The following is a 56,221-nucleotide window of genomic DNA, read 5'->3' as shown; positions in this document are numbered from 1 at the left end:
ACCAGCGCGGACAGCGGCGCGCTGACGAAGATGTTCACCCACAGGCCGAAGATGTTGTCGATGATCTTCACCCGGCCCATCATCACGCCCAGCGGCACGCCCACCCCGATCGCCAGCGCCATGCCGATGATGAAGGACCGGATCGTGACCAGCGTCGCGTTCTGCCAAGACGCGGTCTGCACCAGATCGATGCCTGCGGCGATGATCGCGGTCATCGGCGGGATCAGGAAGATCACGTCCAACCGGCCGACGATTTCCCACACCAAGGCCCAGACGAGCAGCGAGGCCATCATGGGGATGCGGTATCCGAACAATGTCATGGCCGGTCACTCCGCATAATGGCGCAGGCCCTGCCAGATCTCCTCGACCACGTCGAGATAACCTGGGTCGCGCCTGATGTCGTCGGGGTTGGCGGTGCGGTCGATGCGCGGCTCGATGACGTTCGACACCCGGCCGGGCCGCGGCGACAGCAGCACGATCCGGTCCGAGACATAGACCGCCTCCTCGATCGAGTGGGTGACGAAGATGAAGCTCTTGCGCTCCATCTCGACCAGCCGCAGCAGATCCTCCTGGAACTTGCGGCGGTTCTGCTCGTCCACGGCCGAGAACGGCTCGTCCAGCAGCAGCACGTCGGCGTTGACCGAGAAGGCGCGGGCGATGCCGACACGCTGGCGCATCCCGCCCGAAAGCTCGTGCGGATACTTGTCCTCGAAACCCTGAAGGCCGACCTCCTCGATGTAGTGCCGGGCGATGCGGTTGCGTTCGGTGGCGCCCCTCCCCTTCAGCTCCAGCCCGAAGGCCACGTTGCGCATGACGGTCGCCCAGGGCATCAGCGCGAAATCCTGGAAGACGAAGGCGCGTTCCGGCCCCGGTCCGGTGACGGCGCGGCCATTGACCACGATCCGCCCCGAGGTCGCGGGCACCAGCCCGGCGATGATCTTGAGCAGCGTGGTCTTGCCGCAACCCGAGGGGCCGAGCAGCGTCGTCAGCTTGCCGCGCTCGAACTGCAGGTCGATGCTGCGCAGCGCCTCGGTCGCGCCGTAGTGCTTCGAGATCGCCTCGACCCGGACGACGGGATCGTTGGTAACGATGCTCGCGGGGTCGAACTCGTCCTTTGCGAGTGCGGGATTGGCAAGTGCGGCGGCGTTCATCTCAGCTCCTCCTCTTTTCGGGGCGCATGACGTTGGTTTCAAACCACTGCAGCAGGGCCAGCGTCACCGTGGACGCGGCGATGATGGCGGCGACGGCGGCATACATATGCGCGTAGTTCGCGACCGAGCGGTGGTAGGTGATCAGGTCGCCGATCCCCGTGGGGGTGATCAGCAGTTCGGCCAGCATCACGCCGATGAAGCCGGCGGCCACGCCCAGCCGCAGCCCGGCGAACAGCACCGGCGAGGCGTCGGGAATGATGATCCTGAAGATCTGCTGGCGGCGCGAGCCCTGGAACGACCGGCACATGTCCACCAGCGATGGATTCACATGCCGCACCGCCTTGTAGGAGTTCAGCACGATCACCGGCAGCGCCAGCATGATGACGGCGAGCGTCTTGGCGACCAGCCCGATCCCGTAGACGAAGGTCACGAGCGGCACCAGCGCCGCCATCGGCGCGGCCTGCAGCACGATGAAGACCGGCGCGAACAGCCATTCCAGCTTGTCCGACAGCCCCATCGCGATGCCGATCCCGATCCCCAGCAGCGCCGAGATCGCGACGCCCAGCACCAGCGGTTGCAGGGTCAGGAAGAAGGCGCGGATCATCGTGCCGTCGCCCACCATCTCGAAGAAGGCGGCCAGCGTGTCGAGGAAGGTAGGGAAGGCGAAGCTGATCGGGATGCGCCCGGCGATCTCCCATGCGGTGAACAGGGCCAGCAGCGACAAGACGACCCAGAACGACCGGCGCCGCTCGGCGAACAGGCGCAGCGACTGCATCCTGGTGGCGCCCGCAGGGGGCGCCACGCTGGTATCGTCCGACATGACGCTCATCTCACTGGGTCCCGATCTTGCCGAGGACCGAGTCCAGCACCGCCAGATCCCAGAAATCCTCGACCTTCAGATCCGCCGCTTCGCCCTCCAGCGCGCCCGAGACGGTGTAGAACTCGAAGTCGCCCCGCGCCGCATCCGCGCCGCCGCCGTTCATCGGCAGCGCGTCCTTCATGCCGGAATAATAAGGCTCGATATCGGCCAGCATCTCGGGCGTGGCGTCGGGCAGCAGGTTGTATTGCTCGCGCAGGCTGGCCACCACGGTCGGATCGGCGGCGATCTCGCGCCAGGTCGTCACGATCGCCTCGACCAGCGTCGCCACGTCATCCGAGTTCTCGGACAGGTAGTCCGTATTGGCGAACATCGCCTCGTCCGTCGCCTCGACCCCGTCCAGCGGCAGGAAGGCGAACTTCTCGGGCGCCTCGGATTCCAGGATGCGGCGGCCGGAGGAGTCCACGATCGTCGCCTTGACGTTGCCCTGCAACAGCGCGCCGGTGCGGACCTCGGCGCCGGGCACATAGGCGATACTGGAATATTCGATGCCGTGCTCGTCGGCCATCATCTGCATGATCGCCTCGGTCCCCGAGCCGCGCGAATGGACCGCGATCTCCTGCCCGTTCAGGTCGGCCCAGTCCTGATAGAACTCGGTGTTGACCACGGGATACATCTGCAACTCGCTCAGCTGCAGGAAGATGCGGATCGGCGCCTTCACCTTCTGCAGCAGCGCATAGGGACCGCCGATGCCGATATCGGCCTGCCCGCTGACGACCGCCTGCGCGGCGATGTCCTCGCTTTTCAGGAAGGTCGTGTCGATCTCGACCCCCTGCTCCTTGGCCCGTTCCAGCGCGATCAGCAGGCCCAGCGTTTCGATGGTGGCGATATCGCCGAAAGCGACCCGCATCGGATCGGCAGAGGCCGCGGCAGGCAGCGCCACGGCCAGCGCCAGCGTGGAGACCATGGCCAGCGGCCGCATCCTGTCAGCAAGAAATCCCATCTTCTCTCCTCCCCAACGAGGGCTCCTCCAAGCCCATTGTGAACCAATGCTTGCGTTGATTCTGATTGCGCGTCAACGATTTTCAGCCGGCGGCGAGATTATCGCCGCAGCTGAGCGTAATCTTCTTTGCGTGTCCTTGGCCCAGACGAACCGAGACAGCGGATTGACATCAGGGCCCTGCGCCGCAATGATGAACCAATACAAACATTGGTTCCAAAATGCTCGACGCCTCGCCGCTGGAAAAACTGCGCAGCTATCTCGAAAGCGCCGATCTGGGCGACGATGGCCGCCTGCCGCCCGAACGGGAGCTGGCCGAGACGCTCGACATGGGCCGCACCGTGCTGCGCAAGGCGCTTGCCACGTTGCAGGGACAGGGGGTCGTGTGGCGCCATGTCGGCAAGGGCACCTTCCTGGGCGAGCGGCCCATCGACAGCGCGACCGACATCAACGCGCTGGTGCTGCGCACCAATCCGACCGAGGTGATGGCCGCCCGTCTCGCCTTCGAGCCCGAGATCGCGCGCCTCGCCGCCGTCAACGCCACCGGGGCGCAGATCAACGACCTGCGCGCCTGCGCCCTGAAATGCCGGCAGGCGCCCACCTGGCGCCAGTATGAGCATCACGACAACCGCCTGCATCGCGCGATGGGCGAGGCGACGCAGAACTCGCTGCTGCTGGGTCTCCTGGACACGATGACCACCGTGCGCCGCGCCGTGACGTGGAGCCGCCGCCGCGACAATCCCGGACGCCCTCCGGCCGACCACCACAGCTTCGAGCAGCACGACCGCATCGTCGAGGCGGTGGCGGCCCGCGACGGGCAGGCCGCCGCCGATGCCATGCGCGCCCATCTGCGGACGGTGGAGCATCATCTGCGCGAAGCCTTGGGATACTGACGTCGGCCCTCAGGCGACGACCACCCGCGTTCCGCCTTCGTCGCAGAGCCGCGCCAGCGCCGCCGGCAGCGGCTGGTCGATGAACACCGCGTCCAGTTCGCCCAGCGATACGACCCGGATCGGCGCCTTGCGGCCCAGCTTTGCGGCATCCGTGACCAGCCAGCGCTCCCTCGCCTGCTGAAGGATGGCGCGGCTGACGCGGACCTCAGCCATGTCGAAATCGAGGATGTCGCCATCCTCGTCCAGCGCCGAGCAGCCGACGATAGCGTAGTCGGTCTTGAAATTCGCCATGAATTCGCTGGTGAGATCCCCCACCAGCCCGCCATCGGACCGGCGCAGCAGCCCGCCCGCGACGACCACCTCGCAGCTGTCGTTGGCGGCAAGGATATTGGCCACGTTCATGTTGTTGGTGATGACGGTCAGGTCGCGATGGCGCAGAAGGGCGCGCGCGACGGCCTCGGTCGTCGTGCCGATGTTGAGGATCACCGAGCTGTTGTCGGGGATCTGCGCGGCGCAGGCGCGGCCGATGGCGGTCTTCGCCTCGTCGTTCATACGACGGCGCTCCTCATAGGCGATGTTGCTGGCGCCGCTGCGCAGGATCGCGCCGCCGTGGACGCGGTCCAGCGCCCCCTGCCCCGCCAGTTCCGCCAGATCGCGGCGTATCGTCTGCGGCGTCACCCCGAGCGCGGCGGCCAGTTCCTCGACGCTGGCCCGGCCCGAGCCGCGCACGTGTTCGAGGATCTGCATCTGCCTGATGTTCATTCCGATTCGGCCCCGCCGGCTTGCCCGGTCCCTGTCCGCCAAGGGAAACGCGCAGGGTCCGACCGTCAAGCGAAGATCGATGCGCGAAAACGAACATCGTCGTTGACAGAATCTGCGCGCGGTTGTTCGATCTGAACACCAGAGGGGGGGAGCCATGTCGGCGGCGACGGACCTGTTCGTCATCGGGGGCGGTATCAACGGCACGGGCATCGCCCGCGACGCCGCCGGACGCGGGCTGACCGTGCGGCTGGCGGAACAGGGCGATCTGGCCGGGGCGACCAGCAGCGCCTCGACCAAGCTGTTCCACGGCGGGCTGCGCTATCTGGAGTTCCTGGAACTGCGGCTGGTGCGCGAGGCGCTGCGCGAGCGCGAGGTGCTGCTGCGCGCCATGCCCCATATCGCCCGTCCGATGCGCTTCGTCCTGCCGCTGGACCCGCAGATGCGCTTTGCCGGCAACTCTCCGGTTTCTCGGCTGCAATCGCTGGCGATGCCGTGGTCGCGCGGCCACCGGCCCAATCTGATGATCCGCGCCGGGCTGTTTCTCTATGACAATCTCGGCGCGCGCGAGATCCTGCCCGGCACCACGTCGCTGGATCTGCGCCGGACGCCCGAAGGGGCGCCGCTGCAAGCGCGGCTGCGGCGGGGCTATGAATATTCCGACGCCTGGGTGGATGACGCGCGGCTGGTGGTGCTGAACGCCCGCGACGCGGCCGCGCGGGGCGCCGACATCATGGTCGGCGCGCGCGTGACCGAGGCGCGGCGCGAGGACGGCGGCTGGACCGTCCGGCTGGCCGACGAGCGCAGCTTCCGCGCCCGCGCGCTGGTGAACGCCACGGGGCCGTGGGTCGATCAGGTGATCCGCGACGTGGAGCACCTGCCCTCGACCGCGCATGTCCGGCTGGTGCGGGGCAGCCATATCGTCACCCGGCGGCTCTACGACCACGACAAGGCCTATTTCCTTCAGGGCGCGGACGGGCGGATCATCTTCGCGATCCCGTATGAGCGTGACTTCACCCTCATCGGCACCACCGACGCCGATCACCACGGGCCGCCGGGCGATGCCGTCTGCACACCCGAAGAAACCGCGTATCTCTGCCGCTTCGTGTCGGGCTATTTCAGGCGCGAGGTGACGCCCGCCGATGTGGTCTGGACCTTCTCCGGGGTGCGGCCGCTCTATGATGACGGCGCGTCCTCGGCCACGGCGGCGACGCGGGATTACGTGCTGGCACTGGATCACAACGGCCCCGCCTGCCTGCATGTCTTCGGCGGCAAGCTGACCACCTATCGCCGCCTGGCCGAGGCGGCGCTGGCGAAGCTGACCCCGCATTTGCCCGTCGCGGGCGAGAACTGGACGGCGGGCGCCCCTCTTCCGGGCGGTGATTTCCCCGTCGATGGGGTTGCCGCGCTGAGCGAGGGGCTGCGGCGCGATCATCCCTTCCTGACCGCGCCGTGGGCCGAGCGGCTGGTCCATGCCTACGGGACCGAGGCGCCGCTGGTGCTGGGCGGCGCGAAGGCCGCCGCCGATCTGGGCCGCGACTTCGGGGCGACGCTGACCGAAGCCGAACTGCGCTGGATGATCGACCGCGAATGGGCCCGCAGCGCCGAGGATGCCGTATGGCGACGCTCCAAGCTGGGGCTGCGGATGACCCCCGACCAGATCGCGGCGGTCGGGGACTTCATCGGCAGCGGGAGGGCGGCGGCATGACGCTGGAACTGCGCGGGGTATCCAGAAAGGTCGCCGGACAGGACTGGATTCACCCGACCGATCTGACGCTCTCGCCCGGCAGCATGAACGTGCTGCTGGGGCCGACGCTGTCCGGCAAGACCTCGCTGATGCGGCTGATGGCGGGGCTGGACCAGCCGACCGCCGGGCGCATCTTCTGGCAGGGGCAGGACGTGACCGGGATGCCGGTTCAGAAGCGCGGTGTGGCGATGGTCTATCAGCAGTTCATCAACTACCCGTCGATGAGCGTTTACGAGAACATCGCCTCGCCCCTGCGCCTGCAGCGGACCTCGCGGGCCGAGATCGACGCCCGCGTGCGCCAGACCGCCGAGATGATGCGGCTGACCCCCCTTCTGGACCGCCGCCCGCTGGAGCTTTCGGGCGGCCAGCAGCAGCGGACGGCCTTGGCCCGCGCCTTGGTCAAGGGCGCGGGGCTGGTGCTGCTGGACGAGCCGCTGGCGAATCTCGACTACAAGCTGCGCGAGGAACTGCGGGCGGAAATCCCACGCATCTTCGAAGCCTCCGGCGCGATCTTCGTCTATGCCACGACCGAGGCCGAGGAGGCGCTGCTGCTGGGCGGCAACACCGCGACCCTGTGGGAAGGCCGCGTGACCCAGTTCGGCCCGACGCCGCAGGTCTATCGCGCGCCCGTGGATGCGACGACCGCGCGGGTGTTCAGCGATCCGCCGATGAATTTTCAGCCGGTCGCCGTGCGGGGCGGCATGGCGCGGCTCGACGGTCACGACTGGCCGGTGGCCCTGCCCGACGGCAGCTATCGCGCTGGCTTCCGCGCCGCCCATCTGCGGCTGGACCCGCTGCCGGGCGCCATCCCGCTGAAGACGCGGGTGGACGTGACCGAGTTCACCGGGGCCGAGACGTTCCTGCACCTGCTGCATGGCGAGGCGCGCCTGATCGCGCTGGTCCCCGGCGTGCAGCGGCTGGAGCGGGGGGCGGCGCTGACGCTGTGGCTTGACTCAACGCATGTCTATCTGTTCGGGCAGGACGGGCGGCTCGCCTGCCGCGCCCCTTATGCGGCAGTGGCGTGATGGCCCGGATCACGCTGGAAAACCTCGCCCACAGCTACCGCCCCGCGCCGAAGACGGATGACGACTGGGCGCTGAAGCCGATGACGCTGACCTGGCGCGACGGCGGCGCCTATGCGCTGCTGGGCAGTTCCGGCTGCGGCAAGTCCACGCTGCTCAACATCATCTCGGGCCTCTTGCATCCCACCCAGGGACGGGTGCTGTTTGAGGACCGCGACGTGACAGCCCTGCCCACCGCGGCCCGCGACATCGCGCAGGTGTTCCAGTTTCCGGTCGTCTACGACACAATGACGGTGCGCCAGAATCTCGCCTTCCCGCTGAAGAACCGTTGCCTACCGGCGGCCGAGATCGCCCGCCGCGTTCAGGACGTCGCCCGGATGATCGGGATGGAGGACGCGCTCGACCGCCGCGCCCGGCGGCTGACGGCGGATGCCAAGCAGAAGATCAGCCTCGGCCGCGGCATGGTCCGGCACGAGGTGAACGCGATCCTGTTCGACGAGCCGCTGACCGTCATCGACCCGCAGATGAAATGGGAACTTCGCACCCAACTCAAGTCGCTGCACCGCGAGTTCGGCCACACGATGATCTATGTCACTCACGACCAGACCGAGGCGCTGACCTTCGCGGACGAGGTCGTCGTCATGTCCGAGGGGCGCGTGGTGCAGGTCGGCACGCCCCGGTCGCTGTTCGACGCACCCGCGCATACCTTCGTCGGCTATTTCATCGGTTCTCCCGGCATGAACCTGCTGGACGCCGAGGTGCAGGGCGCAACGGCCTTCGTCGCCGGAACCACCATCCCGCTCGGCACGGCTTACGCGCCGCCCAAGGGCCGCGTGCAGATCGGCATCCGCCCCGACGCCGCCCGCCCCGCGACCGAGGGCCTGCCCTTCCGCCTGATCCGGGTCGAGGACGTGGGCCACCACCGCATCTTGCGCGGCGAGGTCGCGGGCGCGGCCTTCAACGTCACCGTGCCCGAAGACGAGCCGATCCCGGCATCTTTCGACCGGGTGGCGCTGGATCCCGCCCGCATCGGCGTCTTCGTGGACGACTGGCGCCTCGCCCCGCTGGAAAGGGCCGCGTGATGGACAAGCCGGTCAACAATCGCGCCTGGCTGCTGGTGCTGCCGGTGCTGGTGCTGGTGGCGTTTTCCGCCGTGATCCCGCTGATGACGGTCGTCAACTATTCGGTGCAGGACACCTTCGGCCGCAACCAGTTCTTCTGGAACGGCCTCGGCTGGTTCGAGGACGTGCTGCACAGCGACCGCGTTCACGCCGCGCTGGGGCGCCAGCTTCTGTTCTCCGGCATCATCCTCGCCATCGAGATCCCGCTGGGGATCTTCATCGCCCTGAACATGCCCAAGCGCGGCTTCTGGGCCAGCCTCGTTCTGGTGCTGATGGCGCTGCCGCTGCTGATCCCGTGGAACGTGGTCGGCACGATCTGGCAGGTCTTCGGCCGCGTGGACATCGGCCTGCTGGGGCATACGCTGGCGGCGCTGGGGGTGGATTACAACTACGTCAACGATCCGCTGGACGCCTGGGCCACGATCATCGTCATGGACGTGTGGCACTGGACCTCGCTGGTCGCGCTGCTCTGCTATGCCGGGCTGCAATCCATCCCCGACGCCTATTATCAGGCGGCCCGCATCGACCAGGCGAGCCGCTGGGGCGTCTTCCGCTTCATCGAACTTCCCAAGATGCGCGGCGTCCTGCTGATCGCGGTGCTGCTGCGCTTCATGGACAGCTTCATGATCTACACCGAGCCCTTCGTCGTGACCGGCGGCGGCCCCGGCAACGCCACCACCTTCCTGTCCATCGACCTGGTGAAGATGGCGATCGGGCAATTCGACCTCGGCCCGGCGGCGGCGTTCAGCCTGATCTATTTCCTCGTGATCCTGCTGATTTCGTGGGTCTTCTACACCGCCATGACGGCCGAAAGGGAAAGGCCGTGATGCGCGCGTCCCGCGCCTCGGCGGTCGTGATGGTGCTTTACCTCACCTTTCTGCTGCTGCCGATCTACTGGCTCGTGAACATGAGCTTCAAGACCAACGCCGAGATCACCGGCACCTTCAGCCTCTGGCCGCAGAACCCGACGCTGAACAACTACCACACGATCCTGACCGACCCGAGCTGGTATATGGGCTACGTCAACAGCATGACCTATGTCGTCATGAACGTGGCCCTGTCGCTGGCCGTCGCCCTGCCCGCCGCCTACGCCTTCAGCCGCTACCGCTTCCTCGGCGACAAGCACCTGTTCTTCTGGCTGCTGACGAACCGCATGGCCCCGCCCGCCGTCTTCGCGCTGCCGTTCTTCCAGCTTTATTCGGCCGTGGGCCTGTTCGACACCCACCTGGCGGTGGCGCTGGCGCATGTCCTCTTCAACGTCCCGCTGGCGGTCTGGATTCTCGAAGGCTTCATGTCCGGCGTCCCGCGCGAGATCGACGAGACCGCCTATATCGACGGCTACTCCTTCCCCCGCTTCTTCGTCCGCATCTTCATGCCGCTGATCGCCAGCGGGATCGGCGTGGCGGCGTTCTTCTGCTTCATGTTCTCATGGGTGGAACTGCTGCTGAGCCGCACGCTGACATCGGTCAACGCCAAGCCCATCGCGGCGACGATGACGCGCACCGTCAGCGCCTCGGGCCTCGACTGGGGCGTGCTGGCGGCCGCCGGGGTGCTGACGATCATCCCCGGCGCGTTGGTGATCTGGTTCGTGCGGAACTACATCGCCAAGGGCTTTGCCCTGGGGAGGGTGTGATGCGCGTCCGCTCCGTCACCCCCTGGTTCGCGCTGGCCGGGCTGCTGATGCTCGCCTTCCTCGGCTGGCTCGTCGCCCTCGTCCCGGTGGACGACGGCGCGCGCGAGTGGACCGGCAGCCTCAATCCCGGCGGCTGGATGGCGTGGACCTTTCCGACCGCCCTCTTCTTCTGGGTGATCGCCGCCCTGCTGCTCACCTTCACATGGCTCGCGATCCGCTTTCCCGAGACGCCGCGCAGGGGCGTCCTCGGCATTCCTACGACGCGGGGCGACCGGCTGTTCATCAGCCTGCTCGGCTCGGCCTTCATCAACCTCGCCTGGCTCGGTCTCTGGGGGGAACCGGCCTGGGGGGGACTTGTCCTGTCACTCATCTACGCCGCGGCGGTGTTCCGCTGGGTGTGAAACCGGGCCCGCAAGGGGCCCATCCTGGGGAGGAACGACATGAGACTGCATTTGACGACCGCCATGGCGCTCGCGCTGATGGCCACCGGCGCGAACGCCGGGATCGAGGAGGCGCGCGCCTTCCTCGACGCCGAGATCGGCGACATGTCCAGCCTCGACCGGGCGGGGCAAGAGGCCGAGATGCAATGGTTCATCGACGCCGCCCAGCCCTTCGCGGGGATGGAGATCAAGGTGGTGTCCGAGCCCATCACCACCCACGACTACGAATCCAAGACCCTCGCCCCCGCCTTCACCGCCATCACCGGCATCAGGGTCACGCATGACCTGATCGGCGAAGGCGACGTCATCGAGAAGCTGCAGACGCAGATGCAGTCGGGCGAGAACATCTACGACGCCTACGTCAACGACAGCGACCTGATCGGCACCCACTGGCGCTATCAGCAGGCGCGGAACCTGACCGACTGGATGGCGAATGCCGGGGCGGACGTGACCAACCCGAACATCGACATCGACGACTTCATCGGCAAGTCCTTCACCACCGCGCCGGACGGGGACCTGTATCAGCTGCCCGACCAGCAGTTCGCCAACCTCTACTGGTTCCGCGCCGACTGGTTCGACGACGAGGCCAACAAGGCCGACTTCAAGGCGAAATACGGCTATGACCTGGGCGTGCCGATCACCTGGTCGGCCTATGAGGACATCGCCGAGTTCTTCACGGGCCGCGAGATCGACGGGAAGAAGGTCTTCGGCCACATGGACTATGGCAAGAAGGACCCCAGCCTCGGCTGGCGCTTCACCGACGCCTGGCTGTCGATGGCCGGTAACGGCGACAAGGGCATCCCCAACGGGCTGCCGGTGGACGAATGGGGCATCCGCGTCGATGAGAACAGCCGCCCCGTCGGCAGTTGCGTCGCCCGCGGCGGCGACACCAACGGCCCCGCCTCGGTCTATGCAATCCAGAAATATCTGGACTGGATCAAGGCCTATGCGCCGCCCGCCGCGCAGGGGATGACCTTCAGCGAAAGCGGCCCGGTCCCGGCGCAGGGCGAGGTCGCGCAGCAGATGTTCACCTACACCGCCTTCACCGCCGACTTCGTGAAGGAGGGTCTGCCGGTCGTGAACGAGGACGGCACGCCGAAATGGCGCTTCGCCCCCTCGCCCCACGGCGCCTACTGGCAGGACGGCATGAAGCTGGGCTATCAGGACGTGGGGTCGTGGACGCTGATGAAGTCCACGCCGGACGACCGCGCCAAGGCGGCGTGGCTTTACGCGCAGTTCGTCACCTCGAAGACGGTGGACGTGAAGAAAAGCCATGTCGGGCTGACCTTCATCCGCCAGTCCACGCTGGACCACCAGTCCTTCACCGACCGCGCGCCCAAGCTGGGCGGGCTGATCGAGTTCTACCGCTCGCCCGCCCGCCTGCAATGGTCGCCCACCGGGACCAACGTGCCGGATTATCCCAAGCTCGCGCAGCTCTGGTGGCAGGCGATCGGGGACGCATCCTCGGGCGCCAAGTCCGCGCAGGAAGCGATGGACAGCCTCTGCGCCGAGCAGGAAAAGGTCATGGAGCGGCTGGAGCGGGCCGGCGTTCAGGGCGACATCGGCCCGAAGCTGGCCGAGGAACACGACCTCGAATGGTGGAACAACTACGCCAAGGAGCATGGCACCATCGCGCCCCAGTTGAAGCTGGAGAACGAGGACCCGCAGCCGGAAACCGTCAGCTATGACGAGCTGGTGCAAAGCTGGCAGCAGTAACGCCACAGGGGAACCCGGCCCGTCCGGGTTCCCATCTTCACGGAGACCGCCATGCCGATCCTCGCTCTCGATCAGGGCACGACCTCGTCCCGTGCGGTGGTCTTTTCGGACGAGCTGACGCCGCTCGCCAGCGCGCAGCACGAGTTTCGGCAGCATTTCCCCCGCTCCGGCTGGGTGGAGCATGATCCCGAGGATCTGTGGATCTCGACCGCAGCCACCGCCCGCGCGGCGATCGAGAAGGCGGGCGCACCGGCGCTTGCCGCGATCGGCATCACCAACCAGCGCGAGACGACGGTGGTCTGGGACCGCCGCACCGGCAAGGCGATCCACAACGCCATCGTCTGGCAGGACCGCCGCACCGCCGACACCTGCGCCAAGCTGAAGGAGGCGGGGCACGAGCCCGCCGTGACCGAGACGACCGGGCTGCTGCTCGACCCCTATTTCAGCGCGACCAAGCTGGCGTGGATGCTCGACCATGTGGACGGCGCGCGGGAAGCCGCGAAGGCCGGGCATCTCGCCTTCGGCACGGTGGACAGCTTCCTGATCTGGCGGCTGACCGGTGGGCGGGCGCATGTGACGGACGCGACCAACGCATCCCGCACGATGCTCTACGACATCCGCCGCGGTGCGTGGTCCGACGAGCTATGCGAACTGTTCGACGTGCCCCGCGCGATGCTGCCGGAGGTGTGTGACAGCGCCGCCGAGTTCGGCCTGACCCGCGCCGACCTCTTCGGCGGCGAGATCCCGATCCTCGGCGTGGCAGGCGACCAGCAGGCCGCGACCGTGGGGCAGGCCTGCTTCCAGCCGGGGATGATAAAGGCCACCTACGGGACGGGGTGCTTCGCGCTGCTGAACACCGGCGAGACCGCCGTGCAGTCGCAGAACCGCCTGCTGACGACCATCGCCTACCAACTGGACGGCAAGCCGACCTACGCGCTGGAGGGCTCGATCTTCGTCGCCGGTGCCGTGGTCCAGTGGCTGCGCGACGGGCTGGGCCTGATCCGCGCCGCGCCCGAGGTGGCAGACCTCGCCGCCCGCGCCGACAAGGCGCAGCAGGTCATCATGGTCCCCGCCTTCACCGGCCTCGGCGCCCCCTGGTGGGAGCCGGAGGCGCGGGGCGCGATCTTTGGCCTGACGCGGGCGACCGGCCCGGCGGAGCTGGCGCTGGCGGCGCTGGAAAGCGTGGCCTTCCAGACCCGCGACCTGACGGACGCCATGCGCCGCGACTGGCCGTCGCTCGGGGATTCGGTCCTGCGGGTGGACGGCGGCATGACCGCCTCGGACGCGGCGATGCAGGCGCTGGCCGACATCCTCGGCGCGCCGGTGGACCGCCCGCGGAACTTGGAGACCACCGTCCGCGGCGCGGCATGGCTGGCCGCGTTCCGGGCCGGGCTGACGGGCGGCCCCGAGGTCGCATCGACGACGTGGGAGCGGGAGGTCCGCTTCGAGCCGCATCTGGACCAACGTGCGCGCGACGCCCGCCACGCCCACTGGACACGGGCCGTCAATGCGGTGATCGCGATGCACAAGGGCGACGACTAGCGCATCCGCCCGGACGGGGAAGCGGCTTCGGTCGCCCCTCGGGGGGCGGAGTTCGACGTAGGCTATCGGTTCCGCCCGCACCCTGCCGTCCGGCATGACCGGAACAAGCCCGGCGCGGCATCCGCCCCCGCGGTCACGTCCTCACCCCGCGCCGTCCGTCCCACACAACACTCAGCACATGCCCTCCCGCAACGACCTGCCGGACGGGCAGCACCCGGCCGGCGGGCCAGTCCGCGCCCCAGTCCTCGGCCAGTGTGAGGCGGGAGCCATCCCACCCGATCACGGCAGCATGGAAGTCGCGGAACTGACGGGTCGCGGGATAGAGCGCCTTGTAGAGCGCCTCCTTGGCCGAGAAGGCGCGCGTGACCTCCAACTCGGGCGGCATCACGCCTGAGAGCCCCTCGGGCATGATCTCGGGCGCGATGTCGCGAGCGAGGTCCGGGGTCATCATCGCCTCCAGGTCGAGGCCGAGGACTGCGCCCGGCGCTGCCCGCATCACCAGCGCGGCAGCGATGTCGTCGGTGTGGGTGATGCTGCCCATCCAGCCCTCGGGCCAGAGCGGCAGACCATCCGGGCCGATCCCGACCTCGGCGCCCGCGCTGCCCGCCGCGGCCAGTGCCTCCGCAGCCGCCCGCCGTCCGGCGGCGAAGGTATTGCGGCGGCGCGGCGCGGCGGAGCGCAGCGTCTCGGGCACGGGGCCTGCCGCCGCCGTCACCGGCACGATCCTCAGCGCGCTGCCGGACGGCAGGGCCAGCCTCGTCGCGGCGGCTGTCAGTCGCTCGACCGCTTCCCTCAAATGCAAACCGAGGTCATGACGACCGGCAGCAGCGTCCATACCGTCGAGATCAGCGCCACGATCCCGAGCGCCACGCTGACCCACCGCACCCAGCGCGAAGGCGAGGCGTAGCGCGGCGTCTGCAGCACCAGCAGCAGGCCAAGCTGGATCGCGATGGCGACCAGCCACGCCGCCACCAGCGCGGCGCGGGCGGCGGAAAGGCCCAGCCCCGCCGCGCCCCAGTGATCGGAACAGACGATGCCCTGCAATCCATAGACGGCGCTGAAGGCGGCGATCCACACGGTCAGCGGGACCGAGATGCGCAGGATGTCGTTCATGGCGCGAGCCCCGGCAGCCACGCCGCGCCGAGCCCCAGCAGGGCCACCGCAACGGCATAGTCGGACCACAGCCGCACCACCCGCGCCTCGCCGATCCGCAGCGCCGACAGATAGCCGAAGCTTTCCCGGACGCAGAGGAACGCCATCATGATGAGCGCCACGGCGACATGGAACAGGACATAGCCGCCCAGCACCCACAGCGTCGCCTCATAGGCGTGGCCGTCATGGGTGGTGCCGCGCAGCACCGACAGCGCCGCCGCGCCAAGGCCGGCCAGCCCCGCCAGCCCGATCAGAAGGCCCGGCCACGGCGTCCCCTCGCGCCGCAGGGCGCCGTCGGCAAGGCGGATACCGCCGAAGGCCAGCACCGCGCCGCCCAGCCACAGCATCAGGTCGCGCTGTTCGGGGCGCAACCATTCGGGCGGCGGCCAGTTCGGCGCCAGCGTGAACAGGAACGCATAGCCGAACAGCAGCGATCCGAACATCACCCCGTCCGCGAGCAGCGTGAACAGCGAGCCCCACCAGCCCGGCGGGTTCACCGACTGCGTGCCGGGCGGCAGGGCGAGGCCGTTGCCGACATCCTGCAACCCCTCGTCCCGGCGGCTGCCGAGGCCCCAGGCCCACCAGACCGCCATGCCGATCACGCCGAGCGCCGACAGCGGCACCAGCCAGTACCATTTCAGCAGCATCCCCATAAACAGCCCGCCCGTCACCACCGCCATGGTGATGGGCATGGCGGAGTTGCCGGGGAAGATGATCTTGTGGCTGGGCCGCCCGCTGGACATCTCGACCATCATCGTCTCGCGCAGGCCGCTGGCGGGCGGGGTGCCCAGATACCCCTCGCCCCGCGCGATGCGCAGCGGAAGGTCGGGGTCGTCATGCAGCGGATCGCGGCTGCGCACGGTCGGGATCGAGGCCATGTTGTAGGCCCCCGACGGCGCGGGCATCGCCCATTCCAGCGTGCCCGCCTTCCATGGGTTGCGCGGCCCGCGGCTCGCCACCGCCACGTTCACGCCGATGTCGATGATGATGAGCGCAAAGCCCATCGCCATCACGAAGCCGCCGACCGAGGAGATGAGGTTGATCCCCTCCCACCCGGACCCCGCGTCCACATGGTCGATCCGCCGCCGCATCCCCAGCAGCCCGGCCCAGTGCAGCAGCAGGAACGTGCCGTGAAAGCCGATGAAGACCAGCCAGAATGCCGTCTCTCCGATCCTGAAGAAGCGCTTGCGGCCGGTGAAATGCGGCAGCCAGTAATAAATGCCGGCGATCATCGGGAAGACGAAGCCGCCCACCAGCACATAGTGGAAATGCGCCACGATGAAATAGGTGTCGTGCGACTGGAAGTTGAAGGGCACCATGGCGATCATCACCCCGGTCAGCCCGCCGATCACGAAGGTCGCGAAGAACCCCAGAATCCAGCGCATCGGCAGGTGCATCTCGGGCCGGCCCTTCCAGATCGTCCCGATCCAGGCGAAGATCTGCAACCCGGTGGGCACCGCCACCAGCGTCGATGCGGCCGAGAAGAAGGCCAGCCCCATATGCGGGATGCCGGTGGTGAACATGTGGTGGACCCACAGCCCGAAGCTCAGCACCCCCAGCGCGGCGACGGCGGCGACGAGCCAGCCGTAGCCCAGCAGCGTGGTGCGGGCCATCACCGGCAGCACGGTGGACACGACCCCGGCGGCGGGCAGGAAGATGATGTAGACCTCGGGGTGGCCGAACAGCCAGAACAGATGCAGCCACAGCAGGCTGTCGCCGCCATGCTCGACCTGGAAGAAGGGCATGCCGAAGGCGCGCTCCAGCTCCAACAGGATCGAGCCGAGGATCATCGGCGGGAACGCCGTCAAGATCATCACCGCGACGATCAGCATATACCAGGCGAAGATCGGCATCTTGTCCAGCGACATGCCGGCGGCGCGGTAGAGCAGGATCGTCACCACGATCTCGACCGCCGCCGAGATCGCCGAAATCTCGACGAAGGTGATCCCCAGCAGCCAGAAATCCGAGTTGATGCCGGGCGTGCCGAGCGTCGATGACAGCGGCGGATACATGAACCAGCCGCTGTTCGGCGCGATCCCCGCCACCATCGAGAAGATCAGCAGCGAGCCGCCGAACAGGTAGCACCAGAAGCCGAAGGCGCTGAGGCGCGGAAAGGCGAGGTCGCGCGTCCCCAGCATCTTCGGCAGCAGATAGATCGTCAGCCCCTCGAACAGCGGGATCGCGAACAGGAACATCATGATGGTCCCGTGCATCGTGAAGAGCTGGTTGAAGACCTCGGGCCCCACGAAGACGGATTCGGGCGTGGCGAGCTGGGCCCGGATCAGCATCGCCAGCACGCCCGCGATCGAGAAGAACGTGGCCGCGACGATCAGGAACATCAGCCCGATGTCGTTGTTGTTCACCGTCGTCAGCATGCCCCGCCAGCCCGGACGCGGGCCCCAGATGCGTTCCAGCTCGCGATGGCGGCGCAGTGCATTCATCAACCTTCTCCCCGCAGAAAGGCATCCCAGCCGGCCTCGTCATGGGCGCGCACGGTGAAGCGGTGGCCGGTATAGCCGGGGCCGCTGAACTCGGCGCTCAGCCCGGCATAGTCGCCCGGCGCGTCCGCCTGTATCCGCAGGACGTTGGTATGGCCCGGAACGGCGTCCAGCTTGCCCGCGAGGCGCGGCACCCAGAAGCTGTGGATCACGTCCGCCGACTCGATCCCCACATCGACGGGGCGGCCGGCGGGGATGTGCAGGACACCCTCGGTCTGTCGGCCCGGCGCGTCGGCATAGGTGAAGCGCCACGTCCACTGCGCGCCCGTCGCGCCGACGCTGACCACCTCGGGGCCGGGGCGGGGCAGCAGCCGCTCGCCGATATAGATGCCCCAGACGGTCAGCGCGGCCAGCACCGTCAGCGTGAAGCCGAGGCCCATCGCCTTGATCCAGATCCGCTCGTGCCGCGCATCGGCTTCGGCGCCCGGATGCTCCTCGCTCCGGCGGAAGGCCATGACCAGCAGCACGGCGACCAGCGCGAAGATCGCAGCCGCGCCGATCAGCATCACCCACCACAGCACCGCGATCGCATCCGCCGCCGGCCCGGCGGGGTGGACGGTCGAGAGCCTCTCTTCGCAACCAGCCAGCGCCAGCGGCGTTACGGTTGCGACCACCCCTCGCAGGAGAGCGCGACGATGACCGACACCCGGAACGACCCGCAGGATCGCCCGCAGAACGGCACCCCGGACGAGGATTACCGCAAGGAAAGCGAGACGCATACGGGCGGTCTGACCGACCCCGTCGCCAAGCGGCCGGGCTTCCACCAGACCGGATCGAAGATCGCGGTCGGCAGCCATCCGATCCATGCGATGGCCGTCGCCTTCCCGATCGCGCTGACCTTCAGCAATTTCGGTGCGGACGTGTTCTACTGGTGGACGGGCGACATCTTCTGGGCGCGGGCCGGGCTGTGGGCCGCGGGCGTCTCGTTTCTGATCGGGCTGGCCGCGGCGCTGACAGGCCTGCCGGAGCTGCTGCTCGTCCCCGGCATCCGGCAGCGGGCCTCGGCCTGGACCCATGCGGCCATCGCCATGGTGCTGCTGTCGCTGCTGGGGCTGAACTGGGGTTATCGGATGCAGGGGTTTGAATCGGCGGTGCTGCCCTGGGGCATCCTGCTGTCGGGCTTCTGCGTCGTCATGGTGGGCGCAACGGGATGGCATGGCGGCAAGCTCGTTTTCGATTACAATCTGGGGGGATCGTCGAACGGCAACTGATTGCCCCTTGGCTGCATCAGCCAGTCGGGCATGGGAATCCGCTCCAGCTCGGGCTTGGCGAGGACCAGCACGAGGATCATGACGACCGGCACCGTCAGCAGCAGCAGCGGCACCGTGGGCTGGGGCGTCCGGTGCGCGCGCTCCTCCTCGCCGATGCCGACGATCTGGCCGCCGACCCAGGCGTGAAAGGCGATCAGCAGCGCCACGAAGATCAGCTTGGCGAACATCCAGATGACGAACACCTCACGCACGAAGATCAGCAGCGTGCCCGCCGCGATCGCCGTCAGCGCGGCGGGGGTGATGACCCAGATATAGCCGAAATGCGACGCCAGCCTGATGCGGCTGTAGGCGACCTGATCCACGCCCGGATTGTGCCGGGCGAGGATCATCGGCATGGCGAAAAGGCCCGCGCACCAGATCACCAGCCCCATGATGTGCAGCGCCTTCAGATGCGGGATGATCGGCTGAAGCCAGTCGATCATGCCGGTCGTCCCTGCATCCGCCGCCAGCCGCGCAGCGCCACGAACGCGCCGAAGGCCGCATAGGGGATGCCTGCCGGCACCCACATGATGATCCCGCCAAGCTGCTGGTCGGCCAGCGGGGCGTAGCCCCATTGCAGCGGCGCAACGGCATGGATCGCGTAGAGCGTGCCCGGCGCGAAGGTCAGCAGCGCGCCCAGCAGGCCCATCTGCATGTAGGCGCCGAGAATGAACAGCAGCGACTGCGCCGAGGTCCGGCCGAAGCCGAACACCGCCCGCCAGAACACCGTGGCCGAACCCAGCAGCGTGACCTGCATCACCCAGTAGACCGCAATGTCGGCCATCGCCGCGTCATAGGCCTCCGGCAGATGCCAGAGCCACAGCACCGCCGTCGAGACGATGAACGGCAGCGCCGGATGCCCCTCGCGCCGCGCGGGGAACGCCAGCGCGATCAGTGGCGCCGCGACCGCAACCAGCAGGATGTGATGGACCACCCGCGCCGAGAACAGCGCCGCCGACAGCGCACAGAGCGGCGAGACGAACGCCACCGCCAGCACCGCCACCGCCGCCGCGCCGGGGCGCGATCGGCCCAGCACGAAGGCAAGCGCCGCCATCGCCGCCAGCAGGACCGGATCGAGGTTCCAGCTTTGCCACAACTCGCCGGGATTCGGCGCCGGGCCGCAATAGATGCCCGCCCAGATGTCGGGGATCATTCGGCAGCCCTCGCTTCGGTCTCGTCGGCCCGGATGCGCACCGGCACGCCCTTGTAGCCGGGGGTTTGCGACAGCTCGTCGTGATAGGCGACGGGGATCAGCGGGTTCGTTTCGGGATAGTAGGCCGCGATGCAGGCATCCGGCAGGTCGTAGGGCACGACGCGCAGGCCGCGGACCACCCTCGTGTTGCCGTCGGCGATGGCGCATTCCAGCATCACCGCCTGCCCTTCGGTCAGGCCCCGCCGCCGCATCTCCTCGGGGTTGATGAGCAGGTTCTCGCGGCTGCCCGCGATCCCCCGCAGCCGGTCCGAGAAGCCGTAGATGGTGGTGTTGAACTGGTCGTTCGAGCGCAGCGTGAACAGCGTCACCTCGTCGCCCCTGGGCTCCTCGCCCAAGGCGTTCAGCGTCTGGGGCGCGGTGAACTGAGCCTTGCCGCTGTCGGTCTTCCAGATCCGCTCGCGCGCGTCGTTGCCCTTGTAGAAGCCGCCGGGCGTGAACAGCTTGGCGTTGAAATCGGCGAACATGTCGGGATAGCTCGCCTCGATCAGATCGCGGATCAGGCCGTAATGGCCGGTCCAGTCGTCCCAGCCGACCTTGGGATTTTCGGGCAGCGTCTCCTTGGCGATGCCTGCGACGATCGCCACCTCGGATTTCAGATGCGGCGAGGCCGGCTTTCGCTTGCCGAGCGAGCCGTGAATCATGCTGAGGCTGTCCTCCATCGTCACGGCCTGCGGGCCGGTCGCCTGCATGTCCTCCTCGGACCGGACGAGACAGGGCAGCAGCCAGCTGTTCTTGCCGGGATAGAGATGCCCCCGGTTCAGCTTGGTCGCCACCTGCACGTTAAGCTCCAGATCGGCCCAGCACGGCTCGATCCGTTCCCGGTCGGGCATCGAGCGGACGAGATTGCCGCCCAGGACGATCATCCCCTTGACCGAACCGTCCAGCAGCCCTTCGGCGGTCTTGACGATGGTGCGCCCCTTTTCCTGCGGCGGCTCGAAGCCGAACAGCTCGCGCAGCTTGTCGCTCGGAACGTTCTCGGGGTTGTAGGTCACGCCGACCGTCGCCTGCCCCTGCACGTTGGAATGCCCCCGCACGGGCGAAACGCCGGTTCCGTCGCGCCCGATATTGCCCCGCAGCATCAGCAGGTTGACCAGCATCGCGAGGTTCAGCCAGCCCTTGACGTGCTGGGTCAGGCCCATCCCATAGATGCCGATGGTGTTCCTGGAATCGGCGTAAAGCTCGGCCACCTGCTCGATATCGGCGCGGCGCAGGCCGGTTTCGCGCTCGATCTCGTCCCAGGTGATCTGGCCCAGCCGCGCCTTCAGCTCATCCAGGCCGGTCGTATGCGCGTCGATGAAGTCGCGGTCGAGGATGGCGCCGTCCCGCTCGGCGTCCAGTTCCAGCACCCGCTTGCACATCCCGGCCAGCGCCGCGATGTCGCCACCGGGCCGCACCTGCAGATAGATGTCCGAGACCTTGGTGGCGGGTTTCACCGTCATGTCGGCCGGGCTCTGCGGATCGGCGAATTCCAGCAGGCCGCGTTCGCGGATCGGATTGAAGGTGACGATCCTGCAGCCCCGCTCCTTCGCGGATTTCAGCGTATGCTCGAAACGGGGGCTGTTCGAGCCGGTGTTCTGGCCGAAGAACATGATGAGATCGCAATGATCGAAATCGGCAAGGATGGCGGTGCCTACCCCCACGCCGATGACCTTCTTCAGCCCGACCGCGGTCGTCTCGTGACACATGTTTGAGCTGTCGGGCAGGTTGTTGTGCCCGTAAAGCCGCGCGAACAGGGCATAAAGATACGAGGTCTCGAGACTCGCCCGGCCGGACACGTAGAAGACCGTCGATTTCGGGTCGAGTTCGCGCAGCTTCGCCCCGATCGCCCGGAACGCCTCCTCCCACGTCGTCTCGACATAGCGGTCGGATTCGGCGTCGTAGCGCAGCGGATGCGTCAGGCGGCCGGTCTCCTCCAGCTCGTGGTCGGACCGCTCGCGCAGGCTGGTGATGCTGTGATCGGCGAAGAAATCGGGACCGCAGCGGTCGCGGGTCAGGTCCCAGATGGTCGCCTTGGCACCGTTCTCGCAGAACTCGAACAGATGGGCGTTCGCCGGCTTGGTCCACGCGCAGGACGTGCACATATGCCCGCCGACCTTGTTCTGGCGCATCAGCGTGCGCAGCGCACCGGCGGTCGGCTTCTGGTCGGCAAGAACGCGGGCCACGCCCTTCAGCGACCCCCAGCCGCCGGTGGCGTTGGTGTAATGGGCGGTGTCCGGGCGTTGCCGGGTGGCTTCGTCATCGCTCATCGGTTCCTCCTCGACGTTGGCGGGTCACCCTGACGCCAACCCGCCTCGCGCGGGGCAGGTTCCCTCGGGCGCGGCACAAAGCGCGGTTGCATCGGCCTGTCAGGGGGCCATCATCGAGGGCGCGTTTTCGGCGACCGGCGGGAGTTGTAACTCGGGATGATGCAGGCCGGGTCGTCCCCGATGGGGCGTGCGGAAAACCGGGTGAGGTGGTCGAGGAGGTTAACCGCGTTCCCGCATACGCTGCGGCGGCTGATGACGTCGTGAACGGGGCCGCTCAGAAAAGCCCCGTCATCTGTCCCGGCCGGACGAACGCCGCCACGATCGCCAGCCCGGCCAGCGCCGCCAGCACGTCGTGCAGCGGGTCCCACGCGCCGTGCCGGCGGGCCAGCCACACCGTCGCCGGATAGGCCAGCACCGCCGCGAGCGCCTGCCCGCCCAGGCCGCCCACCAGCCCCCACAGATGCACACCAAGCCAGAACAGCGCCAGGAACAGCGCCGCCCGGATCGCGGTCAGCGCGAAATACCGGCGCGAATCCCCGGCCACCAAAGCGGCGTGGTCGTAGCCGAGCACGATCATCTGCGGGATCGTGGCGCAGGCGATCAGCCGCACCATCTCGCCCGCCGGCTCATAGCGGGCATCGTAGAGCACATCGACCAGCCACGGCCCCAGCGCCGCCACGATGGCCAGCACGGCCAGGAATCCCGCCGTCAGGGTCATGCGGATGCGGCGGATGCGCAGGAAATTCTCGCGGCTCCCCTTGGGCGGCGACTCCCGGTAGATCGGCATCATGATCCGCCCGATCACCGTTCCGCCGAGCTGTTGCGCTACCGTGGCGAGAAAGAAGGCGATGTTGTAAAGGCCCAGCGCCGCGAGGGTGAGATACTTGCCGAGGATCGCCTTGTCGCCCTGCGCCAGGATGAAGCCGACGATCGTGCTGGGGAAGATCCACTTGCCGAAGTCGATGATCTCGCGCGCGGCGGCGGGGTCCCAGCGGAAGCGGTTGCGGTGGCCCGGCAGCATCCGGTCGGCGATCACCAGCTTGATGACCGCGCCGAAGACAAGCGCGACCACCAGCCCCCAGGCCGACTGCCACACCGCCGCCAGCGCGACCGTCAGGATCGTGGCGAGAATCTGGCTGTAGATCTCCATCCGGGTGAGGCGGCCCAGATGCAGGTGCCGCTGCGCCTGCTCGATCCGGGTGGTCAGCACGCCCCAGATGACCGAGCTGAACCCCGCCACCGGCAGATACCACGCCAGTTCCGGCACGTCATAGAACCATGCCACCGGCACGGCCAGCGCGCAGCAGGCCAGCCACAGCCCCACCCCGCGGATGGCCTGCAGGGTGAAGGCGGTGTCGAGGAACGCCGGATCGTCGCCACGTTCGCTGCGCAGCACCGCGGGCGCGACGCCGACATCGGAGAAGTTGTTGAGCGCGGTGATGACCACCATGATCAGCGCCATGATCCCGAACACCTCCGGGAACAGGAGCCGCGTCAGGATCAGGTTCGAGACCAGCCGGGTGCCCTGCGATCCGAACACGCCGATAATCGTCCAGGCCGCCCCGCGCACCACACGCTGGGACAAGCCCTGCCCATGCCGGATGCGGGTCAGCGCGGCCAGCATGGATCAGCGGGGATCATCGGCCATGGCGGCCCGGATGCGATCCGCGATCGGTTCGCAGCCCGGCGCGATGGCGGGCTCGATTCCCTCCGGCACGGGAAAACCGGCCGGCGGCCGTTCGCCGTTGATCGCGGCATAGGTCACCATCGCGGCCAGCAGACAGGTCGTGGCGGTGCCGTGGGGGGAATGGTCGGTATGGAATTCCTCGACCGGAAACATGGGATAGTTGATGAGGCTGTTCCCGAAGAACAGGATCTGCGCCGCGTCGCGCGCCGGCCATTGCCCGGCCATCGCCGGGGCGGCGGCGGCCATCGCCAGGACTGCGGCAATCGCGCGGGGAAGTCGCGGAAGTCTCATCGTGGCCTCCCTTCAGGCTCTTTGACGGTGCAATTCCAGATAGCACGGCCCCTTGCCCGCCCGCCATCACCACCGCGTCAGGGTTGCCGTAAAGGACAACAAATGCGGTATCTGCTGGCGGGCCGCCTCGCCCGCCGCGGGCCGTTTCGTCAGACGGACAGCATCCCGGTTTGCGGCGTTGCGGCCGGACCAGCCTGCACGGGCGGCGCATCGGCTTCGCCCTGCCCCGACACCGTCGTTCCGACGTCCTCCAACCTGCGGGAGATGACATCCGCGACGCGCAAGGCGTTCGCGACGATGGTCAGGCTCGGGTTCACCCCGGTCGAGGTCGGCATGAAGGACGAATCCGCCACATACAGGTTGTCCAGCCCGTGCGCCTTGCAGTCGCGATCCAGCACGCCCCGCTTCGGATCGTCGGAAAACCGCGCAGTGCCGCAGGGATGGGCGAGGTTCAGCTCGACCTCATGCGACAGGAAAAGCGAGCGCAGGCCGCGCAGGCCCTGCCGGATGCGGCGCCGGAACATCGCGCGCCGTTCGCGCAGATCATCCGACACCCGATAGGTGAAGGTGAACCCCTGCGGATAGGCCGGATCGTAGGTCAGCCGGTTCTCGTCCACGGGCAGATCCTCGAGGATGCCGCAGAAGATCCGCGCCTCGCCCAGAAGGCGGGCGGCGATCCAGGCGGGAATGCGGGTCAGCTCGCGCCCCGGCCGGAACCGCCGCAGAGGCGAGTTGTCGTAGCGGTCGTTCAGAATCTGCACGATATTGCCGTAGCTGGCGGGCAGGCCCATCGACTGGAACAGCCCGAGCCGGCGCCCGTCATGGGCATAGAAGTCCCGCAGGCACAGGGTCTTCAGCGCCCCACGCCGATCCAGCCCGCGCGGGGGCCAGATCGCCACCCGCTCGCCCAGATGGAACATCAGCCCGCGCCCGACCAGCCCGCTGTCATTGGCGCAGCCCTGCGGCCAGTCGGGCGAGGCCGAGGCCAGCAGCAGATGCGCCGAGCCCAGCCCGCCCGCCGCCAACACGAAGATCCGCGCGCGCAGGACCACGGGCTTGCCCGCACATTCCGCCTCGACATGGGTGATGCGGCTGCGGTCGCCGCAGAGACGCTGCACGACGGTATCGCCCATGAACACCGCGCGGCCGGTGGCCAGCGCCGGCTCCACCCCCGCCGAGCGGCCGTCGCGCTTGCAGTCCATCGGGCATTTATGGCCGATGCACTCCATGCAGCCCGGACCGCCCCTGATCGCGAGGTGCATCCGATAGGGATGCAGGCCCCGCGCCTCCATCTGGGCGACGAGCGCCGCTTCGGCCGGCGAGAGCGGCGGCGGCGGGCGCAGGGGCGCGACGGCGTCGGCGCGCAGCGGGTCGTCGGTCCCCGACAGCATCATCACGTCCTGCGCGCGGTCGAACCAGGGCCGGAACTCGTCATAGCCCACGGGCCAGCCGCCCGTCGGGTGCGGCATCGCCGCGGTGGGTTCCAGATCGTGCCGCTCGGGCCGCTCCAGCGAGGCTGCGTAGAAGACCGAGGTGCCGCCCGGCCCCGTCCCTTGCAGGGCGAAATCGGTGATCTGCCGCCCGTCGATGCTGCCGTGCAGCCGGGTCGGCCAGCAGCCGCGCAGATGCCGCGTCCCGGGATCGTGGTCAGAGCCGTCGAGCGCGCCCGTCGCCCCCCGGTCGCCTTCGGTTCCGCGATCGACGAACAGGACCGACAGCCCCGCCTCAGCCAGGGCACGGCCGCACAGCCCGCCGCCGAGTCCGGCGCCGATCACGATCACGTCCCACGTCATGTCGGCTTCCGAATGCTCCATTTGGGGAACTCATATGCCTCGCGGGATGGAGCGGACAAGCCTGCGGCGCGGCGCGGCCGGTCGCGGCCGGGTGACTGTTGCCGGAATGGGCCGCACCGGGACCGGCGGCACGGCACGAGGATGCCTGCGTGGCGATCCGTTCCGCCGGCCGGCGGTCGTCGCCGCGCCTGCCGCCGCCGTCATGACAGGATCACGCGCATGGGCGCGGACCCCGCCCGCTGCGGGATCGCCGCGCCCGCGCCGGCGCCTTCGGTCTCGCGCCGCACCGCCCAGCCGGCCAGCACGCCCGCCGACACCCAGGTCAGCGAGGTCAGCGTCGCGTTCGGGATGAGATCGACCATGTTCGTCGCCAGGATCAGCGCCAGACCTGCCGCCGGAAGGTCCGAGGACGAAGCCACGCGCCGCACCGCACGCGCCGCCCGCAGGACCGCCCAGGTCAGCGGGCCGAAGGTGCAGACGAAGCTGATGAGGCCGCCGGCCGACATCAGCACGATCCAGTGCCCGTCGGTGACTGTCATCACCCGGCCGTTATCGGGATTGACCTCGTGGTTGCGGTTCCAGCCGCCCCAACCGGTCAGGGGCTTCTCGGCGGCGCGGGACAGCAGCACATCCTCGTTCAGCAGCCGGAACTCCAGCGACTGGCCGCGCTCCGGGTCCAGCCCGATCACGAAATCGCTGATCTCGCGGACCGGCACCGCCTCCACCCAGCGGGCAAGCGGGTAAAGCAGCACCAGCAGCGCCAGCACCGTCGCCACCCGGAACTGCATCCGGGGAGAGGTCAGCAGGATCACCGGCACCAGCAGAACGGCGTAGAGGATCGCGGCGGCGCTCTTGCAGAGAACCAGCAGGAGCAGCAATCCCGCGACCATGGCGAGGCGCTTGCCCTTCGGCGCGCCCTCGACCGCGCGGTCGCGCACCCGCGCCGCCGCCGCCAGCACGGCGGCCGAGGTGTAGATCGCGACCCACAGCCCGTGGGACAGGAACACCATCGGGCGGAACCCGCCGTAACGCATCATCTGCCCGAAATCATGGGCGAAGAAGCCATAGACCCAGACATTGATCTGCGGGCTCAGCCGGATCTCCACCAGCATCAGCGGGGCATAGGCCAGCGCGCCGATGACCAGCGCCTTCAGCCAGGCACGAAGCGCCTGCGGCGAGGACAGCACCAGATAGCCGAGGAGGAAGGGGATGATCTGGAACGACGCCATGATCGCGCCGGAGAACCCGTCATAAGGGGTCATGCCCGGCCGGTAACTGACGCCTTCGATCAGGGGCTCGGGATTGGTCAGGGCGGTCAGCGCGGGCGAGGCGATCCCCAGCGCCAGCATGGCCTTGATCCATCCCGGCATCCGCGGCGCCGCGCCCGCGCTTCCCGTGCCAAGGATCAGGACCCCGGCCAGCGCCGCAACGCTGGCGACCGAGTTCTTGTCCATCGCCGGGATCATCGGCAGGTCGATCGCCACGACCGGAGGCAGCGCCAGATATCCGCCGAGAATGGTCCAGATCACCGCGCGCACGCGGTCGAGGCGCGAGAACAGCACCGCCGCGACCAGGGGCCACGACAGAAGGACGATGAACCCCAACGGCGAATGCACCAGCCCGCCCCCTTTCGCTGAGCGGAGCATATAGGCGCGCCCGCCTCCGGCAACCCTGCCAGAAAGGACAGGTCGGGCATGGAAGGCCGGGCAGTTGCTGCGTTTTTTCCATGCTGGCCGGCCGTGTGCGGTGCAAACCTCGTTGAGGGGTCGGCAAACTCGCGTATGATCCCAGTCGCAACCGACGGGGGAATCGTGGACAGCACCGCTAAGGACGATCGTTCGGCAGAGTCGCCGTCCGGGCGCGTGTCGCACGGCGTGCCGTTCCGCGCCGCCTCGAACACCCGGCCCGCCGTCGTGCCGGTGGGAGCGGCCAGCCGGGGCGCCGAGGACGGCGGGGACGAGGCCGCCTCCGCCCGCTCCGGCCCGGAGGCGAGGATCACCACGTCCCTGCCCGCCCTCACCCCTCCGCGCCAGCCCATCGAAGAGGCCTGGGCGGCGCTGTCGCCCATTCCGTGGCCGCACGGCGCGGGGCTGCGCCGCCGGCTGGCGGGCGGCCCCTCGACCCATCCCGGCCTTGCGGCGGTGCATCCCTACGACGTGCTGCGGACCCGCGCGCTTCAGGCGATGACCGATGTCGGCTGGTCGCGGATCGGCATCACGCAGTCCAGCCCCGGCCCCGCCTCGGCCGCGACGGCGCTGAACCTGGCGCTGGCGGCGGCCCGGCGGCCCGATCAGAGGGTGGCGCTGGTCGATCTGGATATCGAACATCAGGCGGTGCTGGACCTTGTGGGGCAGACGCTGCCCGCGCCGGACGGGCCGACCCGCGGCTGCAAGGCGCGCCTGCGGCCCAATCTTGCCGTGATCAGCTTCGTCGCCCCCGCCGGGGCGGGGTCCGAAACCCTGCTGTCGTCGCAGTTCAAGAACCATGTCGGCGACCTGCTGGACGATCTGGAACCCGACCTGGTGGTCGTGCATGTGCCGCCGATCCTGGTCGGCGATGCCGGGATCGCCGCGATCGAACTCGTGGACACGGTGCTGATCGCCGTGGACGGAACCCAGGACACGGCCGCCACCGTGCGCGGCGCGGAACGGCTGATTGCCACCCGCCGGCCCGTGCTGGGCGTGTTCCTCTATGATGCCGAGGGCTGAATGGGACCGATCGTCGGAATCCGCGAACTGATCCTGATGCTGGTGCGCCACGCGCCGCTGATCGCGCTGGTGATGGTTGCCGGCGTCATCGCCACGCTGAGCCACGTCATGTCGATCCCGCACAGCTATCAGGCAATCACGGTGATCCAGCTGCAACCCTCGGCGTTGCAGGGCAGCGGCGAAGGCTCGCAGCTCGTCGATGCGCCGGCCCGGCTGCGCCTGATCGAGCAGCAGGTGACGAGCCGGCAGAACGTCCTCGACATGATCGAGCGGCACCATCTGTTCGACGACCGGCCGGAGCTGACCGAAGGCGAGCGGATCTGGCTGTTCCGGCAGGATTTGCGGATCGACCTGATCCCGTCGGCAGGGGCGGGCAGCGCGGATCGCGGGGTGTCGGCCCTGCTCGTGACGGCCAATGCCGGCAGCGCGCCGACCGCCGCCACGCTGGCGAACGACGTGGCCGACCAGATCGTCACCGGCAACCGCAGCGTCGTCACCCGGCGGATGGAGGATCTGAACGCGGCCCTCGTCGCCGAGGATCGGCGCCTGATGACCCGGATCGCCGCCGTGGAGGCGGATCTGGACGCGATCCGCCGCAGCGAGGGCGACGCCCTGCCCGAGAACCGCGACGTGCTGCAGGCCGAACTGACAACGCTACAGGCGCAGCGCGTGGCGACCAGCCGCGAGATCCAGGCGCTGGAACGCGAGCGGCTGATGCTGGAAGTCAGCGACGGCGACCGGGAAAGCGGGGCGCGCGCCGTGTCCCTGTCCGAACAGATCGGCCGGCTGCGGATCGATCTGGCGCAGGCCCGCCGCCGCCTGGGCGAAAGCCATCCCGAGGTGCAGCGCCTGCAGGCCAGCATCGACGATCTGCAACAGGGCGGCGTGCGCGACCTGCCGCCCGGCATCCAGCAGCAGATCGCGCTGATCGACGAACAGCTTGCCACGATGGAGGACGAACGGACCGCCCTCGACATGCGGCTGGCGGAAATCGACCTTGCGATCGCCCGCATGCCCGAGGCCGCGCAGCGGCTAGATGCGCAGCTCCGCCAGCTCCGCACGCTGGAAACCGAACGCGACGCGGTCGCGGCCCGGCTCGCCGCGGCCCGGCTGGATCAGGGATTAGTCTCGGAAGAACATGGCGAGCGCATGGTCATCCTGGAGCGGGCGGCGGTGCCGGACCTGCCGCAATCCTCCAGCCGCCGCCGGGTGGCGGTGCTGGGACTCGCCGCCAGCGTCGGCGTCGCGCTGCTGCTGGCGCTGCTGCTGGAACTGCGCCGGCCGATCCTGCGGACCCCCCGGCAACTGGAACAGGCGCTCGGCGTCGGCGCGATCGCGGTCGCCCACCGCATTCCCACCCCGGCCGAGCGGATGTCCGGTCTCGTCCGCATGGCGATCACGGTCGGAATTCTGACCGCCGGGGCATGGTATTCGTGGCAATTGATCTCGCCCCCGGTCACATGAGCCGCGCCCAACGGGCGCACGGGCGCTGCGCCACGCCGAAGCCGCGGCGGAAACCGGCATGATCGCCCATATTCTGGCGCTGGCGCTGGCCGCGACGCAGCCCGCAGGCGCCCCCGCCGATCCGGTTGCCCCGCCTGCGGGGTGGACCGAGCCGCCCATGCGAACCCAGGGGCGGATCGCCGAGCGGGACGGCACGCGCCTTCACCAATGGCCCGGCATCCGCGCGGAGGCGGTCATTGCGGGCGAATCGGCCATGCTCGCGCTGCCGGGCAGTCCAGCGCGCTATCGGGTGACGATCGACTCCGGCGGGGCCGAATCTCGGGTTCAGATGGTCGAGCGCCGCGAACCCGGCACGCTCGACCTGCATCTGGACGGCCCCGGCCCGCATCGCGTGGTGATCGAATCGCTGGGCGAGACGCTGGGCGTGCCCGGTGCCCTGCCCCGCCTGCTGGTGCCCGATGCCGAGGCGATTCGGCCGCCCCCCGCCGCGCCGCCCCGGCGGATCGAGGTGATCGGCGATTCCGACAGCACCGGTCACGGCATCCTGCATGTCGGCCGCGACTGCGACGGGCCGACGACCGAGCGATCATCGGACAGCACCGCCGCCTGGCCTTCGCTGCTGGCCCGCAAGCTGGACGCCGAGCTGCGCCTTCACGCCGCGAGCGGAATCGGCCTGATCCGCAACTACGGCGGGGCGGAGCCGGGCCGGGTCATGCCTGCGCTCTATCGCCGCACGCTCTGGCCGCCTCTGCCCGATGCCGCGTCAGCGGGTCCGGGCGATCCGTGGCAACCGCAACTCATCGTCGTGGCGATCGGATCGAACGATTTCGACTCTCCGTTGCAGCCGGACGAGAGGTGGGACAGCCCGCGCGCCGTCGCCCGCGACTTCGCCCCGGCGCTCGCGGATTTTCTGGCGGTGCTGCGCGAGCATTCACCGTCGGCCGGCATCCTGCTGGCCGTCTGGCCGGAATACGGCCGCCCCTACATGCGCGCCCAGCGAGAGGCGCTGTCGGAAAGGCTCGCCGCGGGGGATACCGCCATCGCGCTGGTCAGCCTGCCGCGAATGGAAAAGACGGCCTGCGGATGGCATCCCTCGCTCGCCGATCACGCGGCGATCGCGGCGGCGATCGAGGCGAGCCTGGCCGCGGCGGAACGCTCTCCCTTCGATTGACGGGACGCGCCGCCGTTCGGCAACACCATGCGCTCTCTCCGGCGCGGTCGAGCGTCCTTGGCAATCGACAAAGCCGGTTCCGCCACACATACTGCGCCCAAAGCCTTAGAGGATAGCGTGATCTCGTTTCGACCCGGACTCAACGCATTGCTGGCGCGCCTGGGCCGATCCGCTCCCGATCTCGCGTCGCGGGCGGAGATCACTGAGGTGGAGCCGGGCGGCGTCCAGACGGTTCCGCCCGCCATCTGCCTGCCCGGCATGATGGAGCGGATGCGCAGCACCGAATTCGCCGAGCCGCCGCAGGTGCTCAAGCACTTCGCCGGGGGGTTCGACGCGCCCCAGCCACCGACGCTGTCGCTGCGGCTGAAGGACGTCGATCTGGCGGACGGGGTGCTTTATGCCGCCGGCGCGGCGCGGCACATGCGGCCCCGCAGCCATCGCCGGCCGTGGTATGGCTCGCTGCCCGACCTGGGTCGGGGGACGATGTATGAAACCTGGGTCGGCAACAGCTATTTCGGCAACTGGCTTGCCGAGGATTGCCTGACCGCGATTCTGGCCGAGCGGATGGCGGACAGCCCCATCGTCACCACCCGCCCGCAGCCGCAAGGGCACATGATCGACTATCAGGCCCGGCTCGGCATGACCCCGAGGCACGTGACCGAAGGGCATTTCGACGAGCTGACCCTGCTCGAGGATCATTCCGCCCATGCGGCCCTGCAGGCCCGCGCGGCCGAGCAGCGCAGGCGGCTGATCGACGGCGTCGATGCGTCGCCCCATCCGGGCGTGTTCATCCTGCGCGGAACATCGGGCAGCCTGCGCGCCCTTGCCGACGAACGGCAGATCGCCGAACGGCTGGCCCATGCGCGCGGTCTGACCATCGTCGATGTCCGGCAGGACGACGCGGCGACGATCATCGCCGTCTGCGCCGGTGCCCGCGTCGCCGTGGGGGTCGAGGGCAGCCACCTGGCCCATGCGCTGGTCTCCATGCCGCCCGGTGCCGGGCTGCTGACCATCCACCCGCCCGACCGGGTCACTGGCGGGCTCAAGCTGATGACGGACCGCCGCTTTCAGCATTACGGCATTCTGATAGGAACCGGCACCGCCGAACATTTCGCGGTCGAGGAGGACGAGTTGCTCGCGACATTCGACATCATGGCCGAGGCGGCATGAAGGACGCAGCACCGATCGACCCGAACGCGCACCCGCCGCAATCCCGCGGCACTGCGACCGTTCAGCCCGGCCCCTACCGCCCGCTGCCCGACGTCGCGAGCCTGCGCGCCGCCGTGCGCGGCGACTGGAACGTGCATGGCCGCCGCGTGGAGCCTGCCTTCGTCGCAATGGCGACGTTCCGCTTTGGCCAGTGGGCGATCTCGCGCCAGCGCCGCTGGGCGCGGACCCTCGCCAACAAGTTCTATGGCTTGCTCAATTTCTTCGTCACCCCGTGGACGCGGGTGTTCATGCCGCCACAGACGCGGATCGGTAAGGATTTCCACATCATCCATTGCGAGGGCTCGATCTCGATCCACCCCGGCGCGGTGATCGGCGACCGGCTGGGGGTGATGCACAACGTCACCATCGGCACCAACATGGGACCGGAGGCTCCGGTGATCGGCGATGACGTGTTCATCGGCGTCAACTCCTGCGTCCTCGGCGGCATCCGCATCGGCAACCGGGTCCGCATCGGCGCGAACACCGCTGTCACGACCGACGTGCCCGACGACTGCATCGCCGTGGGCTCGCCCGCGCGCATCGTGCGGCGCCTCGGCCCGCTGAGCCGGGGGGCCTGACCTTGCGCGCATCTGCGAACGCACGGGCATGGCGCATCGACGCCGAGGGCAGGCCATGACCCCGCTGGCGATGACGCTGCACGATCTGCTGGCCGACAACCTGCCCGCGCGGTCGGGCGCGCCCGCGATCATCGAGCCGACCGGCCCCGTCACCTATGCCGAGCTGCACGCCGAAGCGGCGGCCATCGCCGGCTGGCTGGCCGCGCAGGGCGTCGGCCGGGGCGACCGGGTGATCGTCCATCTGCGGAAATCGGCCTCCGAGGTCGCGGCGATGCTGGGCGCGGCGCGGATCGGCGCGGTGGTGGTCAACGTGAACGCGCAGTGGACGGCCGAGCAGCTGGCCTATGTCATCGAGGACAGCGAAGCTTCGGCAGTGCTGACCGCGCCCGCTGCGGCCGGACGGCTGGGCAAAGGCGCGCCGCCGGTGCTGGTCCGCACGGCGCAGGGCTGGGCCGATGCCGGGCCGCCCCCGCCCACCGCCGCCGTGCTGGACAGCGACCTGGCGATGATCCTTTACACTTCCGGCTCGACCGGGCGGCCCAAGGGGGTGATGCTGAGCCATCACAACGTTCTGACCGGCGCCCGCGCGGTGGCCCGCTATCTCGGCCTGACGCCCGGCGACCGGCTGATGAGCGTGCTGCCCTACAGCTTCGACTATGGGCTGAACCAGCTGACCACGATGCTGCTGCTGGGCGGCACGGTGATCCACCAGCCGGTGCCGATGCCGGCCGAGATCGTGGCCACCATGAACCGCCACGGCGCGACCGGACTGGCCTGTGTGCCGCCGCTCTGGGGGCAGGTGGTGCGGCATCTGGCCGACAACCCGACGCCCGTCCCCTCGCTGCGGCGCGTGACCAACACCGGCGGCAAGATCCCCGATCCGATCCTCGCGCTGATGCCGCAGGTCTTTCCGGGCGTCGCGATCCACCTGATGTATGGGCTGACCGAGGCGTTCCGTTCCACCCACCTGCCGCCCGATCTGTTCGCCGCCAAGCCGGGCGCCATCGGCAGGGCCATTCCCGGCGCCGACGTGCGCGTGCTGCGGCCCGATGGCACGCTGGCGGGGCCGGGCGAGGATGGCGAATTGATCCATGCCGGGCCGCTGGTCAGCCTCGGCTACTGGCGCCGGCCCGAGCAGACGGCCGAGAAGTTCCGCCCCTGCCCCGCGCTCGGCGGGGCGCGGGTGGTCCATTCCGGCGACACCGTGCGGATGGATGCCGATGGCGATCTGTGGTTCGTCGGCCGGCGCGACGCGATGATCAAGACGATGGGCTTCCGCCTTTCCCCCGAGGAGATCGAGGAACATGCCTATGCCAGCGGCCTCGCCGCCGATGCCGTCGCCTGGGGGGTCGAGGATGACGCCATGGGTCAGGCCGTGCATCTGGCGGTGACCGCGCGGGACGGGTTTTCGCAACCTGCCTTGATAGACCACTTCCGCGCACACGCGGCGCATTACATGATGCCCCGGCGCATTCACGAATGGCAGGGGCCGATGCCCCGGATTTCCAGCGGAAAGCTCGACCGCAAATCGGTCGCCGCCGCCTTTAACGATCAGAACGGAGTCAGTGATGAAACAAGATGACCTGCTGAGCTTCCTGCGCCGCACCTCGGGCGACGAGACCGTGGGACCCGATACGCCGCTGTTCTCCACCGGCCTGATCGATTCCGTCGCGATGATGGACGTGATCGGCTATATCGAGACGCATGGCGGCATCCAGATGGGCACCGAGGATGTGACGCTGGAAAACCTCGACACCGCCGCGCGGATGCAGACCCTTGTCGCCGCCCGCCGCTGACCTGCCCGGCTGGGCCGAGGCGGACATGATCGATCTGGCTGACGATCTCACGCCGCCCGACGACGCGATCCTGGCCCGCGCCGCGGCGGCAGGGACGCCGCTCTATCTCTACGATCTGCGGCGGGTGACGGCGCGGGCGGCCCGGCTGCGGGAAGCTTTCGGCGGCCGGCTGGGGCTCAGCTTCGCGGTGAAGGCCAACCCCAATCCCACCCTGCTGCGGGCGATGATCGGGGTCGTGGACACGCTCGACGTGTCCTCGGGCGGAGAGCTGGCGCAGGCCATCGCCGCAGGCTGGGACGCGGGCCGGATCAGCTTTACCGGCCCCGCCAAGCGCGAGGCCGAAATTCGCCGCGCGCTGGCGGTCGGGCTGGGCGAACTGGTCGTGGAATCTCTGGCCGAGGCGCGGATGGCGGATGCCGCCGCCGCCGAACTTGGGCTGCGGCAGGCGGTGGTGGCGCGGATCGCGCCGGACCGGGTGCCCAAGGGCTTCGGCGACCAGATGGCCGGGCGGCCCAGCCCCTTCGGCATCGACGCCGAGATGGCGGCGGACACGCTGGCGCAGATCGCCGCGCTGCCCAACCTGCGGCTGGCAGGGCTGCATTTCTATTCCGGCACCCAGTGCCTGCGCGCCGATGCGGTGGTCGAGAACTGGCGCATCTTCCTGGGCCTCGCGCGCGGGCTTGCGCCGCTCTGCGAGGGCGGAAAGCTGCGGCTGATCCTGGGCGCGGGCTTGGGGATTCCCTATCACGAAACCGATGCGCCGCTGGACCTTTCGGCGGTCGCGGATGCCATCGCCCCCGATCTCGACGCGCTGGCGGCGGAAGGGCGGTTCGCCCGGCCGCTGCTGGAACTCGGCCGTTATCTGGTCGGCCCCGCCGGCTGGTTCCTGACCCGCGTGGTGGCGGTGAAGGACTCGCGCGGGCAGCGGATCGGGCTGTGCGATGGGGGTATGAACGCGCATCTGGCGGCCAGCGGGCATTTCGGCATGGTCATCCACCGCAACTACCGCCTGCATCTGGTCGGCGGATCGGGCGAGGCCGAGCCGGTGAACCTGACCGGCCCGCTCTGCACCTCGATCGACCGGCTGGCGCAGGGGGCGATGCTGCCGCGCGTGGAACCCGGCGCGCTGGTCGCCATCCACATGAGCGGCGCCTATGGCCCGACCACCAGTCCCGTCAACTTCATCAGCCACCCGATCCCGCGCGAGGCGGTCGTCACCGAGGCTGGCGAAGTGGTCGCCGCCGACTGGCTGCCCCGCCGGCCTGGGGTGGAGTGAGCGGCGCAAGCCGCGCAGTCTGATCCTCGTCTGCGGGCGGGCCTCCGCGCAGGAACCCGCCCAACGCCGCCCGCGTTCGCCGTCATGGACCTCGGAGCCTTCAGTCCCACTCACCTGAGCTGGATGGACGCGATCCTGCGGCTCGGGGCGGCGATGCTGCTTTCGCTGGCTCTAGGGCTGGAGCGGTTCCTGCGCAAGAAGCCCATCGACTTCCGCCCGTTCGTCATCATCGCCCTTGCCTCGTCGGCGCTGACCGTCTCGATCATCGAATTCGCCTATGGCAACGCGCATGACACGATCACCATCGACCCCGCGCGGGTGCTGAGCGGGGTGATGACCGGCATCGGCTTCATCGGCGCGGGGGCGCTGTTCCGGGAGGATCACACCGTCTATGGCGCGGGCTCGGCGGCGTCGATCTGGGCGGCGGGGGCGGTCGGCCTGATCTGCGGGCTGGGGTTCCTGTGGCTCGCCGGGCTGCTGACCCTGCTGCTGATCGCCCTGCTGCTGCTCAGCCGGCCCTTCACGCAGGAATACACCATCCAGATCGACGATGAGGAGGACGGCGACTCATCGGGCAGCAGCGACGGGCGCAACTGGCGAAAGCGGCGCTGACCGGGGTCGGGCGGAAGCCGCCCGACCCTGCTATTGCGCCTCGCGCTCCGCCCAGCCGGCGAAGATGCGTTCCAGCGCGACGACGCCGTAATAGAGCAGGATGCCCAACACGGCGAGCGCGATCAGCACCGCGAACATCAGCGGGTAGTCGCTGTTGATCTGCCCCGACAGGAACAGCGCGCCCAGTCCCTTGCCGTGGGGCGAGACGATTTCCACCAGATTGGTGCCGATGAAGGCCAGCGTGACGGACACCTTCAGCGCGCCGAAGAACTCGGGCAGGGTCTTGGGCAGCGCGATCTTGCGGAAGATCGTCAGCTTGGACGCGCCGAGCGCGGCGAGGATGTCGCGGTATTCCGGCTCCAGCGTCGAAAGCCCGATCCCGACCGACACGGCGATGGGAAAGAACGAGATCAGGAACGCCATCAGCACGGTGTTGAAGTCGTGCTGGCCGATGAAGATCAGCGCGATCACCGGCACCAGCGTCGCCTTGGGCACCGCGTTGAAGCCGACCAGCAGCGGATAGAGCGCGTCGCGGGCCACCCGCGAGAAGCCCATCACCATGCCCAGCAGCGTGCCGAACACCACGGCGAGGGCCAGCCCCAGCACGGTGCGCCACAGCGTCTGCCACCCCATCCCGATGAACTGGTCCTGAAAGCGGATGAAGGCGGCGGGCAGGTCGGACGGCGCGGCCATCTTGTAGGGCGGCCAGCCGTTGATCCAGACGACGAACTCCCACAGGGCGAGAAAAACCGCGATGGCGAGCAGCGGGACGGCGATCTTCTGGAAACGCTCCATCAATGCGCCCCCCCGTCGGTGCCGCCGTCGCGCCCCTGAGCGATGCGGATCTGTTCGCGCAGGACGTGAAGCATCCCGACAGCCTCCTTCTCGTAGAGGATGTCGATGGTTCGGTCGTGCGGCAGATCGACGTTCAGCACGTATTGCGTCCGCGCGGGCCGCCCCGACAGCACCACAACCTGATCGCCCAGGAACACGCTTTCGCGCAGATCATGGGTGATGAGGACGGCGGTGAACGGCTCGGCCGCGCGCAGGTCGCGCATGGTCTGCCACAGATCCTCGCGGGTGAAGTTGTCCAGCGCGCCGAAGGGCTCGTCCATGATGAGCACTTCGGGCTTGTGGACGATGGCGCGGCACAGGCTCGCCCGCTGCCGCATCCCGCCCGACAGCTCGGAGGGGCGCTTGCTCTCGAAGCCCTTGAGGCCGACCATCTCCAGCAGGTGCATGGCCCGGTCGTTCGCCTGCGCCTTCGGCATGGACGGCGCGACGATTTCCAGCGGCAGGACCACGTTCTCGATGATCGTGCGCCATTCCAGCAGGACCGGGTTCTGAAAGGCCATGCCCACGGTCTTGCGGGGGCTGGTGATCTTTTCGCCCGACAGCCAGACCTCGCCCGCGTTCGGCTTCATCAGCCCCGAGATCAGCCGCGTAAGCGTCGATTTCCCGCAGCCCGAGGGGCCGACCACCGCGCAGAACTCGCCCTGCGGCACGGAGATGTCGAGGTTGTCCAGCACCGGCAAGGCGCCGTGACGGGTCCGGTAGGCGTGGGTCACGCCCTTGATGTCGATCAGATTCTGCATCGGTGATGGATCGGCCGGCGCTTACTGGATCATCAGGCTGCCGTCATCGGGCAGATAGGCGTCGCTGAAGATCACGGCGGCGTCGGGTTCGTTCTGGAAATCATAGACGGTGCCAAGCTGCTGCATCGCCAGCGCGAACCGCTCGGGATCGACGCCGCCCATGCCGTGTTCCTTGACATAGTCGGTCAGCACGTTGCCCTCGATCGAGAGGCCGAGCCGGCGCACCTCAAGCTCCTTGTCCATCGCCGGGTTGCGGGCCACCAGCGTGTCCACCGCAGCAGCCGGATCAGCCACCGCGTCGCGCCAGCCCTTGGCGGTGGCGCGGATGAAGCCGGTCACGGCCTCGGGGTTCGCCTCGGCGAAATCCGTGTTGACGATCACCGCGTTGCCGTAAAGCGCGACGCCGTGATCGGCCATCAGCAGCACGGTCAGATCCTCGGGCGGCACGCCCAGCCGCTCGCTCGACAACGTGGAGGTGAAGGAAAAGCCCGTCACCGCGTCCACCTTGCCTTCGGCCAGCATCGGCTCGCGCACCGGGAAGCCGACCGGATCGACGGTGATCTTGGACATGTCGAGGCCGTTTTCGGCGGCGAAGATCGGGAACTGCGCCCATGCGCCGTCAGGCGGCGGGGCGCCCAGCTTGCGGCCCTCCAGATCCTTCGGCTGCTCGATTCCCAGCGACTTGCGGCCCACCACGGCGAAGGCGGGCTTGTCATAGACCATCATCACCGCCGTCACCGGCGCGCCGGGGTTCTGGTCCAGGAACTTCATCAGCGAGTTGATGTCGGTGAAGCCGACCGGGAAAGCCCCCGTCGCGACCTTCGGGATCGCGTCGAGCGAGCCGTTGCCTTCGGCGATGGTGACGTTCAGCCCCTCGTCCGTGTAATAGCCCTTGTCGATGGCGACCGTATAGGGCGCCGCCGGCCCCTCGAACTTCCAGTCGAGCGTGAAGGGCATGTCCGTCTGGGCCTGCGCGGCCGTTGCGGCAAGGGTCACGGCGGCGGCCGCCGCGATCTGCCAGGGGGTAAAGAACGTCATCGTCAGCTCCCGTTGGTGTCATTCTGCCATCGTGGCAGCCCGCCCCCCGGTGATGGCGGGACGGAGTTTCCGGCTCTGCGGCCGGATTTCGATACGGAAGCGAGACTGGCATCATCCCGCGCGGCTTGGCAAGAAGAAGGATGCGGGCGCGGGGTTTATAGTTCCCTTGCGCGCGCGCGAAGCATGAATTTCTGGATCTTGCCGGTCGGCGTCTTGGGCAGTTCGCCGAACACCACGGTCCTCGGGGTCTTGAAGCGGGCAAGGTTGTCGCGGCAGAACTCGATGATCTCGGCCTCGTCCACCTCAGCGCCGTCGCGCAGCTCGATGAAGGCGCAGGGGGTTTCGCCCCATTTCTCGTCCGGCCTCGCCACCACCGCCGCGACCATCACCGCCGGGTGGCGGTAGAGCACGTCCTCGACCTCGATGGACGAGATATTCTCGCCGCCCGAGATGATGATGTCCTTGGAGCGGTCCTTCAGCTCGATATACCCGTCCGGGTGCATCACGCCCAGATCGCCCGAGGCGAACCAGCCGCCGCGGAACGCCTTATCGGTCGCGCTGGGGTTCTTGAGATACCCCTTCATCACGTTGTTGCCGCGCATGAAGACCTCGCCCATCGTGGTGCCGTCGGCGGGCACCGGCTCCATCGTCTCGGGGTCGGCGACCATCGCGTCGGTCAGGGCGCTGTTCGGCACGCCCTGACGCACCTTCAGCCGGGCGCGGTCGCCCTGGCTGCGCTCGTCCCATTCGGTCTTCCAGGCGCACATGACCGAGGGGCCGTAGGTTTCGGTCAGCCCGTAGACATGGGTGACATGGATGCCGGTCGCCTCCATCGCCTCGATCACCTTGGCGGGCGGCGGCGCGCCGGCGGTCATCACCTTCACCTCGTGGTCGAAGTTCTTGAGCTGCTCGGGCGCGCTTGCCAGCATGTTCAGAACGATGGGCGCGCCGCAGAAATGCGTGACCTTCTCGTCCCGGATCAGCTGGAAGATCGGCTCGGCCCGGACCGCGCGCAGGCAGACGGCGACCCCCGCATTGGCGGCGATGGTCCACGGGAAGCACCAGCCGTTGCAGTGGAACATCGGCAGCGTCCACAGATAGCGCGAATGATGCGGCATCTCCCAGTCGCCGATATAGGACAGCGCGTTCAGCGTCGCGCCCCGGTGGTGATAGACGACCCCCTTGGGATCGCCGGTCGTCCCCGAGGTGTAGTTCAGCGCGATGGCGTCCCATTCATCCGCGGGCATCAGCCATTCGAACTGGGGATCGCCCTCGGCCAGCAGCTCCTCATAGGTCAGCGCCCCGATCCGCTGCCCCCCCTCGAAGCTGGGATCGACGATGTCCACCACCAGCAGGTCATGCGCATGGGCCATCCTGACCGCCCGGTCCACCACCTCCGAGAACTCGGGATCGACGATCAGCACCTTGGCCTCGCCGTGGTTCAGGATGAAGGCGATGCCCTCGGCATCCAGCCGGGTGTTGATCGCGTTCAGCACCGCGCCGGCCATCGGCACGCCGAAATGCGCTTCGAACATTTCCGGGATGTTGGCGGCGACGATGGCGACGGTATCGCCCTTGCCGATGCCGCGCCGGGTCAGCGCGCTGCCCATACGGCGCGTCCGCGCATAGGTTTCGGCCCAGTTGCGACGCACGCCGGTATAGACCACGGCCGGATAGTCGGGAAACACCCGCGCCGTGCGGTCGATATAGGTCAGCGGCGTCAGCGGAACGTGGTTCGCCGCGTTCTTGTCCAGCGCCAAATCGTAGATCGTCTGATCGGCCATGTCGTAACCTCCCGGAACCAGGCCGCACGGGCCATCGCGCCGGCGCACCCCCTCGCGCCGCCTCCAGTAGGGATTGAGCAGATTGCCGCGATCCAGCGCAAGGGGGAGGGGCGAAAATGGCAGTTCGTGCATGTGGCGGATCGTCGCGCCATTGCGTTGCCGCGCCGGCGCATTATGGGCTGGCGTCAGCGCGGCGGTTTTCGCAATCTGCGCGCGTTATCGTCACCCCTGCGATCGGAGCCAGCCCGCCGCCATGACCAGCCTTTCTCTGGGCGCTGTCGCCATCGGCCGCAACGAAGGCGAGCGGCTGAAGGCCTGCCTGCGCTCGCTCGTGCCCGCCTGCGACCGGGTTGTCTATGTGGACAGCGGCTCGACCGACGGCAGCGTCGCATTTGCGCGGGCCCTGGGCGTCACGGTGGTCGAGTTGGACATGAACACGCCCTTCACCGCCGCCCGCGCCCGCAACGCCGGATTCGACGCGCTTCTGGCGCAGGGGCCGCTGGATCTGGTGCAGTTCGTGGACGGCGACTGCACGGTGGTCCCCGGCTGGCTTGAGGCGGGCGCCGCCGCCCTCCAGGACGATCCCGGCCTCGGCCTCGTCACCGGCTGGCGGAGCGAGATCGAGCCCGACGCCTCGGTCTACAACGCCATGTTCGAGGTCGACTGGCACCGCCCCGCCGGTCCGATCCGCACCTGCGGCGGCGACATGATGGTGCGCACCCAGGCGTTCCGGCAGGCCGGCGGCTTCGATCCGACCGTCATCGCGGCCGAGGACGACGAGTTCTGCCTGCGCCTCGGGGCCGCCGGATGGCGGCTCGAACGGCTGCCGCTGCCGATGACCCGGCATGACGCCGCCATGACCAGCTTCGCCCCCTGGTGGCGGCGCACCATCCGGGACGGGCACGGCTTCGCGCAGGTCGGGCGGATGCACCCGGACCATTTCCGCCGCGAACGGCTGCGCGCCTGGGTCTATGGCCTCGTGCTGCCGCTGCTGTTTCTCGCCGGGCTGTTCCTCGCGCCATGGGTTTCCGTGGCTGTGCTGGCGGTCTATGCGCTGTCATGGCTCCGCACCGCCCGGAACCTGAAACGCGCCGGGCTGCAATCCGCCATGGCGGCCAGGCAGGCGTTGCTTCTGACGATCTCGAAAATTCCCAACGTCATCGGGATGCTGACCTATCACAACCGCCGCCGGACCGGCGGCGACATGCAGATCATCGAATACAAGTAAGAGGTTGCACATGGCCCCGGAAACCTGCCGCATCGGGCTCGTCGGCGCGGGCTACATCGCGCAGTGGCACGCCGACGCCATCCGCGCGACACCGGGAGTCGAGTTGACCGCCGTCTGCGACCGGTCGGCGGACGCGGCCGAGGGGCTGGCCTCGGCCTGCGGAATCACTGCCTTCACCGATCTGGACGCGATGATCGACGCCGGGATCTGCGATGCCGTCCATATCCTGACGCCGCCGCCCTCGCATCGCCCGCTGGCGCTGCATTGCTTGCGGGCCGGGCTGCATGTGCTGGTCGAAAAGCCCGCCGCGCTGTCGGCCGATGAGCTTGCCGAGATGGCGGCCGAGGCCGACGCGAGCGAGCGCCACCTCGGCGTCTGCCACAATTTCCTGAGCCTGCCGTCCTATCTGAAGCTGCGCCGCATCCGCAACGAGGGCCGGCTGGGGCTGGTCTCGTCGGCGCAGATCAACTGGGCGTTCCCGCTGCCGCCGCTCCGCTCGGGCCCCTATGGCATCTGGCTGATGGAGGACACGCGCAACCTGCTGCTGGAACTCGGCCCGCATCCGTTTTCCTTCGCGGTGGACCTGTTCGGACCGCTGGAGATCGAGCATGTCAGCCTCGGCCAGTGGATCGACCTGCCCGGCGGCGGACGGCGGCCGCAAAGCTGGCGCATCATCGCCCGCGCGGGCGATGTCGATGTCACCATAACCCTGTCGCTGGCCGAGACGTTCGACGACCGCTCGGTGGTGCTGCGCGGCTCGTCTGGCATGGCGCGGTTGGATTACGCCGCCGACACGCTGGTCGTCGCCGGGGACAACAGCTCGGAACTGGTGCTGAATCCGCTGCGGAAGGAACTGGGCCATGCAGGGGGTCATCTGCGCGAGGGGCTCGGCAATGCGCTGCGCCAAGCGGGATCGCTGAACCAGAAAAGCCCCTATGCGCTCAGCTTCCGCGGCACCATCGGCGCCTTCTACGACGGGCTGCGCACCGGCAAGCCGGACCCGCGCTTCGCCCCCGGACGCGCGCTGGAGGTGATGCTGGGGATCGAGGACAGCCTTGCCCTTCTGCCGCCCCAGCCTGCGCCGCGCCCCGGATCGACCCGCGCGCCCGCCCCTAAGGTCATGGTCATCGGCGGAACCGGCTTCATCGGCCGCAACCTGACCCGGCGGCTGGCCCGGCGCGGCCATGACGTCCGCGTCCTGTCGCGCGGGCGCAGCGGCCCGTTCGACGACCTTGCCGATCACGTCGAACTGACCGCCGCGTCGCTGCGCGACGAGGAGGGTCTGGCGCGGGCGATGGACGGGATCGACCGCGTCTTCAATCTCGCCCGGTCGGTGGACCGGACATGGGAAGCGGCGCTGGAAAACGACGTCGGAACCGCCCTGCGGATTTGCCGCGCGGCCAAGCGGGCGGGCGTGGCGCGGCTGGTCTATACCGGCACGATCGCCTCTTACGACATGTCCGACCCGTCCCGCACCATCACCGAGGACACGTCTTTCGGCGAGATGAGCCAGCGCAACCTCTATGCCCGCTCCAAGGCGGAATGCGAGCGGCAGCAGACCGAAATGGCGCAGGACGGCGGCGTGCCGCTGGTCATTGCCCGGCCGGGGATCGTACTTGGCGCGGGCGGGCCGCTGCAACATTGGGGGATCGGGCGCTGGCATGGCTCGGGCGCGGTGCGGCTGTGGGGGAACGGGCGCAACATCCTGCCCTTCGTGCTGGTGGACGACGTGTCGGACGGGTTGATCGCCATGATGGAGCACCCGGCGGCACCGGGCGAAAGCTTCAACCTGATCGGCGATCCGATGCTGACCGGGCGCGACTATTTCGACGCGATCCACCGGCGGCTCGGCGCGCGGCTGAACGTCTCGTCATCGAACCTGACCGCGCTCTGGGCGGCGGATCAGGCCAAGCTGGCGCTGAAGAAATATGCGCTGCGGCGCAAGGATGCGGTGGCGATCACCCGCGCCGACTGGAAATCGCGCGGGCATCTGTCGCCGTTCGACAACAGCAAGCCGCGCCGCCTGCTCGGCTGGACGCCCGAGGCCGACCGCGACGCCTTCCTGCGCCGCGCCATCGACGAGGCGCATCTGTTCCGATGAGCGGGCCGGGTCGGGGCCGCGGCGGGCTTCAACCCCGCTGCTGCCGCGCCGGTCAGCCGACCGCGATCTCCTTCTCCGCCTCGGCCACCACGCCGCCCGCATCCGTCCACACCATCCGCAGCGTGCCGGGCTGGCGGGCGGCGAAGGTGAACTCGATATAGGGGTTCTGCGAGATTGCCGTCTCCGGCGACCATTCCAGCAGCACCGCATCGCCCAGCGAGGCGGTGAAGCCGGTCAGGATGTCCTCGGGGATCGTCTGGCCGGCGGCGTCGATGCGGAAGCCGCTTTCCATGACGTGGACCATCTGGGCGCGGACGCGGACGATCTCGCCCAGGCTCGGGGTCTCGTTGCTGATCCAGATGCGGGGGGGACGGGCCATGCTTGCCTCCTTTAAAGTCCGCAGCCGCCGGCGGCGACGGTGATGTCGTGCCGCGCGGCCAGCACGCGGCCGTCGTTCATCCGCGCATAGGCCCGGATCGGCATCGTCTGGATCAGCCGCACCCGCACCGCCACATCGGCCGAGCCGGTTTCGGCGGTGAAGCGGAAGCGGCAGGCGAACGGCTGGGGGTTGAGGTCGGCGATCACGATCATCTCCTCGCACCACGAGGCTTCCGTGATCGGCTCGGTGACGTGGACCCGGACCGGCACGGCGGCGGGATTGTCCCCCAGCGCCGGCAGGTCCAGCGCCAGCCCCTCGGCCAGCACCTCAGCGCCGCCGGTGAACGCGGCCGCCAGCCGGTCGGCCTCGGCGGTATCCAGCTGCGGCATGGCGGTGGTGGCCTGCGCCTGCGCGGCGGTCGGAACCCCGGCCGCCACCAGCCCGGCGAGCGCCGCGCCCCCGGCGAGAAGGTCGCGACGCCGCAGGTCAAACACGAACGAAGTCATCGAACATTCCATTGATCCACGCGAAGTCTTCTTCCAGCAGGTCGGGCGTGCGCACGTCGATGTCGATCTGCGTCTGGTGGACCAGATCGTCGGCCCCGACCTCATAGAGGAACTCGACCGAGATCGCCTCGCGCGGCTCGCCGTTCACGAGCATGTAGCACAGGTTGTCGGGCAGTTCCGCCACCACCTCCTGCCCGCGCACGCGCTGGCCGATGTTGCGGGCCACGATCTTGGCGATGTAGTTCGCCACATGCCCGCTTTTCGGATAATGGCCGAAATGGGGCGAGATCGCGCCCATGCTGTCACCCACGATATAGACGCTGTCGTCGCCGTTGGCGTGGAACAGGCGCGGGTGCATGTCGGCCCAGCCGGTGGGCTTCCCCTCGGCGTCGGTGCCGATCAGGTCGGCATAGAACACCATGTCCGACGCCTGGTGCGGCGGCATGAAGATCGCCTCGTCGAAGTCGAAATCGCCCGCCTCGGTCATGATCCGCTTGTTATAGGGATCGACCTCCTTCACCCGGGCATTCGGGACGTGGGTGATGATGTCGGGATAAAGCTCGGCGAAGGCCGCGCGATAGCCCGCGCCGATGGGCGCCACCTGCGGTTTCGGATCGAGGATCACGATCTTCGCCGGGATGTTGTTGGTCTTGAAGTGCCACGCCGCAAGGCACGCCCGCTCGTAGGGCGAGGGCGGGCAGCGATGCGGCGGCGGCGGCAGCGTCATGACGAGGGTGCCGCCCTTGAAGTTGAGAATCCGGTCCTTCAGTCCCAGCATCTCGCCCTGGGGGATATAGGCTGAGCCGTAATGCGCGCGCGTGTAGTCCGCTGTCGCGCGGTCGTCCCCGAACCAGGCGTCCCACGCATCGCGGATGCCGCCCGACAGGATCAGGTAATCGTAATCCACGGCGCCCCTGGAGGTGCTGACGGTCTTGCGGGCGCGGTCGATCCCGGTGACGTCGCACTGGATGACGCTGTAGCCGTATCTGTTGGCGGGCCGCAGCATGTCATGGACGAGGAAGCCGGTATCCACCACGTCGATCAGCCACTTGTTGCTGAGCGGGCCGGACCAGAAGAAGGGGTTGCGCTCCAGCAGGACCACCTCGGCGTCGGGCAGTTCCTGCTTGAGATAGCGGGCCGAGGTCAGCCCGCCCCAGCCGCCGCCGCAGATGACGATGCGGGGGGCGCTGCCGCTGCGGGGCTTGAGGATGGTCTCGCCGCTCAGCGCGGCGGGCGCGGCAAGGGCGGTCGAGGCCCCGGCCAGCGCGCTGCCCAGGGCAAGCGAGGGAACGGCGGAAAGAAGTGTGCGGCGGCCGATCTTCATGTCGTGGCTCCTGCGGGTGAGGGATGCGGAAAAAGCGACAGCCCCACCGCGGCGCCGGCGACGATGCCGGCCAGCGCGACGAGGCTGCCGAGGGAGAGTGTGGAAAAGCCGGAAAGCCCCTGCCCGATCGAGCAGCCGAGCGCCAGAACGCCGCCGAAGCCCATCAGCACGCCGCCGAAGGTCGCCCCGAGCATCTGGCGCGGCGAGCCGAAGCTTTCGGGCCGGAAGCTGCGGGTCAGGATGGCGGCGGCAAAGGCCCCGGCCAGCGTGCCGCCGATCACGGCCACGGCAAAGCCGAGCTGCCGGCCGGTGGCAAGCATCGTCCAGAGCAGGCTTTCCCCCACGGGGCCGACGAAGCTGATCGAGGTCAGCGGCCTCGGGTCGAACGGATCGTCGGTGGCGAAGGTGATCCACCAGCCGCCCGCGACGGTCAGCCCGACGATGGCAGCCATCATGGCCTCAAGCGGGCTGCGGCGCAGCAGCGGCAGGGCGAAAAGGCCCAGCAGCAGCGCGGGGGCGGCAACGGAAAGGGCCAGCGGAAAGCCTAATCCCGCTGATGCAAGCAGTTGCGGCAGGGAACCGGTCGAGGGCGATCCCATCTGCTGCACCGCCATGCGCAGCGGCGCCAGCACCCCGGTCAGCGTCGCCTGCGCGGCCAGCCCGAGACACAGCAGCACCAGCAGCGATCGCAGGTTTCCCCCGCCCAGCAGCACCAGCGCGCGCGCCCCGCAGGCATTGGCCAGCACCATCCCCAGCCCGAAGATCACGCCCCCGGTCAGCATCGACGGCCAGGGATTGCTGGCCCGCAGCGGCATTGCCGCGCCGAGGTCCGTCCCGCCGGCAAGGTTCAGCGTCTGCGTCGCCAGCAGCGCCACCACCATCGCCAGCGCGAAGGCCCGCAGCGCCGTCAGATCGCCGCCGGGCCGCAGCCCCTTGAGGCCGCGCAGCAGGCAGAACCGGCCCGTCCCCGCTGCCGCGCCAAACACCGCGCCCAGAACCAGCCCGAGCGCCACCGCGCTCATGCCGTGCCCCAGATGTCGGCGCAGATCGCGGCATACCAACCCGCGCCATACTCCGCTTCGGCCCGCCGGAACTCGGGCCCGGCCTCAAGCGGGCTGACGCCGCCCGAGTCCGGCACCTCGACGACTTTCCCGTCCTCGGCGCGATAGACGCCCGCGACCGAGATGCCGTAGCCCGGCCCGATCAGGCTGTAGCAGGTATTGGCGAAGCTGGCGGGCGGCGGTTCGCGCCCGGCCAGATCGGCCGTGATCGCCGCCGCCGCGACCTTGCCCTGCGCGTTGGCGCAGAAGCCCGACTTGGGCATCGGCGCGGCGATCGTGGCGTCGCCGAGGACATAGACCCCCGGAACGCGGGCGGATTCGAAGCTGTCGGCCACAACCGGCACCCAGCCGGTGTCGTCGGTGACACCCGCGCGTTCCGCGATCAGCCCCGCCTTCTGCGGCGGGATCACGTTCAGCACGTCGGCCTTGTGCCGGGTGCCGAAGGCCGTGACGGCCTCGCGCGCGGCCGCGTCCACCTCGACCACCAGCCCGTCATCGGTCTGGCTGACCCATTCGATCATGTCGCCGTAAAGCGCCTGCCAGCCCTGCTGGAACAGCGGCTGTTTCGAGAACCTGTCCTGCGAATCCAGGATGATGACCTTGGAGCGCGGCTTGTGGGTCCTGAAGTAGTGGGCGACCATGCTGGCGCGTTCGTAGGGACCGGGCGGGCAGCGGAAGGCACCTTGCGGCACCACCATGACGAAGCTGCCACCATCCTCCATCGCCTCAAGCTGGCTGCGCAGAAGCTGCGTCTGCGGCCCGGCCTTCCAAGCGTGGGGCGCAAGTTCCACCGCCGCCTCATCATAGCCCGCAAGCTCGCCCCAGCGGAAGTCGATGCCGGGCGACAGGACCAGCCGGTCCCAGTCCAGCCGCGAACCGCCCGACAGCGTGACGGTGCGGGCGGTGGTATCCACATCCTCGGCGCGGGCGTGGATCACATCGACCCCCGCCGCGCGAAGATCGTCATAGCCGTGGGTGATGCTGTCCCATTCGCGCAAGCCACCCAGATAGAGATTCGAGAACGGGCAGGTCGCGAACCGCTCATTCGGCTCGACCAGCGTGATCCGCAGGTCGGGGTTCAGCCGGCGCAGGTAACGCGCCGCCGTGGCCCCGCCGAAGCCGCCGCCGATCACGACGACATGCGCGGCTCCCTGCGCCCGCCCCACCCTCGGCAGCGCCAGCGCGCCCACGCCCGCGCCCATCGCCAGAAGCACATCCCGCCGCGTCGCCTTCATTGCGCAATCTCCGCGAACCAGCGAGCCAGCGCCCGGATCTCGGCCTCGTCATAGCCCTTCATCAGCCGCGACATGATGGTGGCCGCCGGGTCGGTGCCGTCACGGAAGGCCAGCATCCGCGCCACCGCGTCGGCTTCGGGCAGGCCCGCGATCGACGGGATCGCGCCGGGAGAGCGCCCGTCCGGCCCGTGGCAGCTGGCGCAGGGCCCGGCGAGCACCTGCACGGCAGCGGGATCGAGCTCCTGCGCATGCGCCGCAGACAGCCCGGCGGAAAGGGCGAGAATGGGAAGAAGACGGATCATGCCTCGGCCTTCCGGTTGGTGATGGTGAGTTCGTGGAAGCCGGAGCGTTCGCACACCGCCCGGTCGAACGCGAGATCCGGCAGGATCAGCGCGACGATCTCGGCGGTGGTACGGACCTCGGAGCCCGGCAGCAGATGCCCGCCGAAGACCCGGCCTGCGCCGTCCGAAATGGCGATGTGCAGGTGCTGGTGGCGGGGGTCCAGCGTGCCGGTCAGCGAGACGATCTCGAACCGGCCCTCGTAGAGCGTCCCCTCATCCGCATCCGCGTGCCGGATGCGGGCGGTCCGCAGGCTGCCCGCGCAGGTCAGGACCGCCATCGCCTCGGCGCCCGCGTCCTGCTGAACCCGGCGCAGCCCGCCGATCAGATCGTCGCCCGGCAGCAGCCGGGCGGCGGCAAAGACGCCGCTCGACAGGGCGGCCAGGGCCGCGCCAATGGGCAATGAGGACGGGAAGGCCACGCGCTCTCCGACTTGCAGATGTCCGAACCTGGGCAGCCCCGCCGGGGCATGAAAGAACCAAGGCGCATCCGCGGCCTTCCTTGTGTTCTGCCCTCGAAGGGGTCCGTGTGTCAATGCGGGACGGCTCCGGCGGGGCCGCTGCGCTACGGCTGCGTCTGCCCCTCACCCCCGCCGCAGGCCGCCACGAAGGCTCGCACTGCCGCATGGCGCGCGCCCGCGCGGCGCCAGATCACCCCCATCTGGCGCATGTATCCGCCCGAAAGCCGCGTTTTCCGCAACCGCAGCCCCTCGGGCCAAGGGGGCGCCCAATCGGGCACGATCGCCACGCCGAGGCCGCGATCCACCAGCGCGGCGATGGCGTCCAGCGCGTCAAGCTCCAGCCACTCGCGCACCGCCAGCCCGTGATCGCGCAGGTATCTGTCCACCAGCTGCCCGCCCCACTGGTTGCGGTCGTAGCGGATGAAGCGGGACTGCCGGATCGCCTCGTGCGGCCCCTCGTCCGCCGCCCGTTCGGGGGCGAGGAGGACCAGCGGCTCGTCGCGGATGGTCAGCCAGTCGGCCGATTTCGGGATGGCGAATTGCGGGCGGACGATGATGGCGGCGTCCAGATCGCCCTCGACCACGCGGTGATAGAGGTCCACCGACGATCCCGGCTGCACGAAATACTCCAGCGCCGGGTGGCGGGCGCTCAGTTCCATGATGATCGACGGCATGAGGCCGGTCAGCGAGGTCGCCGTCGCCCCCAGCCGAAGCTGCCCGGTCGGCACGTCCTGCGCGGCCAGCGCCCGCAGATCGCGCGCGCCTTCGACCAGGGCGCGGGCGTGATCCAGGATCGCCAGCCCCTCGGCCGTGGGCTGCACCGTCCGGCCCGAGCGGACGATCAGCGGATGGCCCAGATCCTGCTCCAGCGCGCGCAGGCGCTGCGCCAGCGCCGCCGGGGTGCGGTTCAGCCGCCGCGCGGCCTCGGCGATGGAGCCGCAATCGGCGATGGTGATGAAGGTTTCCAGAAACCGGATATCCATCAGCTTTGCTATCATCTGAAGACAGGAAAGCAAGTTTCCCTTGCGTCCGCCCCGCTGCTATCTTCCGCCCAAATCCAGATACGGGAGACCGCCGATGACCATTCAGGACAAGTTCCTCAAGCTCGCCACCGACAACGCCCCCGGACAGGAGGTGCGCCAGTCGCGCGAGGCCGATTTCCTGCGCGGCGACCTGCTGGAAGGCGGCATGGTCGATTTCTCGCATGGCGACGTGGACGCCCACGAGCCGACCCCCGGCGCGTTCGAGGCCTTCGCGGCCGGCGTCGAGGAAGGCGGGGCGCAGGCCTATACCGAATATCGCGGCCGGTCCGAGATCCGCGAGGCGCTGGCTGCGCGGCTGGCCGAGTTCACGGGCGCCCCGGTCGATGCGACGGACGGGCTGATCATCACCCCCGGCACGCAGGGGGCGCTGTTCCTCGCGGTCGCCTCCACCGTCGCGCGGGGCGACAAGGTCGCCATCGTGCAGCCCGACTACTTCGCCAACCGCAAGCTGGTGGAATTCTTCGAGGGCGATATGGTCCCCGTCCAGATTGCCTATCAGGACGCGGCCGAGCATGAGGCCGGGCTGAAGCTCGACGAACTGGAGGCGGCGTTCAAGGCGGGCGCGCGGGTGTTCCTGTTCTCGAACCCCAACAACCCGGCGGGCGTGGTCTATTCCCCCGAGGAGATCGACGCCATCGCCGCGCTTGCCGCCCGTTACGGCGCGACGGTGATCGTGGACCAGCTATATTCCCGCCTGCGCTTCGAGGGCGCGACCTATACCCATCTGCGGGCGCACCCGGCGGCGGAAAACGTCGTGACGATCATGGGGCCGTCCAAGACGGAATCGCTCAGCGGCTACCGCCTGGGCGTGGCCTTCGGCCCGGCCGAGATCATCGGGCGGATGGAAAAACTGCAGGCGATCGTCTCGCTGCGCGCGCCGGGCTATTCGCAGGCCGTGCTGCGGACGTGGTTCAACGAGCCCGCGGGTTGGATGGCCGATCGCATCCGCCAGCACCAGGCGATCCGCGACGACCTGATCGCGCTGTTCCGCGGCATTCCCGGCTGCAAGGTCCGCTCGCCGCAGGCCGGCAGCTACCTGTTCCCCGCCCTGCCCGCGCTGAGCATCGCGCCCGCCGAGTTCGTCAAGGCGCTGCGGTTTCAGGCGAAGGTGGTCGTCACGCCGGGGACCGAGTTCAGCCCGCACAGCGCGGATTCGGTGCGGCTGAACTTCTCGCAGGACCATGCGGCGGCGGTGTCGGCGGTCGAGCGCATCGCCGCGCTGGTCGAGCGGTATCGCGCGTGATCGCCGCCCCCGCCCACGGCGCCCCCGTGCCGCAAGGGGACTACGTCCCCGCCCGGCGCGGCGGCGGCATCATCGTGACCTCGGGGATGACCCCGCGGGTCGATGGCAGGCTGATCGCCTTAGGCCCCGTCCGCAAGGATGCGCCGCTGGAGGAGTATCGCGAGGCGGTAGCGCTCGCCTGCAGCAACGCGCTGACGGCGGCGCGGGGCGTCCTTGCGGACGGCGAGGAACTGGGCGCGATCCTGGGGATGACGGTCTATATCGCCGCCGAGAACGGCTTCACCGCCCATTCCAAGCTGGCCGATTTCGCCTCGGCCTTCCTGCGGCAAAAGCTCGGCGATGCCGGCATCTGCGCCCGCGCGGCGGTCGGCGTCGCAACACTGCCGGGCGGCGCGCCGGTCGAGATCCAGCTTACCGCCGCGGTGGGGTGAAGACGGGCGGTGGGCACCGAGGGGCCTGCTGGTGCCCGGTGTCCGCAAAACGGCGTGCTGTTTGAATCCGCCTTCTACACCGCCATCGCGCTGGAGCAGTGGGAGGCGACGCTGGCGATCTGCCTGGTCTCGCCATTCGTGACCACCGGCGCGGCCGTTCCGCTGCTGCGGGAAAGCGCCAATCCGTCGATCATCAACATGTCCTAGGTCGCAGGCCGGGTGGGGAACCGAGCGGCTGGGGTGAGCGTGGCAGGCTCGCCCGCGGGCGGAAGCTCTCCGGTGTTCTTGCCGTTTCACCGTGGCGCGGCGCTGTGTGCGGGCGGCGAAAGGGCTGGTCAGCAGGGACTGCCCTGCCCCGCCATTCACGCCCGCGGGCCGCCCCGGCCCACGCGGGCAAGCAGCACGACCGGCAGGATGCCCACCAGCACGATGGCCCATGCGGCGATCGAGGCTTCCTCATAGGTGCCCCGCGCCGCCTCTCCGTAGAGGTGCGTCGCCAGCGTCTCGAAGTTCAGCGGCCGCAGCAGCAGGGTCGCCGACAGTTCCTTCATGCAGTCCACGAAGACCAGCAGCCCGGCGGCGGCCAGCGCCGCCTTTGACAGCGGCAGGTGGACGTGGCGCAGCATCCCCGTGACCCCATGCCCCAGCGTCCGCGCCGACTGGTCGTAGCTGCGGGGGATGCGGGTCAGCCCCGCCTCGACCGAGCCGATGGAGATGGCGAGAAAGCGGGCCAGATAGGCATAGCCGAGCGCGATACCCGATCCGATCAGGATCAGGCCCGGGTCGATGCCGAACAGGCCCTTCGCGGTCTGGCCGATCCAGCGGTCCAGCCCGGCGGCGACGATCAGGATGCCGAGGGCAAGGATCGTGCCGGGCATGGCATAGCCGACGGACGCCGCGCGATGGACGAACTGCATGCCCCGCTGCGGAAACACGCGCGCGGCATAGGCGACGACCAGCCCGCTGACCAGCACCGCCACGGTGGCGCAGGCGGACAGGACGAAGGTGTTGCGCGCCTCGATCAGCAGCCGGTCGGACAGGCCCGCGAACTGGAAGCGCTGCCACGCCTCGACCGCGAGGTGAAAGGCCGGCAGCAGGAAGCCGAACACCACCGGCAGCAGGCCGAGGCCGAGCGCCGCCAGCCCTGCCCGCCCGGTCAGCGGCTGGCGCGCGAAGCTGCGCGCCCGCTGCGCGGTGATGGAATAGCGCTGACGCCGCCGCGCCCACCGCTCCAGCGAGATCAGCGCCACGACCAGCAGCAGCATCGCCAGCGAGATCTGCGCCGCCCCCGGCAGGTCCGACCGCGTGACCCATGTCGTATAGACCGAGATCGTCAGCGACCGCACGCCCAGGAACTCGGACGCGCCTATGTCGTTCAGCGTCTCCATCAGCGCGAGGCTCACCCCCACCGCGATGGCCGGGCGGGCCAACGGCAGGGCGACCCGGCGGAAGATGCGGCTGCGGCTGGTGCCCAGCGTACGGGCGACCTCGACCAGATTGGCGGCCTGGGTCATGAACATCGCCCGCGTGGGCAGATAGACATAGGGATAAAGCACGAGGCTCAGCAGCCCGATCGCGCCGGGCATCGAGCGGATGTCGGGCAGGCGGAACTGGCGCGGGCTGTCATAGCCAAGGACCGCCCGCACCATCGACTGAAGCGGCCCCAGCGGGTGCAGCAGGTCCAGATAGGCATAGGCGACGATGTAGGTCGGCACCGCCAGCGGCAGCAGCAGCGCCCATTCCAGCATCCGCCGGCCCCGGAAATCATAGGCCGTCACCAGCCACGCCATCGACGTGCCGATCACGGCGGTCAGCACCCCGACCCCCGCCATCAGCATTGCGGTCTGCCCCAGCGCGTGCGGCAGGACATGCCGCGACAGGTGGGACCACAGCCCCTCGGACCCCTGCGCCGCCTGCCAGACCAGCGCCAGCACGGGGACGAGAACCAGTCCCGCGACCAGCAGGCTGCCGACGAGCCAGAGCCTGCCGCCGAGGCGGAAGGCTCTGGTCGGGCGTTCGCTATGCGTCAGCTCGGCCGTCATGTGGAACCACGGCCCCGTCGCCGGCTCAGTTGTCGAAGCCGACGCGATCGACGAGCTCGCTGGCTTCCTTGCGGTTCTTCACGATCTCCGTCAGCGGCACCGGATCGACGTTCAGCTCTCCGATGGTCGCGATGATCGGGTCGATGGCAGCCCCCGGCTTCACCGGATATTCGTAATTCGCCTCGGCATAGATCTTCTGCGCCTCGTCCGACACGAGATATTCCAGCAGCTGCACCGCCTCGTCGCGGTTGGGGGCGTGTTTCGCGACCGCCGCGCCGCTGATGTTCACATGGGTGCCGCCATCCTCGAAGGTCGGCAGGATCACGTTGATCGCCTCGCCCCAGGCCTTCTGCTCGTCCCCGCCGCGGCCCGAGCGCATCAGCCCGACGTAATAGGAGTTCGCCACCGCGATGTCGCAGATGCCGCCGAGGATGTCCTTGGCCCCGTCGCGGTCGCCGCCGCCCGCCTTGCGGGCGAGGTTGGACTTGAGGCCGGTCAGCCATTCCTCGGTCTCGGCCGCGCCGTGATGCGCCATGAAGGCCGAGAACAGCGCCGTGTTGTAGGGGTGCTGGCCCGAGCGGACGCAGATCCGGCCCTTCCATTCGGGGTCGGCCAGCTGCTCATAGGTGATGGCGTCCAGATCGATGTCGTTGGCCGCATAGACGACGCGGGCGCGCATCGACAGGGCGAACCACTCGTTCCCCGGATCGCGCAGGTTCTCGGGGACGGCCGAGGTCAGGATGTCCGATTCGACCGGCTGGGTCAGATCGCGCTCGACCAGATCGACGAGGTTGCCGACATCCACCGCCATCAGCACGTCCGCGGGCGAGCTTTCGCCTTCGGACGCCACCCGCTCGGCCAGACCGTCCTTGAGGAACACCGTGTTGACCTTGATGCCGGTCGATTCGGTGAAGGCCTGAAGCAGCGGCTCGACCAGCCCCGGCTCGCGCGAGGTGTAAAGGTTCAGTTCCTGCGCGGACGCGGTGCCGGCGACGAGAATGGCGGCGCTCGCGAGAATGGCGCGCATGGCAGTCGGACGGGTTTTCATGAGTTGTTCAAGCCTCTGAGAGAGAGATCGCGCCGACTATACCCAACTGAAATCGTCAGTCTAGCATTTCTCTCAAGTTCGGAATCTTTCGGACGCCGCCGTTCTCGTTGGCGAAGACGTGGATCTGCGCCCCGTTCAGCTGCAGGCTGACCTTCTCGCCGATCTCCATCGGAATCCGCACATGGCTGTGCATCCGCAGCGTCTCGCCCAGCGGGTGGACCATGACGTCGATCTGCTCGCTTTCGCCGATGAACGTCTTGGCGACCACGCGGGCCGAGATGCCGTCCCCGTCCGGTCCGATCGACAGCGCCTGCGGGCGGATGCAGGCCAGCGCCAGCGTCCCTTCCGGCAAATCGAGCCGGGCCGGGAAGGTGCCGATGGGCGTTTCGATCCGGCCCTCGCGCCACAGCCCGGTCAGACGGTTGCAGGGGCCCATGAACTCGGCCGCATAGGGCGATGTCGGCCGGTCGTAGATCTCGAACGGCGTGCCGACCTGCTCGATCCGGCCCGCCCGCATCAGCACGATCAGATCGCCGACGGCCAGCGCCTCCTGCGGGTCGTGGGTGACGATGATGGCGG

The 56,221-nt window shown here is 68.9% G+C and carries 55 protein-coding genes (2 of these 55 cut by a window edge); 24 read left to right on the top strand and 31 right to left on the bottom strand.

What is annotated here, in order from left to right:
• The 4 genes in view from KTN05_RS06110 to KTN05_RS06095 are tightly spaced (at most 6 nt apart) and all read right to left on the bottom strand, a layout consistent with a single transcriptional unit that may run on beyond the window.
• Window positions 1-320 carry the 5' portion of an ABC transporter permease gene (locus KTN05_RS06110; protein ID WP_217328497.1) on the bottom strand. Its footprint begins 433 nt before the window's first position, so the window shows 320 of its 753 coding nt (coding positions 1-320); the start codon lies at window positions 318-320; its stop codon lies off the left edge, out of view.
• Window positions 321-326: 6 nt separating this feature from the next.
• A complete protein-coding gene (locus tag KTN05_RS06105; RefSeq protein WP_217328496.1) occupies window positions 327-1,151 on the bottom strand; it encodes an ABC transporter ATP-binding protein in 825 nt (274 codons plus the stop codon).
• Window position 1,152: 1 nt separating this feature from the next.
• A complete protein-coding gene (locus tag KTN05_RS06100) occupies window positions 1,153-1,980 on the bottom strand; it encodes an ABC transporter permease (RefSeq protein WP_254368013.1) in 828 nt (275 codons plus the stop codon).
• 1 nt (window position 1,981) lies between these two features.
• Window positions 1,982-2,971, bottom strand: a complete 990-nt coding sequence (locus KTN05_RS06095; protein WP_217328495.1) for an ABC transporter substrate-binding protein — start codon at window positions 2,969-2,971, stop codon at window positions 1,982-1,984.
• A gap of 218 nt (window positions 2,972-3,189) precedes the next feature.
• Between KTN05_RS06095 and KTN05_RS06090 the strand changes: the two genes are divergently transcribed.
• Entirely contained in the window at window positions 3,190-3,861 is a 672-nt protein-coding gene (locus KTN05_RS06090; RefSeq protein WP_217328494.1) for a FadR/GntR family transcriptional regulator, read from the top strand.
• 9 nt (window positions 3,862-3,870) lie between these two features.
• Here KTN05_RS06090 and KTN05_RS06085 read toward each other — a convergent pair whose 3' ends face one another.
• Window positions 3,871-4,629 carry a DeoR/GlpR family DNA-binding transcription regulator gene (locus KTN05_RS06085; protein WP_371823285.1) on the bottom strand — a complete coding sequence of 253 codons (759 nt, stop codon included), beginning with the start codon at window positions 4,627-4,629 and terminating at the stop codon, window positions 3,871-3,873.
• Window positions 4,630-4,777: 148 nt separating this feature from the next.
• Here KTN05_RS06085 and glpD point away from each other — a divergent pair, with 148 nt between their 5' ends.
• The 8 genes from glpD to glpK are packed head-to-tail and all read left to right on the top strand — an operon-like array spanning window position 4,778 to window position 13,841.
• Window positions 4,778-6,328, top strand: a complete 1,551-nt coding sequence (gene glpD / locus KTN05_RS06080) for a glycerol-3-phosphate dehydrogenase (protein WP_217328492.1) — start codon at window positions 4,778-4,780, stop codon at window positions 6,326-6,328.
• Entirely contained in the window at window positions 6,325-7,392 is a 1,068-nt protein-coding gene (locus tag KTN05_RS06075; RefSeq protein WP_217328491.1) for an ABC transporter ATP-binding protein, read from the top strand. The genes glpD and KTN05_RS06075 overlap by 4 nt, the downstream gene beginning before the upstream one ends.
• Complete coding sequence (locus KTN05_RS06070; RefSeq protein WP_217328490.1) at window positions 7,392-8,471, top strand: ABC transporter ATP-binding protein; 1,080 nt, start codon at window positions 7,392-7,394, stop codon at window positions 8,469-8,471. The genes KTN05_RS06075 and KTN05_RS06070 overlap by 1 nt, the downstream gene beginning before the upstream one ends.
• Window positions 8,471-9,337 carry a carbohydrate ABC transporter permease gene (locus KTN05_RS06065; protein WP_217328489.1) on the top strand — a complete coding sequence of 289 codons (867 nt, stop codon included), beginning with the start codon at window positions 8,471-8,473 and terminating at the stop codon, window positions 9,335-9,337. Before KTN05_RS06070 ends, KTN05_RS06065 begins: the two co-directional genes overlap by 1 nt.
• Complete coding sequence (locus KTN05_RS06060; RefSeq protein ID WP_217328488.1) at window positions 9,337-10,143, top strand: carbohydrate ABC transporter permease; 807 nt, start codon at window positions 9,337-9,339, stop codon at window positions 10,141-10,143. The genes KTN05_RS06065 and KTN05_RS06060 overlap by 1 nt, the downstream gene beginning before the upstream one ends.
• Complete coding sequence (locus tag KTN05_RS06055) at window positions 10,143-10,544, top strand: DUF2160 domain-containing protein (RefSeq protein WP_254368012.1); 402 nt, start codon at window positions 10,143-10,145, stop codon at window positions 10,542-10,544. The genes KTN05_RS06060 and KTN05_RS06055 overlap by 1 nt, the downstream gene beginning before the upstream one ends.
• A gap of 39 nt (window positions 10,545-10,583) precedes the next feature.
• Window positions 10,584-12,299, top strand: coding sequence for an ABC transporter substrate-binding protein (locus KTN05_RS06050; protein WP_217328487.1), 1,716 nt, complete (start codon window positions 10,584-10,586; stop codon window positions 12,297-12,299).
• A 51-nt stretch (window positions 12,300-12,350) separates the two neighbouring features.
• On the top strand, window positions 12,351-13,841 hold the full coding sequence (gene glpK, locus KTN05_RS06045; RefSeq protein ID WP_217328486.1) for a glycerol kinase GlpK: 1,491 nt from the start codon (window positions 12,351-12,353) through the stop codon (window positions 13,839-13,841).
• A gap of 133 nt (window positions 13,842-13,974) precedes the next feature.
• On the opposite strand, the gene KTN05_RS06040 is transcribed toward glpK, so the two are convergent.
• The 4 genes from KTN05_RS06040 to KTN05_RS18060 are packed head-to-tail and all read right to left on the bottom strand — an operon-like array spanning window position 13,975 to window position 18,105.
• Entirely contained in the window at window positions 13,975-14,637 is a 663-nt protein-coding gene (locus tag KTN05_RS06040; RefSeq protein WP_217328485.1) for a 4'-phosphopantetheinyl transferase, read from the bottom strand.
• Window positions 14,634-14,954 carry a hypothetical protein gene (locus KTN05_RS06035; protein WP_217328484.1) on the bottom strand — a complete coding sequence of 107 codons (321 nt, stop codon included), beginning with the start codon at window positions 14,952-14,954 and terminating at the stop codon, window positions 14,634-14,636. Before KTN05_RS06035 ends, KTN05_RS06040 begins: the two co-directional genes overlap by 4 nt.
• A complete protein-coding gene (gene ctaD, locus KTN05_RS06030) occupies window positions 14,951-17,434 on the bottom strand; it encodes a cytochrome c oxidase subunit I (RefSeq protein ID WP_217328483.1) in 2,484 nt (827 codons plus the stop codon). The genes KTN05_RS06035 and ctaD overlap by 4 nt, the downstream gene beginning before the upstream one ends.
• Window positions 17,434-18,105 carry a cytochrome c oxidase subunit II gene (locus KTN05_RS18060; protein ID WP_371823283.1) on the bottom strand — a complete coding sequence of 224 codons (672 nt, stop codon included), beginning with the start codon at window positions 18,103-18,105 and terminating at the stop codon, window positions 17,434-17,436. The genes ctaD and KTN05_RS18060 overlap by 1 nt, the downstream gene beginning before the upstream one ends.
• Window positions 18,106-18,126: 21 nt before the next feature.
• Here KTN05_RS18060 and KTN05_RS18055 point away from each other — a divergent pair, with 21 nt between their 5' ends.
• On the top strand, window positions 18,127-18,702 hold the full coding sequence (locus KTN05_RS18055) for a DUF2231 domain-containing protein (RefSeq protein WP_254368011.1): 576 nt from the start codon (window positions 18,127-18,129) through the stop codon (window positions 18,700-18,702).
• Here the strand turns inward: KTN05_RS18055 and KTN05_RS06020 are convergent.
• From KTN05_RS06020 to KTN05_RS05990, 7 genes are all read right to left on the bottom strand, one after another.
• The gene (locus KTN05_RS06020) at window positions 18,669-19,184 is read right to left on the bottom strand and encodes a CopD family protein (RefSeq protein WP_217328481.1); all 516 of its coding nucleotides are present in this window, start codon (window positions 19,182-19,184) and stop codon (window positions 18,669-18,671) included. The genes KTN05_RS18055 and KTN05_RS06020 overlap by 34 nt on opposite strands.
• Entirely contained in the window at window positions 19,181-19,894 is a 714-nt protein-coding gene (locus KTN05_RS06015) for a cytochrome c oxidase assembly protein (protein ID WP_217328480.1), read from the bottom strand. The genes KTN05_RS06020 and KTN05_RS06015 overlap by 4 nt, the downstream gene beginning before the upstream one ends.
• The gene (locus KTN05_RS06010) at window positions 19,891-22,200 is read right to left on the bottom strand and encodes an FdhF/YdeP family oxidoreductase (RefSeq protein ID WP_217328479.1); all 2,310 of its coding nucleotides are present in this window, start codon (window positions 22,198-22,200) and stop codon (window positions 19,891-19,893) included. Before KTN05_RS06010 ends, KTN05_RS06015 begins: the two co-directional genes overlap by 4 nt.
• A 274-nt stretch (window positions 22,201-22,474) precedes the next feature.
• A complete protein-coding gene (locus KTN05_RS06005; protein WP_217328478.1) occupies window positions 22,475-23,824 on the bottom strand; it encodes an oligosaccharide flippase family protein in 1,350 nt (449 codons plus the stop codon).
• A 3-nt stretch (window positions 23,825-23,827) separates the two neighbouring features.
• Window positions 23,828-24,178 (bottom strand): hypothetical protein, encoded by a 351-nt coding sequence (locus KTN05_RS06000; protein WP_217328477.1) that lies wholly within the window; start codon window positions 24,176-24,178, stop codon window positions 23,828-23,830.
• 149 nt (window positions 24,179-24,327) lie between these two features.
• Window positions 24,328-25,992 (bottom strand): GMC oxidoreductase, encoded by a 1,665-nt coding sequence (locus tag KTN05_RS05995; protein ID WP_217328476.1) that lies wholly within the window; start codon window positions 25,990-25,992, stop codon window positions 24,328-24,330.
• Between the two features lie 179 nt (window positions 25,993-26,171).
• Window positions 26,172-27,587 carry a hypothetical protein gene (locus KTN05_RS05990; protein WP_217328475.1) on the bottom strand — a complete coding sequence of 472 codons (1,416 nt, stop codon included), beginning with the start codon at window positions 27,585-27,587 and terminating at the stop codon, window positions 26,172-26,174.
• 165 nt (window positions 27,588-27,752) lie between these two features.
• Between KTN05_RS05990 and KTN05_RS05985 the strand changes: the two genes are divergently transcribed.
• From KTN05_RS05985 to KTN05_RS05945, 9 genes are all read left to right on the top strand, one after another.
• Window positions 27,753-28,679 carry a hypothetical protein gene (locus KTN05_RS05985; RefSeq protein WP_217328474.1) on the top strand — a complete coding sequence of 309 codons (927 nt, stop codon included), beginning with the start codon at window positions 27,753-27,755 and terminating at the stop codon, window positions 28,677-28,679.
• Window positions 28,680-30,143, top strand: coding sequence for a hypothetical protein (locus tag KTN05_RS05980; protein WP_217328473.1), 1,464 nt, complete (start codon window positions 28,680-28,682; stop codon window positions 30,141-30,143).
• Window positions 30,144-30,201: 58 nt separating this feature from the next.
• Complete coding sequence (locus KTN05_RS05975; RefSeq protein WP_217328472.1) at window positions 30,202-31,314, top strand: SGNH/GDSL hydrolase family protein; 1,113 nt, start codon at window positions 30,202-30,204, stop codon at window positions 31,312-31,314.
• A 117-nt stretch (window positions 31,315-31,431) separates the two neighbouring features.
• Complete coding sequence (locus KTN05_RS18645; protein WP_217328471.1) at window positions 31,432-32,484, top strand: glycosyltransferase 61 family protein; 1,053 nt, start codon at window positions 31,432-31,434, stop codon at window positions 32,482-32,484.
• Window positions 32,481-33,101: a serine O-acetyltransferase gene (locus tag KTN05_RS05965; protein ID WP_217328470.1), complete on the top strand. Its 621-nt coding sequence runs from the start codon at window positions 32,481-32,483 to the stop codon at window positions 33,099-33,101. The genes KTN05_RS18645 and KTN05_RS05965 overlap by 4 nt, the downstream gene beginning before the upstream one ends.
• 28 nt (window positions 33,102-33,129) lie before the next feature.
• On the top strand, window positions 33,130-34,683 hold the full coding sequence (locus KTN05_RS05960) for an AMP-binding protein (protein WP_254368010.1): 1,554 nt from the start codon (window positions 33,130-33,132) through the stop codon (window positions 34,681-34,683).
• Window positions 34,670-34,897 carry a phosphopantetheine-binding protein gene (locus KTN05_RS05955; RefSeq protein ID WP_217328469.1) on the top strand — a complete coding sequence of 76 codons (228 nt, stop codon included), beginning with the start codon at window positions 34,670-34,672 and terminating at the stop codon, window positions 34,895-34,897. Before KTN05_RS05960 ends, KTN05_RS05955 begins: the two co-directional genes overlap by 14 nt.
• Entirely contained in the window at window positions 34,878-36,173 is a 1,296-nt protein-coding gene (locus tag KTN05_RS05950) for a type III PLP-dependent enzyme (protein ID WP_254368009.1), read from the top strand. Before KTN05_RS05955 ends, KTN05_RS05950 begins: the two co-directional genes overlap by 20 nt.
• An 84-nt stretch (window positions 36,174-36,257) precedes the next feature.
• The gene (locus KTN05_RS05945) at window positions 36,258-36,785 is read left to right on the top strand and encodes an MgtC/SapB family protein (RefSeq protein ID WP_217328468.1); all 528 of its coding nucleotides are present in this window, start codon (window positions 36,258-36,260) and stop codon (window positions 36,783-36,785) included.
• 30 nt (window positions 36,786-36,815) lie between these two features.
• Here the strand turns inward: KTN05_RS05945 and KTN05_RS05940 are convergent, their stop codons facing one another.
• From KTN05_RS05940 to KTN05_RS05925, 4 genes are all read right to left on the bottom strand, one after another.
• Complete coding sequence (locus KTN05_RS05940; RefSeq protein ID WP_217328467.1) at window positions 36,816-37,580, bottom strand: ABC transporter permease; 765 nt, start codon at window positions 37,578-37,580, stop codon at window positions 36,816-36,818.
• Window positions 37,580-38,380: an ABC transporter ATP-binding protein gene (locus KTN05_RS05935; RefSeq protein ID WP_217328466.1), complete on the bottom strand. Its 801-nt coding sequence runs from the start codon at window positions 38,378-38,380 to the stop codon at window positions 37,580-37,582. The genes KTN05_RS05940 and KTN05_RS05935 overlap by 1 nt, the downstream gene beginning before the upstream one ends.
• A gap of 21 nt (window positions 38,381-38,401) precedes the next feature.
• On the bottom strand, window positions 38,402-39,418 hold the full coding sequence (locus KTN05_RS05930; protein WP_217328465.1) for an ABC transporter substrate-binding protein: 1,017 nt from the start codon (window positions 39,416-39,418) through the stop codon (window positions 38,402-38,404).
• A gap of 155 nt (window positions 39,419-39,573) precedes the next feature.
• Window positions 39,574-41,202: an acyl-CoA synthetase gene (locus KTN05_RS05925; RefSeq protein ID WP_217328464.1), complete on the bottom strand. Its 1,629-nt coding sequence runs from the start codon at window positions 41,200-41,202 to the stop codon at window positions 39,574-39,576.
• A 253-nt stretch (window positions 41,203-41,455) separates the two neighbouring features.
• On the opposite strand from KTN05_RS05925, the gene KTN05_RS05920 reads away from it, so the two are divergent.
• Both KTN05_RS05920 and KTN05_RS05915 read left to right on the top strand, forming a co-directional pair.
• Complete coding sequence (locus KTN05_RS05920; RefSeq protein ID WP_217328463.1) at window positions 41,456-42,430, top strand: glycosyltransferase family 2 protein; 975 nt, start codon at window positions 41,456-41,458, stop codon at window positions 42,428-42,430.
• 10 nt (window positions 42,431-42,440) lie between these two features.
• Entirely contained in the window at window positions 42,441-44,531 is a 2,091-nt protein-coding gene (locus KTN05_RS05915; RefSeq protein ID WP_217328462.1) for an NAD-dependent epimerase/dehydratase family protein, read from the top strand.
• Between the two features lie 52 nt (window positions 44,532-44,583).
• Here KTN05_RS05915 and soxZ read toward each other — a convergent pair whose 3' ends face one another.
• From soxZ to KTN05_RS05875, 8 genes are all read right to left on the bottom strand, one after another.
• A complete protein-coding gene (soxZ, locus tag KTN05_RS05910; RefSeq protein WP_254368008.1) occupies window positions 44,584-44,910 on the bottom strand; it encodes a thiosulfate oxidation carrier complex protein SoxZ in 327 nt (108 codons plus the stop codon).
• An 11-nt stretch (window positions 44,911-44,921) separates the two neighbouring features.
• A complete protein-coding gene (locus KTN05_RS05905; protein WP_217328461.1) occupies window positions 44,922-45,416 on the bottom strand; it encodes a thiosulfate oxidation carrier protein SoxY in 495 nt (164 codons plus the stop codon).
• Window positions 45,397-46,740 carry an FAD-dependent oxidoreductase gene (locus tag KTN05_RS05900; RefSeq protein ID WP_217328460.1) on the bottom strand — a complete coding sequence of 448 codons (1,344 nt, stop codon included), beginning with the start codon at window positions 46,738-46,740 and terminating at the stop codon, window positions 45,397-45,399. Before KTN05_RS05900 ends, KTN05_RS05905 begins: the two co-directional genes overlap by 20 nt.
• Complete coding sequence (locus tag KTN05_RS05895; protein WP_217328459.1) at window positions 46,737-47,762, bottom strand: YeeE/YedE family protein; 1,026 nt, start codon at window positions 47,760-47,762, stop codon at window positions 46,737-46,739. The genes KTN05_RS05900 and KTN05_RS05895 overlap by 4 nt, the downstream gene beginning before the upstream one ends.
• Window positions 47,759-49,036 carry an NAD(P)/FAD-dependent oxidoreductase gene (locus KTN05_RS05890; protein ID WP_217328458.1) on the bottom strand — a complete coding sequence of 426 codons (1,278 nt, stop codon included), beginning with the start codon at window positions 49,034-49,036 and terminating at the stop codon, window positions 47,759-47,761. Before KTN05_RS05890 ends, KTN05_RS05895 begins: the two co-directional genes overlap by 4 nt.
• On the bottom strand, window positions 49,033-49,338 hold the full coding sequence (locus KTN05_RS05885; protein ID WP_217328457.1) for a c-type cytochrome: 306 nt from the start codon (window positions 49,336-49,338) through the stop codon (window positions 49,033-49,035). The genes KTN05_RS05890 and KTN05_RS05885 overlap by 4 nt, the downstream gene beginning before the upstream one ends.
• Window positions 49,335-49,778 carry a PPC domain-containing DNA-binding protein gene (locus KTN05_RS05880; protein WP_217328456.1) on the bottom strand — a complete coding sequence of 148 codons (444 nt, stop codon included), beginning with the start codon at window positions 49,776-49,778 and terminating at the stop codon, window positions 49,335-49,337. The genes KTN05_RS05885 and KTN05_RS05880 overlap by 4 nt, the downstream gene beginning before the upstream one ends.
• A 161-nt stretch (window positions 49,779-49,939) precedes the next feature.
• Window positions 49,940-50,818 carry a LysR family transcriptional regulator gene (locus KTN05_RS05875; RefSeq protein WP_217328455.1) on the bottom strand — a complete coding sequence of 293 codons (879 nt, stop codon included), beginning with the start codon at window positions 50,816-50,818 and terminating at the stop codon, window positions 49,940-49,942.
• A gap of 94 nt (window positions 50,819-50,912) precedes the next feature.
• Between KTN05_RS05875 and KTN05_RS05870 the strand changes: the two genes are divergently transcribed.
• From KTN05_RS05870 to KTN05_RS05860, 3 genes are read left to right on the top strand one after another with little or no spacing between them, the layout of a single operon-like run.
• Window positions 50,913-52,121, top strand: coding sequence for a pyridoxal phosphate-dependent aminotransferase (locus tag KTN05_RS05870; protein ID WP_217328454.1), 1,209 nt, complete (start codon window positions 50,913-50,915; stop codon window positions 52,119-52,121).
• Window positions 52,118-52,552 carry a RidA family protein gene (locus KTN05_RS05865; RefSeq protein WP_371823282.1) on the top strand — a complete coding sequence of 145 codons (435 nt, stop codon included), beginning with the start codon at window positions 52,118-52,120 and terminating at the stop codon, window positions 52,550-52,552. The genes KTN05_RS05870 and KTN05_RS05865 overlap by 4 nt, the downstream gene beginning before the upstream one ends.
• Before the next feature lie 54 nt (window positions 52,553-52,606).
• Complete coding sequence (locus KTN05_RS05860; protein ID WP_217328453.1) at window positions 52,607-52,759, top strand: hypothetical protein; 153 nt, start codon at window positions 52,607-52,609, stop codon at window positions 52,757-52,759.
• Window positions 52,760-52,914: 155 nt separating this feature from the next.
• Here the strand turns inward: KTN05_RS05860 and KTN05_RS05855 are convergent, their stop codons facing one another.
• The 3 genes from KTN05_RS05855 to KTN05_RS05845 all read right to left on the bottom strand — a co-directional run.
• Window positions 52,915-54,594: an iron ABC transporter permease gene (locus KTN05_RS05855; RefSeq protein WP_217328452.1), complete on the bottom strand. Its 1,680-nt coding sequence runs from the start codon at window positions 54,592-54,594 to the stop codon at window positions 52,915-52,917.
• Window positions 54,595-54,619: 25 nt separating this feature from the next.
• Window positions 54,620-55,621, bottom strand: a complete 1,002-nt coding sequence (locus KTN05_RS05850) for a Fe(3+) ABC transporter substrate-binding protein (RefSeq protein WP_217328451.1) — start codon at window positions 55,619-55,621, stop codon at window positions 54,620-54,622.
• Between the two features lie 76 nt (window positions 55,622-55,697).
• A protein-coding gene (locus tag KTN05_RS05845) for an ABC transporter ATP-binding protein (protein ID WP_217328450.1) crosses the window boundary here: on the bottom strand, window positions 55,698-56,221 show its 3' end. Its footprint extends 577 nt past the window's final position; 524 of the gene's 1,101 nt are visible here — the last part of the coding sequence; its start codon lies off the right edge, out of view; the stop codon is at window positions 55,698-55,700.

It is taken from the genome of Paracoccus sp. Z118, assembly GCF_019061185.1.
Classification (GTDB): Bacteria; Pseudomonadota; Alphaproteobacteria; order Rhodobacterales; family Rhodobacteraceae; genus Paracoccus.
Note: the sequence above shows the minus strand (reverse complement) of the source record. Positions and strands in the feature narration are given on the sequence as shown.

Bases quoted from the DNA above. Each gene is read 5' to 3' on its own strand.
- KTN05_RS06105 (WP_217328496.1), bottom strand. From the start codon at position 1,151: ATGAACGCCGCCGCACTTGCCAATCCCGCACTCGCAAAGGACGAGTTC.
- KTN05_RS06100 (WP_254368013.1), bottom strand. From the start codon at position 1,980: ATGAGCGTCATGTCGGACGATACCAGCGTGGCGCCCCCTGCGGGCGCC.
- KTN05_RS06095 (WP_217328495.1), bottom strand. From the start codon at position 2,971: ATGGGATTTCTTGCTGACAGGATGCGGCCGCTGGCCATGGTCTCCACG.
- KTN05_RS06090 (WP_217328494.1), top strand. From the start codon at position 3,190: ATGCTCGACGCCTCGCCGCTGGAAAAACTGCGCAGCTATCTCGAAAGC.
- glpD (WP_217328492.1), top strand. From the start codon at position 4,778: ATGTCGGCGGCGACGGACCTGTTCGTCATCGGGGGCGGTATCAACGGC.
- KTN05_RS06075 (WP_217328491.1), top strand. From the start codon at position 6,325: ATGACGCTGGAACTGCGCGGGGTATCCAGAAAGGTCGCCGGACAGGAC.
- KTN05_RS06070 (WP_217328490.1), top strand. From the start codon at position 7,392: ATGGCCCGGATCACGCTGGAAAACCTCGCCCACAGCTACCGCCCCGCG.
- KTN05_RS06065 (WP_217328489.1), top strand. From the start codon at position 8,471: ATGGACAAGCCGGTCAACAATCGCGCCTGGCTGCTGGTGCTGCCGGTG.
- KTN05_RS06060 (WP_217328488.1), top strand. From the start codon at position 9,337: ATGCGCGCGTCCCGCGCCTCGGCGGTCGTGATGGTGCTTTACCTCACC.
- KTN05_RS06055 (WP_254368012.1), top strand. From the start codon at position 10,143: ATGCGCGTCCGCTCCGTCACCCCCTGGTTCGCGCTGGCCGGGCTGCTG.
- KTN05_RS06050 (WP_217328487.1), top strand. From the start codon at position 10,584: ATGAGACTGCATTTGACGACCGCCATGGCGCTCGCGCTGATGGCCACC.
- glpK (WP_217328486.1), top strand. From the start codon at position 12,351: ATGCCGATCCTCGCTCTCGATCAGGGCACGACCTCGTCCCGTGCGGTG.
- KTN05_RS06035 (WP_217328484.1), bottom strand. From the start codon at position 14,954: ATGAACGACATCCTGCGCATCTCGGTCCCGCTGACCGTGTGGATCGCC.
- ctaD (WP_217328483.1), bottom strand. From the start codon at position 17,434: ATGAATGCACTGCGCCGCCATCGCGAGCTGGAACGCATCTGGGGCCCG.
- KTN05_RS18055 (WP_254368011.1), top strand. From the start codon at position 18,127: ATGACCGACACCCGGAACGACCCGCAGGATCGCCCGCAGAACGGCACC.
- KTN05_RS06020 (WP_217328481.1), bottom strand. From the start codon at position 19,184: ATGATCGACTGGCTTCAGCCGATCATCCCGCATCTGAAGGCGCTGCAC.
- KTN05_RS06015 (WP_217328480.1), bottom strand. From the start codon at position 19,894: ATGATCCCCGACATCTGGGCGGGCATCTATTGCGGCCCGGCGCCGAAT.
- KTN05_RS06010 (WP_217328479.1), bottom strand. From the start codon at position 22,200: ATGAGCGATGACGAAGCCACCCGGCAACGCCCGGACACCGCCCATTAC.
- KTN05_RS06005 (WP_217328478.1), bottom strand. From the start codon at position 23,824: ATGCTGGCCGCGCTGACCCGCATCCGGCATGGGCAGGGCTTGTCCCAG.
- KTN05_RS06000 (WP_217328477.1), bottom strand. From the start codon at position 24,178: ATGAGACTTCCGCGACTTCCCCGCGCGATTGCCGCAGTCCTGGCGATG.
- KTN05_RS05995 (WP_217328476.1), bottom strand. From the start codon at position 25,992: ATGGAGCATTCGGAAGCCGACATGACGTGGGACGTGATCGTGATCGGC.
- KTN05_RS05985 (WP_217328474.1), top strand. From the start codon at position 27,753: ATGATCCCAGTCGCAACCGACGGGGGAATCGTGGACAGCACCGCTAAG.
- KTN05_RS05980 (WP_217328473.1), top strand. From the start codon at position 28,680: ATGGGACCGATCGTCGGAATCCGCGAACTGATCCTGATGCTGGTGCGC.
- KTN05_RS05975 (WP_217328472.1), top strand. From the start codon at position 30,202: ATGATCGCCCATATTCTGGCGCTGGCGCTGGCCGCGACGCAGCCCGCA.
- KTN05_RS05965 (WP_217328470.1), top strand. From the start codon at position 32,481: ATGAAGGACGCAGCACCGATCGACCCGAACGCGCACCCGCCGCAATCC.
- KTN05_RS05960 (WP_254368010.1), top strand. From the start codon at position 33,130: ATGGCGCATCGACGCCGAGGGCAGGCCATGACCCCGCTGGCGATGACG.
- KTN05_RS05955 (WP_217328469.1), top strand. From the start codon at position 34,670: ATGAAACAAGATGACCTGCTGAGCTTCCTGCGCCGCACCTCGGGCGAC.
- KTN05_RS05945 (WP_217328468.1), top strand. From the start codon at position 36,258: ATGGACCTCGGAGCCTTCAGTCCCACTCACCTGAGCTGGATGGACGCG.
- KTN05_RS05940 (WP_217328467.1), bottom strand. From the start codon at position 37,580: ATGGAGCGTTTCCAGAAGATCGCCGTCCCGCTGCTCGCCATCGCGGTT.
- KTN05_RS05935 (WP_217328466.1), bottom strand. From the start codon at position 38,380: ATGCAGAATCTGATCGACATCAAGGGCGTGACCCACGCCTACCGGACC.
- KTN05_RS05930 (WP_217328465.1), bottom strand. From the start codon at position 39,418: ATGACGTTCTTTACCCCCTGGCAGATCGCGGCGGCCGCCGCCGTGACC.
- KTN05_RS05925 (WP_217328464.1), bottom strand. From the start codon at position 41,202: ATGGCCGATCAGACGATCTACGATTTGGCGCTGGACAAGAACGCGGCG.
- KTN05_RS05920 (WP_217328463.1), top strand. From the start codon at position 41,456: ATGACCAGCCTTTCTCTGGGCGCTGTCGCCATCGGCCGCAACGAAGGC.
- KTN05_RS05915 (WP_217328462.1), top strand. From the start codon at position 42,441: ATGGCCCCGGAAACCTGCCGCATCGGGCTCGTCGGCGCGGGCTACATC.
- soxZ (WP_254368008.1), bottom strand. From the start codon at position 44,910: ATGGCCCGTCCCCCCCGCATCTGGATCAGCAACGAGACCCCGAGCCTG.
- KTN05_RS05905 (WP_217328461.1), bottom strand. From the start codon at position 45,416: ATGACTTCGTTCGTGTTTGACCTGCGGCGTCGCGACCTTCTCGCCGGG.
- KTN05_RS05900 (WP_217328460.1), bottom strand. From the start codon at position 46,740: ATGAAGATCGGCCGCCGCACACTTCTTTCCGCCGTTCCCTCGCTTGCC.
- KTN05_RS05895 (WP_217328459.1), bottom strand. From the start codon at position 47,762: ATGAGCGCGGTGGCGCTCGGGCTGGTTCTGGGCGCGGTGTTTGGCGCG.
- KTN05_RS05890 (WP_217328458.1), bottom strand. From the start codon at position 49,036: ATGAAGGCGACGCGGCGGGATGTGCTTCTGGCGATGGGCGCGGGCGTG.
- KTN05_RS05885 (WP_217328457.1), bottom strand. From the start codon at position 49,338: ATGATCCGTCTTCTTCCCATTCTCGCCCTTTCCGCCGGGCTGTCTGCG.
- KTN05_RS05875 (WP_217328455.1), bottom strand. From the start codon at position 50,818: ATGGATATCCGGTTTCTGGAAACCTTCATCACCATCGCCGATTGCGGC.
- KTN05_RS05870 (WP_217328454.1), top strand. From the start codon at position 50,913: ATGACCATTCAGGACAAGTTCCTCAAGCTCGCCACCGACAACGCCCCC.
- KTN05_RS05855 (WP_217328452.1), bottom strand. From the start codon at position 54,594: ATGACGGCCGAGCTGACGCATAGCGAACGCCCGACCAGAGCCTTCCGC.
- KTN05_RS05850 (WP_217328451.1), bottom strand. From the start codon at position 55,621: ATGCGCGCCATTCTCGCGAGCGCCGCCATTCTCGTCGCCGGCACCGCG.